Below are 56290 nucleotides of genomic sequence, written 5' to 3'. Positions count from 1 at the left end.
ACCGGGCAGCTGCACCCTGGACCCGTCGTCGAGATTGTCCGCGCCTTCGGTGATCACTGTCTGGCCTAGCGCGACGCCGGAGAGAATGACGATGTTCTTCTCGTTCGCCGGACCAGTCTTCACGGTCTGAAGCTTCACCGTCTTGTCCGGCTGGAGCAGGAAGACGAAATCGCCTTGCGCGCCATGCCGCACAGCCGTCACCGGGATGGCGACCGCATTGCGAAGCGTATCGACCAGGATGTTCACATTGACGAACTGGTTAGGGAACAGCTTGCCATCCGGATTGGGAAAGCGCGCCTTGGCCTTCACGGTGCCGGTGGTGGCATCGATCTGATTGTCGAAGGTCAGGAAGCGCCCCTGCGAGAGCAAGGTCACGCCGCTCTGATCATAGGCGGAGACCGAAAGACCGTCGCTCGTCGCCGCCTTGGCCTGCACCGTAGGCAGCTTGTCCTGCGGCACGGCAAAGCTGACGTCGATCGGCGTCGTCTGAGTAATCACGACGATGCCGTTGGTATCACTGGGTGTAAGATAATTACCGATATCGGCCTGGCGCAAACCGACACGGCCGGAAACCGGCGCGGTGATCGCGGTATAGGCGAGATTGAGCCTCGCCGTGCCGATCGCCGCCCGATCCGCACCGACCGTGCCTTCGAGCTGCTTGACGGTGGCGGCCTGGGTATCGACCTGCTGGCTCGCGATCGAGTCCTGCTTGAGCAGTGTCTGATAGCGTTTGAGATCCGTGCGGGCGAGGTTGAGCTGCGCATCGTCGCGCGCGAGATTGGCCTCAGCCTGGGCAAGCGCGAGACGGTAGGGACGCGGATCGATCTGCGCGAGCAGTTGGCCCTTGGTCACCATCTGGCCTTCGGTGAAATGGATGCTGAACAACACACCGGAGAGCTGCGGACGGACGGTCGCGGTGGTGATCGGCTGGACGGTGCCGATCGCTGCCAGCGTCACCGGCATTTCCAGCGCAGCGGCCTTGGCCGTACCGACCGTCGCCGCCGGGCGACCGCGGCCACCCCGTCCGCCCGGCCCGCCACCGCCCGCGCCGTCGGAGCTGCCGGAGGTGAGATACCAGGCGACGAGCCCGACGAAGACGAGCACGACCGCCGCGATCACGAAATTCTTGCGCCTGCGGCGGCTTTGATCGAGCTCGAGTTCGTCCATGAAATCCCGTCCTTCCGATCGAGGCATAAAACCGCCCACGGATAATCGGCCGTGGCATCCGGCGTTTACGGAAAGATTTCAATCATGAAAAAAGCCGGGGAGAAACCTCTCCCCGGCTCATCAATCCGCCGCCACCGGCCCGGATAGCGGCTTGGGACGCCGCGTGAGCCAGACGACTCCTATCATTGCGATCGACAGCCAGCCGGACAGCCAGAAGATGTCGTTCGAGGCCAGCAGATAGGCCTGGCCGACCATCTGCCGGACGACAGCGCCCGACGCCTGGAGCTGCGTCATGCCCAGGGACTGCAGGTCTGTCAGGGCGTGCTGGAAGTTGGGCGCATAGGAGGTCGTGCCCTCGCTGAGCCGGCTTTGGTGAAACGCCTCGGAACGATCCCAGAAGGTGGTGACGATCGAGGCGGCGAAGCTGCCCGCAGTGATACGGGCGAAGTTCGAGATGCCTGTCGCCGAGGGTGTCCGTTCCGGCGGAATGCCGTCCAGCGAGATGGAGAGCATCGCCAGGAAGAAGATGCTGAGCCCCACGCCCTGGGTGAGCATCGGCATCATCAAGTTCCAGAAACTGGCATAGGTGGTGTAGCCGGCGCGCTGGAAATAGGAGACCGAGAAAGCGACGAACGCCACCGAGGCGAGGATGCGCAGATCGATCTTGGTGCTCAGCCGCGCCATGATCGGCGTCAGCACGACCGCCACCGCGCCGCTCGGCATCGAGAGCAGGCCCGCCCAGGTGGCGGTATAGCCGAGCTGCGTCTGCACCCATAGCGGCAGCAACAGCGTGTTGGCGAAGAATACGGCATAGCCCAGGCACACGGCGATCGTGCCGAACGCGAAGTTGCGGTGGCGGAAGAGACTGAGATCCACCGCGGGATGCTCGTCGGTGAGCTCCCAGATCAGCCAGGCGAAGAAGCCGATCACGGCCAGCACCGCCAGCACGACGATGTGCGTGGAGTGGAACCAGTCGGCATCCTTGCCGAGATCGAGCATGATCTGGAGCGAGCCGACCCAGAAGGCGAGCAGCCCCAATCCCACTATGTCGATCGGGAGCTTGCGGGTCGGCGTGTCGCGTTTGGACAGCGAGCGCCAGCAGACGAACGCGCAGAACAGGCCCACCGGCACGTTGATCAGGAAGATCCAGCTCCAGTGGTAATTGTCTGAGATGATGCCGCCCAGCACAGGCCCGGTGATAGGCGCGACCAGCGTGGTGATCGACCAGATGCCGAGCGCGGTGGCGCGCTTGTCCGGCGGGAAGATCATGATCAGCAGCGCCTGGCTGCCCGGGATCATCGGCCCGGAAACCGCGCCCTGCAGCACGCGGAAGGCGATGAGCGAGCTCAGATTCCAAGCCATGCCGCACAGGAAGGAAGCCAGCGTGAACAGGATCACGGAAAGCACGAAGGTGCGTACGACGCCGTAGCGCCCCATCAGCCAACCGGTGAGCGGCACCGCCACGCCGTTCGATACGGCGAAGGAGGTGATGATCCACGTCCCGTTATCGGTACTGACGCCGAGATTGCCGGCAATGGTCGGCAGCGACACGTTGGCGATGGTCGTATCCAGAACCTGCATGAAGGTTCCGAGCGCCAGCGCCAGCGCAGTGATCGCGAGAGCGCCGCCCGTGAGCGGCGCCTGCGTGCCGCCTCCGGTCACCGGGTGGTGCCGCGATTGGCCGCGATGATCCGCGCGATCTGCGCCTCGACATCGGGGCCGCCATCCTGACTCGCCTGCTTCTGGAAGGTGCCGGCAGCGATCCGCGCGACCAGCGGACCGGAATGATCGCGTACGTCGACCTTCGCGGTGACGGACAAGCCGATACGCAGCGGATTGCGGTCGAGCTCGGCCGGGTCGAGGGCGATGCGCACCGGCACGCGCTGCACTACCTTGATCCAGTTGCCAGAGGCATTCTGCGGCGGCAGCAGCGCAAAGGCATTGCCGCTGCCGGCGCCGAGGCCGATCACATGACCGTGATAGGTCACTTCGCCGCCATAGACGTCGGCTTCGATTTCGACCGGCTGACCGACGCGGATATGTTTGAGCTGCGTCTCGCGGAAATTGGCATCGATCCACAGGCTGCGCAGGGGCACGACCGCCATCAGGGGCACGCCCGCCGCCACCTGCTGGCCGAGTTGCACGGTCCGTTGGGCGATCACGCCGTCCACGGGCGCGGTGAGCCGCATATGGGCCTGGACGATGGCCGCTCGGCGGAAATTGGCGATCGCCGCCAGCACGTCCGGATTGGTTTCGACATTGGTGCCCTGCACCGAGCTCAGCGACTGGGCGACGCGGCTCCTGGCGAGATCGAGCGCCGCCTGCGCGGTACGCACCGCATCCGCGGCGTGCGACACTTCTTCGCCCGACACCGCACCATCCGCGGCGGCCGATTTGCGGCGCGCGAGATCGTTGCTGGCGCGTGACAGGTCTGCCTGCGCCTGGATGACCTCGGCCCGACTTTCGTCGACCTTGGAGAAATTAGAGCGAACCGAACGCACCGCCTGCGCGAGCTGCGCTTCCGCCGCGGCCATCGTCGCGTCCGCCGTTGCCGGATCGAAATCGATGAGCGGCTGGCCCCGGCGAACCGCCTCGGTATTGTCGGCATGGAGCGCAATCACCGTCGCCGGCTCGCGGCTGGTGATCGCCACCACGTCGCCCGCCACATAGGCATCATCGGTGGATTCGAAACGGCCGGCGAACAGCAGCGCATAGACGCCATAGCCGATGAGGCCGAGCAGTACGAAGACGCCGAGCACAAGGAACCAGCGTCGCCGGGCGGATGCGTTGCCCCGCTTCTCGGGAGCCGCCTGCGCGGCCGGAGGAGACTGGGTGGGCGCCGCTTGGCTCGGAGGCGCACTCTCCTCATCGGCGCTTTCGGGACGGCCGTCTTCGCGCAGATCGGTGAGACTCGTCATGGTCTGGCCCTCATGCTTGCCCCGGCGGCGGCATCGGCGACCGCGGGCGAATTTTCGAAGCCGCCCCCAAGGGCGACGAGAAGCTGGACGCGGCGCACGGCACCGTCCGCTGCAATGTTGACCTGTGCCTGCCGCGCCTGGAGCAGGCGATCGTCCGAGGCCAGTATGTCGAGCCGCGAACCAAGCCCGGTGCGCAGCCGGATCGTATCGAGCCGAACCGTGTCCTGGAGAGCGGCAAGCGTCCTCGCCTGCTGCTCTGCTTCGGCCGCGGAGGTCTGCACCGACGAAAGAGCGTCGGCAGCCTGCTTGACCGCCTGCACGACGAGATCGTTATAGTCCGCGATGGCGACGTCGATCTGGGCGGTAGCGCCGCGATAATTGGCGCTGAGGCGGCCGCCTTCGAAGATCGGGAGATGGATCGCCGGGCCGCCGCCATAGGCGATCGCACCCGAGGTGAAGAGCGCGCCGAGCCCCAGCGCCTGGGCTCCAATGAAAGCCTTGAGATCCACATTGGGGAAGAAATCGGCCCGCGCCGCGCGACGGCCCGCGCTGGCCGCGTCGATCCGCGCCTGCGCCGCCTGAATATCCGCTCGGCGGCCAAGCAGATCGGCAGGAAGCGCGCCGGGGAGCGGCAGCGTCCTGTCCAGCGCCAGCGAGGGCGGCGTCACCGTCGCATAATAATCGGCTCCCTTGCCGGCGAGCGCGGCGAGAGCATGGATCATGAGCTGCCGATCCCCCTCGGCACGGACCTGCGCCTGCTTCGCCTCGGCCACCAGTGTTTCGGCCGCGCGCGCATCGAAGTTGCTGGCGAGCTGGTTACGGATGCGCGAGCGGGCAAGACTCAGTGATTGTTCACGCGAAGCGACGAAGGCGGCGGCGATCTTCGCCTGCGCATCCGCCCGCGCCAGGTTGAGATAGGTCTGCGCGACGGCCCCGCTGAGCGCGATCTTCGCGGCGGCGGCATCGAGCGCGGCCGCTCTGGCGCCGGCGCGGGCCTGATCGACCAGCGCCTTCTGCTTGCCGGCAAAATCCAATGTCCAGCTGAGATTGGCCTGGGCGGTGCCGACCCACTGGGTCGATCCGCCGTAGGGCGGCGGAATGATGTATTTCTCGCTAAGCCGCTGCCGCTCCTCGTCCACATCGACACCGAGATGCGGCAGCAGACCCGCGCGGTTGGCCGCGATACCCGCCTCGGCCGCACGCACCCGGGCCAGCGCAGCCGCGAGCGTCGGACTGCCGGCCATTGCATCTGCCATGATCCGATCGAGCTGCGCATCGCCCAGCGCCGTCCACCAATCCGCCGGAATTGGCGCTATGTCGGTGGCGGTCAAACCCGTCGTCGCGGCAGCAAGCGGCGCTATCCGAGGCTGATCCTTGGGCACCGCGGCGCAGCCCGCCAGCAGGCTCATCGTCATTGCGGCCAGCAAGGGAAAGCGGCGTATCATCACCGGTCCTCCGAAACAGTGCGTTCAAGCCGGTCCACGACGCGGCCGAGCAGGGTGAGCAGCGTGTCGCTTTCGGCGTCGGTGAGGTCCTGCAGAACCTCCTGCCACAGGACCGTCATGCCCGGCACCATATCGAGCACGGCCTGCCGCCCCTCGTCGGTAACGGCGAGCGTCACGACCCGGCGGTCGCCGGGTAGCCTTATCCTGGTGAGCAGGCCGCGGCTTTCGAGCTGATCGATCATCCGCGTCGTCGCACCTGAGCTATGACCGAGCATGCAAGCGATCTGCGAATTGGTCGTGAACTCGCCGCGATCGATCTCCTTGAGCGCAATCCACTGAGCGAGCGTCAGATCGCGCCCTGCGAAGACCTTGCAGGCCATTGGATCGAGCAGCTGATAAGCCCGTCGCAGAAGAAACCCCAGCGAGCGGCGCGATGTGAAGCTCTGAGAGAGGGAAAAAGCCTCAACCACCGTATCCTGCCCAAGCAATATCTGCCTGGGCAGGCAATTAGGTACGGTCATACGACGCGTCAAGCGGACGCCAGCAACAAATTTCCTATTTGCCTTAGGTTCCCGCCGCGCGTCAGGCTGCCGCGAAATCGAGCCCGATGTCGGCTGCGGGGGCAGATTGGGTGAGCCGTCCGACCGAGATATAAGTGACGCCGGTTTGTGCGATCGTTCCAATCGTATCCAGCGTGACATTGCCCGACGCCTCGGTCGGCACGCGACCAGCGACGAGCGCCACCGCCTCGCGCAATAGGCGCGGGCCCATATTGTCGAGCAGCAAATGGGTGGCGCCGCCGGCAAGGGCCGGCTCGATCTGGTCGATGCGGTCGACCTCGACGATGATGGAGGCAATTCCGGCCGCGGCGGCGCGGCGCACCGCCTCGGTGATGCCGCCGGCGACCGCGACATGATTGTCCTTGATCATCGCCGCATCCCACAAGCCCATGCGATGATTGGTCGCACCGCCCATGCGCGTCGCATATTTCTCGAGGACGCGCAGGCCAGGGATGGTCTTGCGGGTATCGAGCAGGGTCGCGCCGGTGCCGGCAATCGCATCGACATAGCTGCGCGTCATGGTGGCGATGCCGGACAGATGCTGGACCGTATTGAGCGCCGACCGCTCGGCGGTGAGCAACGCGCGCGCCCTGCCCTTGACCCGCATCACTTCGGTGCCAGGCGAGACCTGGGTGCCTTCCTCCACCAAAATCTCGATCTCGGCGTCCGGATCGAGCGTGCGAAAAAAGACTTCGGCGATCGGAAGACCTGCGATGGTGGTCGCGTTGCGGCTGTCCATCACGCCGGCGAAGCGCGCATCGGCTGGAATCACCGCCGCGGAGGTGATGTCGCCCAACTCGCCCAGATCTTCGGCCAGCGTGGCGCGGACGAAAGCATCGACATCAAAGTTCGGGAGGGTGAAAGCCATGGTCGTCAACTCCCCCCTCCCAGATGCGGAAGGGGCCGATAGGTGGGCTCAGTCTTGCGGGCAACGTTACTTGCGCTGCGTTTCCCCGGCGGAACACCCAGGCAAACGCAACTCAGTCGCCCGTCACTTTGGTCTTACCGACATCACCCTTGCCGACGGTGCCAGCCGCCATTTCCAGCATCCGATCGAGTGGACGCTTGGCCGCAGCGCGCAGTCCCTCGTCCAGTTCGATGCGGGGCTCGAGATCGCGCAGCGCTATGTAGAGCTTCTCCATCGTGTTGAGCGCCATGTACGGGCACATATTGCAGTTGCAATTGCCGTCCGCGCCAGGCGCGCCAATGAAGTGCTTGTGCGGCGCCGCCTTCTCCATCTGGTGGATGATATGCGGCTCGGTGGCGACGATGATCGTCTCGGCCGGGCTCGCCAGCGCGAATTCCAGGATGGCGCGGGTCGAGCCGACCTGATCGGCATGATCGAGGATGAAGGCCGGGCATTCGGGATGCGCGGCGACCGGCGCGCCCGGATATTGCGCCTTGAGCTTCAGGAGTTCGGTCTCGCTGAAGGCCTCATGCACGATGCAGGCGCCCGGCCACAGCAGCATGTCACGGCCGGTCTTGCGATTGAAATAGGCGCCCAGATTCTTGTCCGGCGCGAAGATGATCTTCTGGTCCATGGGAAGCTGGGCCAGGATCTGCTCGGCCGAGGAGGAGGTGACGATGATGTCGCTATGCGCCTTCACCGCTGCCGAGCAGTTGATGTAGGTGATCGCGATATGGTCCGGATGGGCCGCACGGAATTTGGCGAACTGCTCGGGCGGGCAGCTGTCTTCCAGGCTGCAGCCGGCGGCCATGTCGGGGAGGATCACGGTCTTTTCCGGCGAGAGGATCTTGGCAACCTCGGCCATGAAGCGCACGCCGCAAAAGGCGATCACGTCCGCATCGGTCGCCGCTGCCTTGCGCGACAGATCCAGGCTGTCGCCGACGAAATCGGCGAGGTCCTGGATTTCCGGCTCCTGATAATAATGGGCCAGGATCACGGCGTTGCGCTCCTTGCGCAACCGATCGATCTCCGTCCGCAGGTCCAGTCCTGTCAGGCTCTTCACAGGGGCATTCATCGCCGAAACGGCTCCTCTTCCTCGATGCGCGCCTAGATAGGGACGCCGAACCGGTTTGTCGAAGGGTTCGCGCATAGGCGCGGATCAGAAGCTGTTGCTCATTACCTGTCCGGGAGAACGGGAGCGCTGGACCTGCTCCGCATCGGGATCGCGGAACGCCTCCCCCGGAAAACGGACACGCACGGTGGCATCCAGCCCAGCGGCGCGCAGCGGCAGCGCGAAACTGCGCTCGACCGCGCGCCGGGTGGCATCGCGGGCGAGGGTCATGGGCACCGGCTCCTGCGCTTGCCGCAGCAATTCGGTCTGGCCCGCCTTGCGGTTGGCGGCATCCAGCACGGCACCGGTATCGGTGAAGCGCAGCAACAGGCCGCCGCCATCATATTGGCGCACCTTGGTGAGATCGACCTGGGGACCGACCACCTCGATCGGCGGCAAGGTGACGTCGAGCCGCTTCTCCGCCGCATCCCAGCGGACATCCTTCGCCTCCAGCTTGCCGAGATCGACCTCGTAGCGGACAAGGCCCGGCATGATCAGCGTACGCTCCGCGCTGAGGCCGAAGCGATGCTGTGTGGTGGTGACGACGGCAACATAATTGGCGACGAGCGCCGACAGCCGGTTCTGCTGCCGCAACCCTTCCAGGCTGCCGCTTGCGATCACCTCCGGATCGGGCCCACGCCAGAAGCGGTCAGCAGCGGCGCGCAGGCCGAAATAGAGGCCACCGCCGATCAGCGCCGCTGCAACCAATATGACGAGGGCCCGCCGCGTCACGCCGCCAGCCGCCATCCCTCCCCTTCCCGCGCGACGAGGCCGCGCGCATTGAGATCGATGAGATGCGCCAGCACCGAACGGCCGGCGGCAGCGTGCAGCTTTGGATCGACGCCGACATACATTTGCGCGACCATCCCCGGAATATCATGCTCGCCGCGGCCGAGCAGCCGCAGGATCTGGCTCTCGCGCTGCTTGCGATGACCGAGCAGGCCGCGGACATAGCGTCGCGGATTTTTCACCGGCTCGCCATGGGCGGGATAATAGACGGAGTCCTCACGATCGAGCAGCAAGTCCAGGCTGGCCATATAGGCCGCCATGTCGCCATCCGGAGGCGAGACGACGGTGGTCGACCAACCCATGACATGATCGCCCGTGAACAAGGCGCCCGCCTCCGGCAGCGCGAAGCAGAGATGGTTGGAGGTATGGCCCGGCGTCGCGACAGCCTGCAACCTCCATCCCGGGCCGGAAATATTCTCGCCCGCGCCGAGGATGCGATCGGGCACATAAGCGGCATCGAACGACGCGTCGGCGCGAGGCCCGTCATCTGACAGCGCCAGCGGTGCGCAACCCGTGATCTGCGCGCCGGTCGCAGCCTTCAGCGGGCGCGAGGACGGGCTGTGATCATGATGGGTATGCGTGCACAGGATGTGCGTGACCGTCTCCCCGCGGGTGGCGGCCAGGATCGCCTCGACATGCGCCGGGTCGGCCGGCCCAGGATCGATCACCGCCACCTCGCTCTGGCCGACGACGTAGGTCTGCGTGCCAGTGAAGGTGAAAGCCGATGGATTGGGCGCCAGCACCCGCCGCACCAACGGGTGCAGCACCTGCGCGCGACCTGTCTGCTGTTCGCTCATGCATTGCCATGTGGCATTGCCGTGGCGCGATGTGAAGGGCGTCGCACGGCACCGCAGGCTGTGTCGGGATATTTGACACTCTACGCCTTAGTTAATCGTTCTCTATCCAGAACAGCCCAGCTTTCGCGCGGCGGCGGGGATTTGGCACGATAGCTGCTTATAGGGCGGCGTTCCAAGGTTCCACTTCAGAACATCGGGCGGGCATCCATTTGGTATGTCCGCCCGCCCCCCCAACCGCCATGAAACCCATCGATTGAAACCACTTGGCAGCATGGGCATGAAAGCGCTCGCGTCGAGCGCCGGAAGCGCTCAACAAAAAACCAGCGCCGCAGCCTGCAGCGCTGGTTCGAAAGATCGGAAGCCCCCCCCCCCAAAGGAGAGCGGTCGAGCGGGAATTCAGGCCGCCTTGGAGATACCGGCCTGATCGAAGAGCGTCGCCAGTTCCCCAGCCTCATACATCTCCATCATAATGTCCGACCCGCCGATGAACTCGCCCTTCACATATAGCTGCGGAATGGTGGGCCAATCCGAATAGGCTTTGATGCCCTGCCGCACGCCCTGGTCCTGCAGCACGTCGACCGTCGCATATTCGACGCCGAGATGATCGAGTATGGCAACGGCGCGACTCGAAAAGCCGCACTGGGGAAAGAGCGGCGTTCCCTTCATAAAGAGGAGAACGTCGTTGGATTTCACGGCCGCATCGATCCGGGCCAGCGCGTCGTCGGTCATGATCATCATTCCTGCAAAAAAGCGTGAGGCTTAGCTGGGGGTTGCCGTGGTCAGTTGCAAGGCATGGAGCACGCCGCCCATGCGACCGCCCAGCGCTTCATAGACACGCTGGTGCTGGCGGATGCGCGGCAAGCCGCGAAAGCTCTCGCTCACCACGCGCGCGGCATAATGATCGCCGTCGCCGGCCAGATCGGTGATCTCGACATGCGCGTCCGGGATTCCCGCCCGGATCATCGATTCGATCTCCTCTGCCGTCATCGGCATCGGCGTCTTCCTTACTGCGCCCGGATGAGCTGCCGACGTGCCTCGACCTCAAGGTCGGCCAGCGTCGTGCGGATGCGCGCATCGTCCACATCGACATTGGCGGAGACCAGGTCGCCGAGCAGCTTGCGGATCACATCCTCGTCGCCCGCCTCTTCGAACTCGGCCTGGACCACCGACTTGGCATAGGCCTCCGTCTCCTCGGGGGTCAGGCCCATGAGTTCGGCTGCCCACTGTCCGATCAGCCGATTGCGCCGCGCAGTGATACGGAACGCCATCTCCTGATCGTGCACGAACTTGTTTTCGAAGGCTCGTTCGCGGTCGTCGAACGTCGTCATTCAAATCCCCTAAGGAAAATCGATCCACAATCCAGATAGGCGGCACAGAGCCGACTCGCAACGGGAATGCCGATCGCGTTCAAAGCCAGGCGCGTTCCGCGGCCATCACCGCTTCATAGGCGCCGATCTTCTCCTCACGCGCCATGGTGAGGCCGATTTCGTCAAGCCCGTTGATCAGGCAATCGCGGCGGAACGGATCCATCTCGAAGGAAAAGCGATCCTGGAAGGGCGTCGTCACCGACATGCTTTCCAGATCGACCGTGATCGGATTGTCCTTGGCCACTTCGAGCAGACGGTCGATCGCTTCCTGTGGCAGCACTACGGCAACGATGCCGTTCTTGAAGGCATTGCCCGAGAAGATGTCCGAATAGCTCGGCGCGATCACCGCCTTTACGCCCATGTCGCCGAGCGCCCAGGCGGCATGCTCGCGGCTGGAGCCGCAGCCGAAATTGTCGCCCGCGATCAGGATCGGCGCGCCGGCATAGGCCGGATCCTCGAAGACGTTGCCCGGCTCGGCCCGCACCGTCTCGAACGCGCCCCTGCCGAGGCCCGCGCGGGTGATCGTCTTCAGATAATGAGCAGGGATGATGACGTCCGTATCCACATTCTTGCGGCCGAACGGATAGGCCTTGCCCTCGACGCTGGTCACCGGGGTCATGCCGCTTCTCCCAACAGGTCGCGCACGTCGGTCAGCCGGCCGGTCACCGCTGCCGCCGCCGCCATGGCGGGCGAGACCAGGTGGGTGCGCGCGCCCGGCCCCTGGCGGCCGACGAAGTTGCGGTTGGAGGTGGAGGCGCAGCGCTCGCCGGCCGGCACCTTGTCCGGGTTCATCGCGAGGCACATCGAGCAGCCAGGCTCGCGCCACTCGAAGCCGGCCTCGATGAAGATACGGTCCAGCCCCTCGGCCTCGGCCTGACGCTTCACCAGCCCCGAGCCCGGCACGACCAGCGCCTGGCGGACATTGCCGGCGACATGGCGTCCCCTGGCGATCGCCGCGGCCTGACGCAGATCCTCGATGCGGCTGTTGGTGCAGCTGCCGATGAAGATGTTTTGCACCTCCACGTCCTGCATCCGCGTGCCGGGGGTGAGGCCCATATAGTCCAGCGACTTGCGCGCCGCGGCCTGCTTGGAGGGATCGGCGAAGCTCTCCGGATCCGGCACCACACCGGTGATCGGCACGACGTCCTCTGGGCTGGTGCCCCAGGTGAGGCTCGGCGAGATATCTGTCGCATCGAGCGTGACGACGCGGTCATAGACAGCCTGCGCATCGGTCGGCAGCGTCTTCCACCAGGCCAGCGCCTTCTCCCACGCCTCGCCGGACGGTGCCATCGGCCGCCCGTTGAGATAGGCGAAGGTCTTCTCGTCGGGCGCGATCAGGCCGGAGCGTGCGCCGCCCTCGATTGCCATGTTGGAGACGGTAAGGCGCCCTTCGATCGACATGTCCCGGATCACCGAGCCGGTATATTCGATCACATAGCCGGTGCCGCCCGCAGCACCGATCTTGCCGATGATGGCGAGGATAACGTCTTTCGGGCCGACGCCGAAGCCCAGCGTGCCATCGACGCGGACTTCCATGGTCTTGGACTGCTTGAGCAGAAGAGTCTGCGTGGCCAGCACATGCTCGACCTCGGACGTGCCGATGCCGAAGGCCAGCGCGCCGAGCGCGCCGTGCGCCGCGGTATGGCTGTCGCCGCAGACCAGGGTCGTGCCCGGCAGGGTGAATCCCTGTTCCGGCCCGACGACATGAACGATGCCCTGCTCAGGCGCCACCGCATCGATATAGCGGATGCCGAATGCTGGCGCATTCGCTTCCAGCGCGGCGAGCTGCTGCGCGCTTTCCGGATCCGCGATCGGCAAACGATGCCCGGCTGCATCGAGCCGCGCCGTGGTCGGCAGGTTATGATCCGGCACCGCAAGGGTGAGATCGGGCCGCCGAACCTTGCGTCCGGCTGCGCGCAAACCCTCGAAGGCCTGCGGGCTGGTGACTTCGTGGACCAGGTGGCGATCGATATAGATCAGGCAGGTCCCGTCATCGCGCTTCTCGACGACGTGGGCGTCCCAGATCTTGTCGTACAGGGTGCGGGGCTGTGTCATGGCACCGCCGATCTATTCGTTGCGCCGGATTTGTCAAAGGGCCGGGAAGAATAACCGATCGCGCTTCGCATGGCGGCGGCTGGTTGCTATGATGCAAAGCCGAAAACAGGCAGATGCGGGAGAGGGTTCGTGACGAGACTGGATCATTGCAACATCCGGACGCTGAACCTCGATGCGACGATCGGTTTCTATTCGGATGTGCTGGAACTTAAGCCGAGCTTCTTCCCCGGCTCGTCCGGCCAAGGGGCCTGGCTCCACGATTCGACCGATCGCCCCGTGATCCATCTGGTGGCGATCGATCCAGACGACCCGGCGGGATCGATCGCGGCCATTCGCGGCATGCGCGGCGGCCAGGATGGCGACTTCGACCCTTCGATGCTGAAGGGCAGCGGCGCCATCGATCATATCGCCTTCGAATGCAGCGATTATGACGGGATGGAAAACAGGCTGCAGACGCTCGACCTCAGCTACACGAGCAACAATGTCGAGAGCATTGGCCTGCGCCAGCTGTTCGTGAGCGATCCCAACGGCATCACGGTAGAGCTCAACTTCCGCTGAGCCCTTGCCCCGGGGGCATCCTGTGCACGCACCTTAACGGGTGCGGCGGATTCCCCCGCCGATGCGGCTATCGATCTGCAGCCAATCATGCGCAGGCCGGTGATAGAGCATGTCGAACATTTCGAGCTGCAGCCCGACCGGCCGGTTGCTTTCCGAATTCCATAGCGCGACCACACCGGTCTTGAGCGCAGGATCGAACAGGATCAGCGAGCGATAACCGTTCACCGCACCGCGATGGCCGATCAGACGATGGCCGTCATAGTTATAATCGCGCCAGCCGAGCGCATAGGATGCGTCGGTCATCGCGCGATCATAGTTGGTCATCCGCCTTGTGGCGATGTGCGGGCTGTGAACGGTATCGAGCACGCGCTGCGGTATGATCTGATCCGCCTCGCCCATCTGCGCACGCATCCACAACGCCAGATCGACGATCGAGCTGTTCACGCCGCCGGCCGCCGGGATGCGGTAATAGGCGTCGTTGACCGCGAAAGAATGGCCGCCGCGCGTAGGGCGCGCCCAGCTGGGCGCACTTTCGAGCCCTTGGCGGGTAAGGCTCGCCGACATCATTCCCAACGGTCGGAAGAGCTGCTGCTCGACCAGATCGGCATAGCGCTTTCCGGTCGCGCGCTCGGCAATCTCTCCCGCCGCGTCGAAGGCGACATTCTGGTAGCTGAAGCATTGGCCCGGCTGGCAGAGAAGATCCAGCGAGGCAAGCTTGGCGCGGATGATGCGAGGATCGGCACCGCCTTCCAGTTCGCCGTCATAGGCGTTGCGCGCGATGCCGAGCCGCTGGGACAACAGCTCCAGCACGGTCGCGCGCTGCTCCGCCTGCCTGGGCAGATGCAGGGACGGCGCCCAGCGCGCGATCGGATCGTTCAACGAGAGCTTCTTCTCGTCAGCCAGCTTCGCTATCAGCGTCGCCGCAACGCCTTTCGAGAGTGATGCCCACCGGAAGACGGTGTTCTCGGTCACCGGCTGGCCGTGGACCCGATCGGTCTCACCATAGCCTTTGACGAAACTCAATTCGCCGTTCTGGACGATGCCGACGGCGAGGCCGGTCATGTCACCCTGGCCGACGAGGCGCTGCAACCTTTCGTCGAGGCGAGCATAATCGATGCCCTTGCCGTCCTTCGGCCAGGTGCCCCCCTGCGGCACGAGCCGCTGAGCTGGGCTCAGCGGAAAGGCGAAACCCGCTACCTTCGCCTCGCCGCTGCGCATCGTCGCGCAGCCGAGCCCGGCAAGGCCCGCGATCATCAGGACGCCAACCGTCAACAGGGAGCGTTTGCGGTGCAAGGTCTTCCCCTTTTCCGGACCTGCCGGAATCCGCATGGCATACAGCGGCGGATGCGCTGATTGCTTCATTCCCAGTGCGACCTTCTTGCCTATCTATGTGGAATCCTTAGCGTTGCCCGAGCCGACGTCAAATCCGCTGCAGCGGCGTTCGGTATAGATGGGTATTTGAACGCGCCGGAACGAGTCTTTTGCGCAACGAATCGGTCGGCTATGTCGAAAGGATGAGCAACACGCGCAGCGGCGGCCGCATCCTGATCGATGCGCTTCTTGCGCAGGGATGCGATCGCATCTTCTGCGTCCCCGGGGAATCCTATCTGGCGGCGCTTGATGCGCTGTACGACACCCCCGAGATCGACCTGATCGTCGCCCGTCAGGAAGGCGGCGTCAGCTATATGGCGGAGGCCGACGGCGCGATGACCCGCCGCCCCGGCGTCGCCTTCGTGACGCGTGGCCCCGGCGCCACCAATGCGACTGTGGGCGTGCATGTCGCCTATCAGGATTCGACGCCGATGCTGCTGCTGATCGGCGACGTCGGCCGTGGCGACCGGGATCGCGAGGGCTTCCAGGAGATCGATTTCCCGGCGATGTTCGCGCCGATCGCCAAATGGGCGGCGCGGATCGACGATGCCGCGCGTATCCCGGAATATGTCGCGCGCGCCTATGCCACGGCAATGTCCGGCCGCCCCGGCCCGGTGGTGCTCGCGCTGCCCGAAGACATGCTGACCGATACGGCCGCCGCGATCGACCGGACGCGGGTCGAGCGGCCGATACAGCCCGCCGATCCGGCGTTGGTGGAAGATGCCGTGGCACGCATCCGGGCCGCCCGCAATCCGATCGCCATCGTGGGCGGCGCGGGCTGGACAGCCGAGACCGGACGGCAGTTCGCGGATTTTGCGGAGCGGATCGGATTGCCCGTCGCCTGCGCCTTTCGCCGCCAGGACGCGGTTGCCAACGATGCTCCCACCTATGCCGGCAATCTCGGTTATGGTCCCAGCCCGAAGCTCGTCGCACGGGTGAAGAACGCAGATCTGATCCTTGCCGTGGGCGCGCGGCTCGGCGAGGCGACGACCGACGGTTACGAGCTGATCGCGCCGGAACATTCCGGCCAGGCGCTGATCCATGTCCATCCCGATCCGAACGAACTGCAGCGTGTCTATCGCGCCGATCTCGCGCTCTGCGCGGGTGTCGAGGAGTTCGCGACGGCGGCCGCCGCTCTGGTCGCAGATGCCACCCCTTCGGCGCTCGGCGCAGAAGCCCATGCCGAATGGCTGGCTTGGTCGACGCCCGCCCCGCGCGAGGCCAAGCTGGATCTCGGCCCCTGTGTCGCCGCGATGCGGGAGCGGCTGCCCGCCGACAGCATCCTCTGCAACGGCGCTGGAAATTTCTCCAGCTGGTGGCATCGCTACTGGCGCTACACGGGTCTCGTGAGCCAGCTCGCGCCGACCAACGGATCGATGGGCTACGGCATGCCCGCCGCGGTTGCCGCGGCGCTGCGCTTCCCGGATCGCCAGATCGTCGCACTGGCCGGCGACGGCGATTTCATGATGAACGGTCAGGAGTTGTCGACCGCAATCCGCTATGGCTGCCGCATGCTGATCCTGGTGATCGACAATGGCAGCTACGGCACGATCCGCATGCACCAGGAACGTCGCTATCCGCGTCGCCTTTCCGGCACCGACCTCGTCAATCCGGACTTCGCCGCCCTCGCCCGCGCCTATGGCGCCTGGGCGGAGACGGTGGAGGAAACCGCGGACTTTGCCCCCGCGCTCGACCGCGCGATGCAGCAGGACGGCATTGCCCTGCTGCATCTCAAGACGGATGTCGAGCAGATCGGGCCGGCGGCGACCATTACGGGACTGCGCGGCGGCTGACGATGCTCCTGCTTCCGTTCGTACCGAGTCCGCCGAAGTGCACTCCTTCCCGCTCGTAAACCGAAAGAAGAAGGCAATGCTTCGACAAGCTCAGCATGATCGCCGGAAAATCACCGTCCCGAGCAGACGGAGGCTCAGCCCAGCGCCTTCTTCAGGAGTTCGTTGACCACCGCGGGATTGGCCTTGCCGCCCATCGCCTTCATCGTCTGGCCGACGAAGAAGCCGAACAGCTTGTCCTTGCCGCCGCGATATTCGGCGACCTTGTCGGCATTGGCCTCCATCACCTGGGCGATGATCGCCTCGATCGCGCCGGTGTCGCTGGTCTGCTTGAGGCCCCGCTCCTCGACGATCTTCGAGGGATCGTCGCCGGTCTCCAGCATGATCTCGAACACCTGCTTGGCGAGCGTGCCGGATAGCGTGCCGTCCGCGACCAGGTTCAGAAGCTCAGCACCCTGAGCAGGCGAGACCGGGCTTTCGCCAATGCCCTTGCCGAGCCGGTTGAGCGCGCCGAACAGATCGGAGATCAGCCAGTTCGACGCGGCCTTGGCCATCGTCTCCGGCTTGCCCGTCGCGTCGAGCAGCGCCTCGAACCAGCGCGCGGTCTCGACATCCGCAGTGATCACGGCAGCATTGTAGGCAGGCAGGCCGAGCGGCCCCTCATAACGGGCGCGCTTGTCGTCCGGCAGCTCGGGAAGGCTCGCCTCGCACTCGGCGATGAACGCTTCGGAAAGCTCCAGAGGCAGCAGGTCCGGATCGGGGAAGTAACGATAGTCGTGCGCGTCCTCTTTGGAACGCATCGAACGCCCCTCGCCACGATCCGGATCGTAGAGGCGGGTTTCCTGCACTACGCGTCCGCCTGCCTCCAGCACGTCGACCTGGCGGTTCGCCTCCTGCTCGATCGCTGCCATGACGAAGCGAACGGAATTGACATTCTTGGTCTCGGTCCGCGTTCCGAACGGCTCGCCCGGGCGGCGCACCGAGACGTTGACGTCGGCCCGCATCGAGCCCTGCTCCATATTGCCGTCGCACGAGCCGACATAACGCAGGATCGAGCGCAGCTTGCGCAGATAGGCGCCGGCTTCTGCGGGAGACCGCATGTCCGGCCGAGAGACGATCTCCATCAGCGCGACGCCGGACCGGTTGAGATCGACATAGCTGCGCGTGGGGTGCTGATCGTGCATCAGCTTGCCGGCATCCTGCTCCACATGGATGCGCTCCACCCCGACGAGCTTGGCCTCACCAGGACCATCCTTCGCATCCGGCTCGATCGGGATCGAGCCCTCGCCCACCAGCGGATGATAGAGCTGACTGATCTGATATCCCTGCGGCAGATCGGCATAAAAATAATTCTTGCGGTCGAAGCGCGAGACGCGGTTGATCTCCGCCCCGAGCGCGAGACCGGTGCGCACTGCCTGGCGGATGCATTCCTTGTTCAGCACCGGCAGCATGCCCGGCATCGCCGCATCGACGAGGCTCACTTGCGTGTTCGGCTCCGCGCCGAACGCGGTGGAAGCACCGGAGAAGAGCTTGGCGTTTGATGTGATCTGAGCGTGAACCTCGAGGCCGATCACGACCTCCCATTCCCCGGTGGCGCCCTGGATGCGATAGCTGCTTGCAGTCTCTGTGGTCATGATGGGCCCTATATCAGGATCGCTTCAGCGCCGCACCACCCTCGGGTGCGGGCGCATGCGCGGCGCGCGCCTTGTCCCGCCCGGCCACGCGCCCGCCGGTGACCCAGCCGAGCAGGCTCGGCGAGATCAGCGACATCAGCTTGTAGAAGGCGAACCCGACACACACTGCGATCAGCGGCTGGAGGAAGAAATAAAGCGGATAGATCGGCGCGATCGCGTTGCGCACGCCGCGCCCGTCAAACTCGGTCGCCAGCGCGAGATAGACGATATGATGGGTGCAGAAGATGAAGAAGATATATGGTTCCAGCCGTGCGACCTGCCGGCCGAAGGGCTTCAGCGCGACATGCGCGACCCACCACCAGAGGAGATAGGCGAGCGCGTAGCGGGTGATGATTTCCGGTACGTGGCCCGCAATCGGCAGCCAGGTGAAATAGAGACGGTAGACCGGCACGAGCGTCGGCAGCTCGATCAGCAGCCATGTGCCCGCGGCGAGCGCGCCCCAATGATTGAAAAAGCGCGGTGCGCGAACATCGATCGCGCGGCGCGCGAGGACGAGGCCGGTGACGAACGTCGGCAGGATCACCGGCCGGGTGAGGATCGTCCCTTCATCCGCGATCGCCGCGAAGATCAGCACGACGGCGAACACCGCGATCATCGCGCGTGTGCCCCAGCGATCGAAGAGCCACAGCAGCGCCGGTGCCAGCAACATGCACAGGAAGAGATCCCGCATGAAGTAAAGCGGCGAATTGGTCGGATAATCGCGTAGCGGGAAGAATTTATAGAACCAGCCGATCGCGTCCGTCGGCCGCGGCCATGTCGGCTCGAACCAGGGCAGGCTCATCATCACGAAAAGCAGCACCGCGTTCCAGATGAACAAAGGCAGCAATATGGTGCGCGCCTTCTTGCGGGCTACGCTCCACCAGGGTGCCTTATACTGCATGCCCAGCAGCCAGCCCGAGATCAGGCCGAGCAGCGGCACCGACGCCTTTCCCACATAGAGCGAGAAGAAGGCGTAGACCCAGTGCCAGCCATAATCCCACCAGCCGAAGCGCGGCATGTACCAGAAGGCGGGATAAGGCCGGACATGCGTGAACATCATCAGGATGATGCACGCGACCCGCGCGAAGCGGATCGTATCCGACATGGCGGGGCTGATCTTGCGGGGTGTGCCTACGCTTACCACCACTGTCCGGGACGCGCCGAGAAGCCGGCCCGTTCCTCGATCGCCAGGCCAGCGTTCAACACGCCCTGCTCGTCGAGCGGACGTCCGATGAGCTGCAGGCCGAGCGGCAGCCCCTGCCCGTCGAGCCCGGCCGGCACCGACATCGCGGGCAGGCCCGCCAAGCTGGCCGGCACGGTGAACACGTCGTTGAGATACATGGCGAGCGGATCCGCGGTCTTCTCACCCAGCGCGAAGGCGGCGGACGGGGCGGTCGGCGTCAGCAGCAGATCGCAACTCTGCCAGGCCTGCTCGAAATCCCGGGCGATCAGCGTCCGGACCTGCTGGGCCTTGGTGTAATAAGCGTCATAATAGCCGGCCGAGAGCACATAGGTGCCGATCAGGATGCGGCGGCGAACCTCCTTGCCGAAGCCGTCCGCGCGCGTCGCGGAATACATGTCGGCGAGGTTTCCGCCGTCCGGCAGGTCGCGCAAGCCGTAGCGCACTCCGTCATATCGGGCGAGATTGGACGAGGCCTCTGCCGGAGCGATAATATAATAGGCCGGCAGGGCGTAGCGGGTGTGCGGAAGCGAGACCTCGACGATCTCCGCGCCGGCATCGCGCATGAAGGCAATGCCCTTGTCCCACAGCGCCTCGATCTCTGATGGCATGCCCTCGACGCGATATTCCTTCGGAATACCGATCCGCTTGCCCGTGAGGTCCCCTGAGAGACCGGCTTCCCAGCGGGGTACCGACACGTCGAGCGAGGTGGAATCCTTCGGATCGAAGCCGCTCATCGCCTCGAGCAGGATCGCGCAATCCCTGACGTCGCGCGCCATCGGCCCGGCCTGGTCGAGCGACGACGCGAAAGCGACGATACCCCAGCGCGAGCAGCGCCCATAAGTCGGCTTGATGCCGGAGATGCCGGTGAAGGCGGCCGGCTGGCGGATCGAGCCGCCAGTGTCGGTGCCGGTCGCGCCGGGCGCAATACGTGCCGCGACCGCGGCCGAGGAGCCGCCCGAGGAGCCGCCGGGCGCCAGCGGCGCGTTGCCGCCATCGCTGCGCCGCCAGGGGGAGACCACATTGCCGAACGCGCTGGTCTCGTTTGACGAGCCCATCGCGAACTGATCCATGTTGAGCTTGCCCAGCATGCCCGCCCCGGCGGCGAACAGCTTGGCCGTCACGGTCGATTCATAGGTGGGCGTAAAGCCTTCGAGGATGTGGCTCGCCGCAGTTGTCTGCACCCCGGCAGTGCAGAACAGATCCTTGATGCCGAGCGGCACGCCCGACAATGCCGCAAATTCGCCCGAGGCGCGCGCGCGATCGGCAGCTTCCGCCGCCGCGATCGCATGGTCAGGCGTGTCGACGATGAAGGCATTGAGCGCCTTGGCCGAGGCCACCGCCGCGTTGAACGCGTCCGCCACCTCGCGCGCCGAGAAATCGCCCTTGCGGAACCCGTCACGCAGCGCCGCGACGCCGAGATCGGTGAGATTGGTCAACGCTGGCCTCCCGCCACTCGATCGTCGTGGTTCGTGCTGATGAGCGCCCACGCCTTGCCGGCCGATGAAAGCGCGCTGATCATTCGATCACCTTCGGCACCGCGAAGAAGCCATGCTCGGCCTGCGGCGCGTTGGCGAGCACCGCATCGCGAATGCCGCCGTCGGTCACCACATCCTCGCGCATGCGCAGATGATTGGGAATGACAGCGCTCAGCGGCGCGACGCCGCTGGTATCCACCTCACCCAGTTGTTCGACGAACCCCAGGATGGTGTTGAGCTCGGGCACGAGCGCGTCGGCCTCGGCATCGCTCACGGCGATGCGCGCGAGGTTCGCGATCTTGCGTACGGTGGCGGCGTCTACGGACATGAAGGCTTTCTAGGGTGAAAGGGATGCGCGCCGCTACCATCCGGGCGGCGCAGCATCAACCCACCCTCCCCCTTTCGCACCTCAGAAGGCGGGGTGAGGCGCGGCGGAAGCCCGACAGCTGGCGTTAATCGCGCCGGGCACAGCCAGGGCTCCAATCGTGCTCGATCGCTATATTCCCCATATCTCATGCGCCGTTTTGTGGACGTCGTGGCCCCATTTATTTTCAATATCGTAATCATTGCCACTCCATATGGCCAAGGATGGGATGGAACCGTGCCGCTTTGAGGAGGACAGCTGCGCAGCCGCTGAGCCGGCGCGTGCGCATCCTGCTCATCATGTTCCTGTCCTGTGCGCTGATCGGCATGCTCGGCGCAGCTTCCCCGCTCGAAGACGTGCTGCGGATCGGACGTGAATATGCGCGTCGCCATCCCGCTCCGCAAAATGTGGTTATCGTCGGGATCGACGACCGCAGCCTCGCCGAATTCGGCCGCTGGCCTTGGTCGCGTCAACTCCATGCCAGGCTGGTGGATGACCTTCGGCGGCTGAACGCGCGCCGCATCTTCTTCGACGTCGGCTTCTTCGCTCCCTCCACGCCGGCGGAAGATGCCACGCTGGAACGAGCGCTGAAACAGCCCGGCTCGCGCGTCACCCTTGCCGCCCGCTATCTCGTCAATGCGGCGAACGGCGAACGCACGGATCTGCTGCCTCTGCCGCGCTTCGCTCCCCATGCCGACGTTGCGTCGATCGACTGGGACTATGCAAGCGGCGGTCAGGTGCAACGCCTCCCGCTCGGCGTGCATATCGGCGGGCGCCTCATTCCCTCTTTGTCGGCGGCGATCTCCGATACGCCGGCCACCGAAGGCAGCTATCCGATCGATCTTGCGATCGATCCGCAATCCGTACCCGAGATCAGCGCGGCCGCGATCATCGATCGCAGCGTGCCGGCCAGCGCGATCGCCGGCAAGGACGTCGTGATCGGTGCAACGTCTCAGCAACTCAACGACAATTGGCTGCAGCGCGGTTACGGGCTGGTGCCGGGCGTACTGATTCATGTGCTCGGCGCGCAGACGCTGCAGGCGGGGCGGCCGATCGAGATTTCCTGGATGGTGCCTTTCGCGCTCGCCACGCTGGTGATGCTGCTATCCTTCACGCGGCTGCGACGGCGATATGTGATTGCGGCGATGACGGCGACGATCGGCGCACTGCTTCTCGCGCCGCTGGCGCTGGACATGCACCGGATCTGGACGACGGTGGCGCCGGCCCTGCTGCTTGCGCTCTGTGCCCTGGGCTGCGAGGCTTGGCGCAGCTATCGCGAATATTATCGCGGCCAGGCGAAGATCAACGCCATATCCGGCCTGCCGAACCTCACCGCACTGATGGAGAGCAAGGACGGCGATCAGACCGCGCTGGTCGTCGCCCGGATCCGCAATTTCGCGGAGATCCATGCCACGCTCCCGCCCGGCGAGGCGCGTGCATTGGCTGAGCAGATCACGCAGCGCTTCTCGCTCGGCAATGCCGCGTCGCGCATCTATCAGGGCGATGAAGGTATCTTCGCGTGGTTCCACGAAGGCACGCTGGACGAACTGCCCGACCATCTCGAAGCCTTGCACGCCATCTGCCGCGCACCCGCGATCGTGGAGGATCGCCGGATCGACCTGCGCGTCGTATTCGGCGTCGACATCAACACCGATCGCGCGCTGCCCAACCGCCTGGCCAGCGCCTTGCTCGCCGCCGACGAGGCCGATCAGGCGGGTGACCGCTGGACCGTCTATGAAGGCGCACCGGGCGAGGAAGCGGCCTGGCGGCTCTCGCTGCTCGGTCAACTGGACGAAGCGATCGCGGAGGGGCAAATCTGGGTGGCGTACCAACCCCAGCTTGCCATCGCGTCAGGCCGACTGGAGAGCGCCGAGGCGCTGGTACGTTGGACACATCCCGAAAAAGGCAATATCGCCCCCAACGACTTCATTTCGGCAGCGGAGCGCGGCGGGCGCATCGGCAATCTCACCTACTTCGTGCTCGAGCGCGCGCTGGCCGACGTCCGGCTGATGAATGAGCAGGGTCATCCATTCAGCATATCGGTCAATCTCTCGCCGCTGCTGCTCGCCGAGTCCGATCTCGTACTCCGCGTTCAGTCGCTCCTTCGACGGTACGGCATCCCGCCGCATAGGTTGACGCTCGAAATCACCGAAACGGAGAAAATTGTCGACAACCGGCGTGCCATAGCCGTGCTCACTGATCTGCGTGCCGCAGGCATCGCCATCTCCATCGACGACTATGGCACCGGACGGTCCACCCTCGAATATCTGCGCACCATTCCCGCCGACGAACTGAAGATCGATCAGTCCTTCGTGCGCAACATGGCGCGCAATCCGGGCGACCGTCTAATGGTTGAATCCACGATAGAATTGGCACACTCGCTCGGTCATCGCGTGGTGGCGGAGGGCGTCGAGGACGAGGAAGCGTTGCGCATCCTCGTCGCAGCCCGCTGCGATCTCATTCAGGGCTACCATATCGCGCGGCCCATGCCGTTCAGCACCCTTGCTTGCCAGCTACTCAAACGGGAGCCTACGAAAGCGGCATAGATAAACCACTTGTTAACCATATAGCCCATGGTTAATGTTCCGTTACGGTGTCCGTTACGGCGCCGGCCTTATGTCTATGAGGATCGGAACATGAGCATTTGGGATTATATCCTCGGCCGTGGCCACAGCGGTGGCGGCGTCACGGGTTGAACGATAAGCGCCTGTTTCCTGGCGTTTCAGCTTAGATCAACAGATATTGGCCGGTGGATATGATCCGCCGGCCAATTTCTTTCGAACACGCTTCCCGATGATTCCGGGCTGCCAATTCGGTCCTGCTGCGATTCGATGAGATGGGCGCCATTAACCGAATCGCCGGTCCGCATTGCCCCAAGCCGTTAACCAAGCTGGGCCACACCTTTCTCCTCCATCGTCTTGACCGAAGGCCATTCTTGGCGACTAAGCGCTTGCCAGAGCGGCCGGCCATGCCGCGCCGCACAACCGGAGACATCGCGTGCCGGCACGCATTTTTTTATACGTCATCGCAGGATTGATCATGCTGACGCTCGCGAGTGCCTTCGCCTGGAATCTCTTTCCGACCCAGATCATGCGGGCCGCGCTCGTCCCCGGCACAGCTTATTCCCCGCCCAGGGAGCCGGCGCCAGACTATGCCCAGCCGGCCGCCTGGCTTGCCCGGCCAGGCCTCGCCGCCGATCCGTCGCGCTGGCTGCCCGCCGGCGTATCGCATGCCGCCGCGCCACAGGCCGCCATCTTCTATGTCGCGCCCTCCGTCTATTACCGCCGCACGAGTTGGAACATGCCGATCGGCGATCGCGATGGCAGGCGGTTGCTGCGCCAATACGCGATGAGCCAGGCAAGCGCGCTCACCAGCGCAGGTCCCGTCTGGGCTCCGCTCTACCGACAGGCGACACTCGGCGCACTGCTGACCAAAAGCAGAGATGCCGACGCGGCGATCGAACTCGCCTATAGCGATGTGGAACGCGCCTTTGCTGCCTTTCTGGCTGCCATCCCGCCGGCACAGCCGATCGTCCTTGCCGGACACAGCCAGGGCTCGCTGCTGCTCACGCGCCTGCTCGCCCGCCATATTGCCGGCACCCCCGTCGCGCAGCGCATAGTCGCGGCCTATATCGTCGGCTGGCCGGTCTCGGTCGAGGCAGACCTGCCGGCACTCGGGCTCGCAGCGTGCCGTGCTCCGGGCCAGGCGCGCTGCATCCTCTCCTGGCAGAGCTTCGCCAACCCCGCCGATCCGTCGCAGGTGCGCGAGATATTCGACGGCTCGCCCAGCTTCACCGGAAAGCCCCGCAAGGGCACGCACATGCTATGCACCAACCCCCTGACCGGCGCGCCGGATACCAAGGCGCCCCGATCGGCCAATCTCGGCGCGCTCGTGCCCAACGCGAGCCAGGAGGGTGGCGTGCTGGTACCGGGCGCCGTACCCGCCGCCTGTTCGCCGGCCGGCGTGCTGCTGATCGGCGATGCACCGGACGGCTTCACCGGCTTCGTGATGCCGGGCGGCAATTACCATATGTTCGACTATGCTCTGTTTTGGGCGAACGTTCGCGCCGACGTACAAGCGCGTACGCATGCCCTTGTCGCGGAACGCTGATCCCTACAAGGCCGGCCACGCTGCAGCGGTTTCGTCGCCGCCGAAAGCGGGTGCCCTTCACGCGTCGATGCTCTATCTGCGCGCCATGATCGAGACCGATGCCGCCCGATTCCGTGCCGCCCTGCCGCGCGGAGGCCGCCTCGCTGGCCTGGACGTCGGCACCAAGACGATCGGCGTCGCGCTGTGCGACGCGCAATGGACCATCGCCAGCGCTGCCGAGACGATCCGGCGCACCAAGTTCACCGCGGATCTGGCCGCGCTCAGGACGCTGTGCGAACGGCAGCTGGTTCAGGGGATCGTCATCGGCCTGCCGCTCAACATGGACGGCAGCGATTCACCGCGTACGCAATCGACACGCGCCTTTGCGCGCAACTGCGCGCCGCTCGCCCTGCCTATCCTGCTCTGGGACGAACGCTGGTCCACCCAGGCGGTCACGCGCGCGCTGCTGGAGGCCGATGCCAGCCGGCGTCGGCGTGACGAACTCGTCGACAAGATGGCGGCGGCCTATATCCTGCAAGGTGCGATCGACGCGCTGGCGGGGATAGGGTGAGCTGCGCAAGCCGAACCGCGTCTAAGCGCCCGCGCCCGGCCGCATCCGCCCGATCACCGAAAAGCTGATCCGGCCGCGCCGATCGCCGGTTCCCGGCTCGAACTCTTGTCCGGACGAGAATGCCATCGCACAGAGATCGATGACGGTCATGGCGACGCCCTCACGGCTGGTGACACTGCAGCCCGACAAAGTGCCGTCGGGCGCGACACTGTAATCCGCCGTGATTCCGGACAGCTTGACGCCGGCAACGGGTGCGCCCGCGGGCGGCTGAATCGAAGCCGGCCCCATGTCTATCACGATCGAGGCCGCCGCGAGCTGCGTCCGATCGCCGCCAAGCAGCAGATCGAGCACGCCGGGCTGCTGAAACGCCTCGCAGCCGCCCTCGGTGAAATCAGGCGGCACCGCTCCCTGCACGTCGACCTTGCACGAGGCTACTCCGCCCTGTGTATCAAGTGCGATCTGCATCTCGGAATGGACGGGCGCGAATGGCAGGCGGCCGGCCGCATCCGCCGGCGCGGCCGCGGGATCCGCCATCGCCATCGCCATCGCCATCAACGGGGACAGGGTCATGCATTTCTCCTTCGATGCGCTCTATCCTAGCCATGGGCGAGCGGCTTCGCCATGCAGGCTGTTCCCTTCCGCCGAAGCTTCGTTTAGGGGGACGCTTTAATGTCCGACATAGCTCCCCGCCCCCCTGCCACGCCCGAGGGCGTGCACCCGTTCCCGCATCGCCATCTGACCGGCATCCAGGGGCTGCAGCCCTGGGAGATTATGTTCCTGCTCGATGAAGCGGAACAGTGGATCGCGCTCAATCGCGGCTCGGCTCAGGCCCGGCACGACCATCGTCTGGCCGGTCTCACACAGATTAATGCCTTCTTCGAAAATTCGACCCGCACGCTGCTGTCGTTCGAGATCGCCGGCAAGCGGCTGGGCGCCGATGTGGTCAACATGGCCGTCGCGCAATCGAGCGTGAAGAAGGGCGAGACGCTGATCGATACCGCGGTGACGCTGAACGCCATGCATGCCGACGTGATCGTGATTCGTCACGAAGCGTCGGGCGCGGTCGATCTGATCGCCGACAAGGTCGATTGCCCGGTGCTCAATGCCGGCGACGGGCGGCATGAGCACCCCACCCAAGCCCTGCTCGACGCGCTGACCATCCGCCGCCGCAAGGGCCGGATCGAAGGGCTCACGGTCGCGATCTGCGGCGACGTGCTGCACAGTCGCGTCGCCCGCTCGAACATATTGTCGCTCACCGCGCTCAACGCGCAAGTGCGTGTCGTTGGCCCCCCGACCCTCATCCCCGCCGCGATCGATCGCATGGGCGTGAGCGTGCACACCGATTTCGACGAAGGGATAGCGGGCGCGGACGTGGTGATGATGCTGAGGCTGCAGCGCGAGCGGATGGCGGGCGGATACGTCCCCTCCCCGCGCGAATATCATGCGCTCTACGGGTTGACCCCGGATCGGCTGAAGCAGGCCGCGCCTGACGCGCTGGTGATGCATCCGGGACCGATGAATCGCGGCGTGGAGATCGACTCTGTAGTGGCAGACGATCCCGACCGTTCGGCGATCACCGAACAGGTGGAGATGGGCGTGGCGGTCCGCATGGCGTGCCTCGACGTGCTGACCCGAACGCGGCGCGGTGTGGAGGGCTGGGCATGAACCCGCTCGCCATCGTGAACGGCAGGCTGGTCGACCCGGCCGGAGGGATCGACGCGGGTGGCCTGCTGATCGCCAATCGCCAGATCGCGGCCGTCGGCGCGTTCGACATTCCCGTCGATGCCCAAACGATCGATGCCCGCGGCGCGCTGATCGCGCCGGGCCTGATCGACATGGGCATATTCGCCATCGACATTCCGGCCTTCGTGGCCGGCGGCATCACCCGCGCCGCGCTGATGCCCGACCAATCTCCGCCGCTCGACGATTCCGCGCTCGTGCAGCGCGCCGCGGCTGCCGGCAAGCCCAATGTCTGGATTCATCCGATCGCAGCGGCGACACGCGGATTGGCCGGCGCCGAACTCGCCGAGATAGGCCTGATGAAGGCTGCGGGGGCTTGTGGAGTGGCGACCGGTCGAGGCTGGATCGCGGATTCCGGGGTGATGTACCGGCTGCTCTCCTATGCCTCCGCACTCGACCTGCTCGTGATCAGCAATGCCGAGGATGGCGGCCTGGCGGCAGGAGCAGTCATGACCGAAGGCGAGACCGCGACACGGCTGGGCCTGGCGGCCGCGCCCGCCATCGCCGAAAGCATGGCCGTGGCTCGCGACCTGGCTCTTGCCGAGGAGACCGGCGCCCGGCTCCACCTGCGCAAGCTCAGCACCGCCCGGTCCTTCGACCTCGTTCGCGCGGCCAAACGGCGCGGCGTGCGCGTGACCTGTGGCACCAGTCCGGCCTATCTTTTCCTCTCGGATGTCGCTGTCGGTCCCTTCCTCACCTTCACACGGCTGTCACCGCCCCTGCGCAGCGAGGCCGATCGTTTGGCGACGATCGCTGCGGTGGCGGATGGCACTGTGGACGTGCTGTGTTCCGCGCATGATCCGCAGGGCCCGGAAGCCAAGCGCCTGCCCTTCGCCGATGCGGCCCCGGGCATGGCCGGCGCCTCGACGCTGCTCACGCTGACACTCGGCCTCGTGCGGGACGGGGTGATCGACCTGCCTCGCCTGTTCGCCCTTTTGTCTGCCAATCCGGCGCGGCTGCTGGGTTTGCCCGGCGGCGGGCTGGCGATCGGCGGCGAGGCGGACGTGATCCTGGTGGATCCCGAAGCACCCTGGAAGATCGACGCGGATACGCTGCCCGGCGCGGCCGGCAACACGCCGTTCGATGGCCTGCCGGTTCAGGGCAAGGTGCTGAAAACGATCAAGGGCGGCCAGCTGCTCGGCTGACCGCCTTGGCTCTTACGCATTTGCGATGAAAGTTCCGCCGACGGGTCAGCGCGACGCGAGCCGGGTCTGCTCGCGCGAGACCCATTGCACCGGCGCATCACCGGCGCTCGCGCGAACGAAGCAGTCGCCGCCCGATGCGCGGATCTTCTCGCACACCGCCACGGCCTGACCGCGGCTTTCGAAGCCGGCGATCGACAGGCGATGCACGGTCAGCGAGCGGCTGGCGAAGGTGGTGCTCGCGGGGGTGTAGCTGCTGGCCAGCCGCATCCGGCCGGCTATCCTGTTCCAGGCAACGGCGACCCGAGACGTGCTGGAATAGGCGCCGAGCTGCACGACATATTGGCCCCCGCCCGATGTGAGGGATGCATCGACCTTTGCAGCCGGCTTGAGCGGCGTGCGCATCGGCGCGGACGCCAGGCGGGTTTCGGCAGCGCGCGTGGCATAGGACGGCGCGGGCGGCGGCACCGGCGCGTCTTCGGCAGCGCTGCTGACCAGCGACGCTTCGGGCGTCGAAGCAGGCGCAGAAACCACCTCAGCCATGGCGAAGGGCGCAGCTTCGATTGCCGGCGCCGGCTGTGCCTGCGGCTCGGCGGCAGCGAGCGCTGCCTGCACCGCGCTAGGAGCCAGGGCCAGGCGCGCGGGCTGGCCCATATCAGCATGCGGCGTCACGTTAAGCAGCATCGCCACCTGATCCCAAGGCGCGCGGGGATTGGAGAAGTTCGCCCATTTCATCATGCGCAAATCCAGCTCGGCAGGCGAGACATCCTTCGCAGCCGTCGCGCGAGCATCCGTCCAGCGGCCGGAAAGCGCATAGGACAGAGCGAGGTTCTGGCGAGTCTTGGCATCAGCATCCGGCGCATGGGCTGCGGCCTCGAGCAGGCTGACGGCCTGTTGCCGATCACCGGCGAGCGCCAGCGCAAGGCCGAGATCGGCCTGCGGAATGACGCTACGGAAATGATCGAGCGTGGCAAGCGCGCCGTCATTCTGGCCCACCGCGATCTGCGAAAGCGCGAGGCTCAGGGCGGCGCGGCCGTTGTCCGGATCCAGCGTCACGGCATCATGAAAGCTCTGCCCCGCAGATTGGAAGCGGCCCCCGAGCAGATAGGCCTGGCCGAGCAGTGCGCGGTAATTGGCATCGGTCGGGCTGAGCCCCACCATCTGCTCGGCCGCGGGAATGGCTTTGTCGGGACGATGCGCCTTGAGAGCGTCGGAAACGCTGCGGGCAAGTTTTGCCGCCTGCCGGTCGGCCCTGGCCCGATCGATCGGTCTCGCGTCCTTGTGGCCCGGGGTGATGGAAGACAGCGAAGCAGGCTTGCCGCCATTGGCCGTGCAGCCGACGGCGACAATGCCGAGCACGAGCGAGGAACCCGCGAGCTTGAGCAAGGTGGTGGTCTTCATCGTCCCTATTCCCCAATCACTTCCCGCCGTCGGCCTGCGCCACGGAGTGCGAGAACTCCTCCACCTCCGGCATCTTCGCGAGGAAAGCATCCAGCGCCTCGGTCACGATCTGCTGCGCAGAACGCCGGGTGACGGCGCACGCGACCCGCAGGCGCAGATGACGCTCCTGATCCAGACGAAGCGTGAAAGCAGCCTTTTCCCGGCCCGGCTTGGCGCGCGAAATCGGCACGACCAGCAGCGAGGCGGCCGGCCGTTCAGGTCGCGGCTCCAGCCTCTCCTGCCGCACGCCAAGGCTGTGTGCGATCTCCGCCTGCTGGCGCGCCGGCGGCGTCGGCTGTTCGCCCACATCGTTCCAGCCGAGATCGTCGTCGGCCCCATCGATCGGCATCAAGGGCTGCGGGCGCATCGCCGGGCGGGCAAAACCCTTGCGGGCGAGGAGGCCTGAGGTAAGCGACGCGAAGGATTTGGTCTCGGCCATGCTCCGGATCCTCACTGTCCGATCATGCGGCGACCGAAGCCGCCCGTCGGACGCAGGGCCGGGCCGGCCATGGCAGTGCCGGGAACACTGAACACGGTTCGCCGGAAATTCTTCTCGAGCCGATCGGAGACATAGCCCCAGAGCGCTTCGATCTCCTGCGTCGAACGACCTTTGGCGTCGACCTCCATCACGGTGCGTCCATCGATCATCGAGGCAGCGAAATCCGTCCGATGATGGACGGTCACCGGCGCGACGGTGCCATGCTGCGACAGTGCGACAGCCGCTTCGAACGTTATTCTCGCCTTGGGTGTGGCTCCGTTGACGACGAACAGCAGCGGCTTGCCCGCGCGCTCGCACAGATCCACGGTAGCGCCCACGGCGCGCAGATCGTGCGGACTGGGCCGAGTCGGGATGAGCACGAGCTCGGCAACCTGGATGACGCTGTGGATCGCCATGGTGATGGCCGGCGGCGTATCGATCACAGCCAGGCGAAACCCCTGCTGCCGAAGGGTTTCCAGATCCGTGGCGAGACGCGCCACGGTGGTCTGCGCAAAGGCCGGAAGCTCGTCTTCCCGTTCGTTCCACCAGTCGGTGAGGGAACCTTGCGGATCAATGTCTATCAGGACGACCGGTCCACCGCCCGATCGCTGGGCCTGAACGGCGAGATGACCCGACAAGGTCGTCTTGCCCGATCCTCCCTTTTGCGATGCCAGCGCCAATACCCGCATGCCTGCCCCTCGGCCCTTCCCCAATCCAGGGCCGAAATGCCATACCTGTGGCTAAAAACTGGTTAATCCATCGGGATAGCGATTAGCCTTTTTTGTCCCGCAACGGGATGTGCGGCAAATTTTGCTAAGACATGATTAGCCCTATGTGGCAAGAACCCCGGGATGTTCGCGTCCGTCGAGGGGAAGACGAATGAGGTTTGTCGCCACGTTTGCGTTGGCCGTGGCTGCCATGGGGGCGATTGTCGGAACCGCGGCTACAGCCTCGGTAAAGGACGGTGTGGATGCCTGGCAGCGCGGCGATTATGCGACTGCGGTGGCACAATGGAAACCGGCTGCGGAAGCCGGCGACGCCGATGCCCAGTTCAATCTTGCACAGGCATATAAGCTGGGCCGTGGCGTGCCCACCGACCTCGGCCAGGCACAGAGCTGGTACCAGAAGGCCGCCCAGCAGGGCCACGAGCAGGCCCAGGCCAATCTCGGCCTCATCCTTTTCCAGAATGGCGATCGCGCTGCGGCGATGCCCTGGATCCAGAAGGCCGCTGACCATGGCGAGCCGCGCGCGCAATATGTGCTTGGCACCGCAATGTTCAATGGCGAACTGGTGACCAAGGACTGGGTGAAGGCCTATGCGCTTATGACGCGCGCCGCCGCCGCCGGCTTGCCGCAGGCGACGACCAGCCTCACCCAGATGGATACCTATATCCCTGCCGATCAGCGCCGGCAGGGCCTCGCCCTCGCCGCGGAGATGGCGAAGAGCCAGCCTTCATCGAGCATGGCCGACGCGCAGCCGCGCTCGCCGAGCCCGACGCCGCCACCCCCGCCCCGTCCCGCAATACGCACCACCGATCTGCCGCCTTCGGCACCAGCGGCCGCAGCCTCGCCGCCACCGCCGCCCGCCGCCGCGCCGGCGCGCGCGATCCCCTCGCAGGCACAAGGCAGCGCCCCCATGGCAGGCGAAGGCGGCTGGCGTATCCAGCTCGGCGCCTTCAGCAGCGCCGCCACTGCCAGGACATTGTGGACGCGCGTCAGCGGCCGGCTGCCCGGCGCACGCTCCTATGTCGTCGAAGCCGGACCGATCACGCGGCTGCAGGCCGGCCCCTATCCGAACCGCGCCGCCGCGGCGCGCGCCTGTTCCGAACTGGTCGGACAGCCCTGCTTCCCGGTCGCCGCACCGTAACTCGCCAGGGCGGCAATATGCTGATCAGGCGAGCCTGATCAGCGACGGGCTGCACCGTTAACCATTTCTTGGCGCTTGGCCGGGATGCTGGCCGTCGATGGGGACCAGGCGAAACTTCACGATTCGGCCGGTAATGGCATCACGCTGGCGCCGCCGGCGGATGTGCATCCTCATAGCCGAATCCGCCGCCCCGGCCGCATTACGCGAGATCACCGGGGCGCATGCGTTCCTCGAAACCAATGCCCGGCCGGAAATCGGCCGGATGGTCGAGCTGCGTCATCCCGAAGCCGGGAGCATCCAGGGCCGGGTGATCGAAGTGAAGGACGATGGCATAGGCATCAGCCTGGATCGCGGCGAAAATGCGGTCGCCTTCGCCCTCGCTGCCATCGCAGCGGATATGAGCAGACCTTGAAGCAGGCCTTCCAGCCCTTCCCGTTTCGTCCAGACGCCTTCAGCTGCCGCGATCAGGCCTCTGCCCACTCCGCCCGGGCGTAGCCCTGCGCGTAGAGCAGCGCCGAAAGATCGCCATGCGCGATCCGCGCGGCAGCCGCAGCGGCCGTCTTCGGCTTTGCGTGATAGGCGACGCCGAGCCCGGCCGTCTCGATCATCGGAATGTCGTTCGCGCCGTCCCCCACCGCGAGCGTCGCGTCCGCGGCAATGCCCAGGGTCGCGATTTCGGCAAGCAGGGTTTCCTTCTTTGCCGCCGCGCCGACGATCGGACGGCGCACCGTGCCGGCGAGCGCACCGGCCGTAATTTCGAGCGTGTTGGAGATGGCGCGATCGAAGCCGATCTCAGCGGCGACGCGATCCGCGAAAACGGTGAAGCCGCCCGACACCAGCACGCTGCGTGCGCCATGGGCCCGCATGGTGCGGATCAGCGGCTTGGCACCGGGCATGATCTTGACCCGTTCCGCATAGCAGCGGTCGATCGCGCCGGCATCGAGCCCCTTCAGCAGCGCGACCCGCGCATCCAGAGCGCCTTCGAAATCGAGCTCGCCGCGCATCGCTCGCTCGGTCACCTCGGCGATCTGCGCCTTGATCCCCGCATAGTCGGCCAGCTCATCGATGCACTCGATGGTGATCATCGTCGAATCCATGTCGGCGACGAGCAACCGCTTGGCGCGCCCCTCCTCGGGCTGCACTATCACGTCGACTTTGTCGATCAGGCCTTCCAGGGCAGCGCGCGCGGCGACCGGATCGCCCGCGAACGGCACGTCGGATGCATAGCAGCGCTCCACCCAGCGGCCAACGCCGGGCGCGAGGCCAGCGTCGGCCAACGCGTCGCGCGCGGCAGAAATATCGCCCCCCGCAAGACCCTCAACTGCTATCAGCGTGGCGATGAACAAACCGGCCGCTCCTTCCCTTCCGCCCGTCGCGCTTATTGCGGGGCCGACCGCCAGCGGCAAGTCGGCTCTCGCAATGCGGCTCGCAGAAATTGCGCGAGGAACCGTCATCAACGCGGACAGCGCGCAGGTCTACCGCGATCTGCGGATCTTGTCTGCCCGCCCTTCCCGGGCAGACGAGGCACGCGCGCCGCATCGCCTGTTCGGCCATATAGATGGCGCCGAAAGCTGCTCGGCCGCACGCTGGGCGGCGGAGGCGCGCGCGGCGATCGACGACGCGCATGCGGCCGGACGATTGCCGATCCTGGCTGGCGGCACGGGTCTGTACCTGCATACCTTGCTGAACGGGATCGCTCCCGTGCCCGAGATCGATCCCGACATCCGTTCCGCCGTACGCGCACTGCCGGTGGCGGAGGCCCATGCCGCGCTGGCACACGAGGACGCCAAGGCGGCCGCCCGGCTCCGCGCGACGGATACGACCCGCGTGGCACGCGCTCTCGAGGTGGTCCGCTCGACCGGCCGGACGCTGGCGGCGTGGCAGGCGGAAAAGATCGGCGGGATCGGCCATACCATCCGACTGGTGCCGCTGATCCTGCTGCCCCCGCGCGAATGGCTGCGCGCACGGTGCGATGCGCGGTTCCTGCAAATGCTGGAGCCACATGCGGGTGATGCTCAATCCGGCGAGCCGACGAACGCTATCGACGAGGTACGCGCCCTCCTCTCCCGCGCTCTCGATCCCGATCTACCCGTCATGCGCGCAATCGGTGTGCCGGAGATCGGCGCACTGCTCGCTGGCAAGATCGACCGGGAGACGGCGACCGAGCGGGCGCAAGCCGCCACCCGGCAATATGCCAAACGCCAATTTACGTGGTTCGCCCATCAGCCGCCGTCAGAGTGGGAGCGCGAAACGCGACAACTTGATGATAATATAATCGATGAAACCGTAATAAAATTACGCATCAATGCGTTGACAGGATAATTTCTTACCCTTAGTGCGCCATTTCCCTGATTCACGCGGATTCTCGTCCGCGAGGTTCAAATTTCGCGCGTAATCCCTTATGGGGCGCGCTTCGAAAGGACGGAAAGATGGTTGCGGAACGGAGCGGCGCGCAGATCCTTGTCGAGGCGCTATGCGATCTCGGCGTGGAAGTCGTGTTCGGCTATCCGGGCGGCGCGGTCCTCCCCATCTACGACGAGCTCTTCAAGCAGAAGCGCATCCGCCATATCCTCGTCCGCCAGGAAGGCGGCGCGGCACATGCCGCCGAGGGCTATGCGCGCTCTACCGGCAAGCCGGGCGTCGTCCTCGTCACCTCCGGCCCGGGCGCGACCAATGCCGTCACCGGCATCACGGACGCGTTGATGGATTCGATCCCGATGGTCGTCATCACCGGCCAGGTCGCAACACACCTCATCGGATCGGACGCCTTCCAGGAAGCCGACACGATCGGCATCACCCGTCACTGCACCAAGCATAATTATCTGGTGAAAGATCCGGCGAAGCTCGGCGAGATCGTCCATGAGGCGTTCCACATCGCCACCTCCGGCCGTCCCGGTCCGGTGCTGATCGATCTGCCCAAGGACGTCCAGGTCGCGACCGCGCCCTATCGCAAGCCGGCAGGGCCGGGCACGCACGGTTATCGTCCGCAGGTGAAGGCCGAGACGCACCTCGTCGAGACCGCAATCGAGATGATGGCGGCGGCCGAGCGGCCGATCCTCTATACCGGCGGCGGCATCATCAATTCCGGGCCTGCGGCGAGCCAGATACTACGCGAACTGGCGCGGATCACGGGCGCGCCGGTCACCTCCACCCTGATGGGCCTCGGCGCGTTTCCGGCCTCTTCTTCTCAATGGCTCGGCATGCTCGGCATGCACGGCACCTATGAGGCGAACATGGCGATGAACCAGGCCGACCTGATCGTCTGCCTGGGCGCGCGCTTCGACGATCGCATCACGGGGCGGCTCGATGCCTTCGCGCCGCATTCGAAGAAGATCCACGTCGATATCGATCGCTCGTCGATCAACAAGACGGTGCGCTCGGATCTCGCGCTGGTCGGCGACGTCGGCCGCGTCATGGAAGACATGGTTCGCATCTGGAAGGCGCGCCGGCCCGAGACGCCCGATCTGAAGCCCTGGCTGGCGCGGATCGACGAATGGCGCGCGAAGAAGTCGCTCGCCTATCCGGATTCGGTGAAGGAGATCATGCCGCAGCATGCGATCCGCCGCCTGTGGGAAGCGACTCATCACCGCAACCCGATCATCACCACCGAGGTGGGCCAGCACCAGATGTGGGCTGCGCAGCATTTCGACTTCGAGGGGCCGAACAAGTGGCTGACCTCGGGCGGACTCGGCACGATGGGCTATGGCCTCCCCGCCGCCATCGGCGCGCAGCTCGGCAATCCGAACGCGCTGGTCATCGACATTGCGGGCGAGGCCTCGATCCTGATGAACATCCAGGAGATGGCGACCGCGACCCAATATCGCCTGCCGATCAAGATATTCATCCTCAACAACGAATATATGGGCATGGTCCGCCAGTGGCAGGAGCTGACCTATTCCGGCCGTTATTCGGAAAGCTACAGCGAGGCGCTGCCCGATTTCGTGCGGCTGGCCGAAGCCTTCGGCTGGAAGGGCATGCGGATCGAGGATCCTGGCGAATTGGATGCAGGCATAGACGAGATGCTGAAATATGACGGGCCGGTGATGGTCGATTGCCGGGTAGCGAAACTCGCCAACTGCTTCCCGATGATCCCGTCTGGCGCGGCGCACACCGAGATGCTGCTCCATTCCGACGAAGTTTCGGGCGAACTCGACGATGCGGCGAAGGCGCTCGTCTGATGCACATCAAACCGGAAGCAGCGGAGCGTCACACGCTCTCCCTGACGGTCGACAACGAAGCGGGCATCCTCGCCCGCATCGCCGGTATGTTCACCGCTCGCGGCTATAATATCGAGAGCCTGACCGTGGCGGACATCACGCCCGACCATGCCGTCAGCCGCATCACGATCGTCACCTCCGGCTCGCCCGAGGTGATCGACCAGATCATCGCGCAGCTCGACCGGCTGGTGAACGTCCACAGGGTGACCGACCTCAGCGAGCTCGGCCCGCATGTCGAGCGTGAACTCGCGCTGGTAAAGGTGGTGGGCAGCGGCGATCACCGGATCGAGGCGCTGCGCCTCGCCGAGGTGTATCGTGCCCGGGTCGTCGATGCGACGACGACCAGCTTCGTCTTCGAAGTGACCGGCGGGATCGAGAAGATCGACAAGTTTCTCGAGCTGATGCGCGAGGTCGGCCTTGTCGAGGTCGCCCGGACCGGCGTCGCCGCCATCGCGCGAGGCAAGGAAGCGGCGTGACGCACTAAACCCCTCTCCCCTGCAGGGGAGAGGGAGGGGCCCGCCGCAAAACGGCGGAAGAGTGAGGGCACGGTGCCGTCACGCTCATGCCCTCTCCAACTCCGACTGGGGCCGCTCGCGCGACCCAAGTCTCCGTATCCTCTCCCCGAAGGGGGGAGGAAAGGTCATAAAAGGAAGAGCGAATGCGGGTTTATTACGATCGTGACGCCGACATCGGCCTCATCAAGACCAAGAAGATCGCCATCGTCGGCTACGGCAGCCAGGGCCATGCCCATGCCCAGAACCTTCGGGATTCGGGCGTGAGCGAAGTCGCGATCGCACTGCGCCCGGATTCAGCCACCGCCAAGAAGGCGGAAGAGGCCGGCTTCAAGGTGCTGTCCAACGCCGAGGCGGCCGCCTGGGCCGACATCATCATGATCCTGGCGCCCGACGAGCATCAGGCCGCGATCTACAATGACGATCTCGCCCCCAACCTCAAGCCGGGTGCCGCCATCGCCTTCGCGCACGGCCTCAACGTGCATTTCGGCCTGATCGAGCCGAAGGCGGACATCGACGTGTTCATGATCGCACCGAAGGGCCCGGGCCACACCGTGCGCTCCGAATATCAGCGCGGCGGCGGCGTGCCCTGCCTGATCGCGATCGCGCAGGACGCCTCGGGCAATGCGCACGACATCGCCCTCTCCTACGCTTCCGCGATCGGCGGCGGCCGCTCGGGCGTGATCGAGACCACCTTCAAGGAAGAGTGCGAGACCGATCTGTTCGGCGAGCAGGCGGTGCTCTGCGGTGGCCTCAGCCACCTGATCATGGCCGGCTTCGAGACGCTCACCGAGGCCGGCTATTCGCCCGAGATGGCCTATTTCGAATGCCTCCACGAAGTGAAGCTGATCGTCGACCTGATGTATGAGGGCGGCATCGCCAACATGCGCTATTCGATCAGCAACACCGCCGAATATGGCGACTATCACACCGGCCCACGCGTCATCACCGACGAGACCAAGGCCGAGATGAAGCGCGTGCTGACCGACATCCAGCAGGGCCGCTTCGTCCAGCGCTTCGTGCTCGACAACCGCGCCGGCAATCCGGAGCTGAAGGCAGCCCGCAAGCTGCAGAACGCGCATCCGATCGAAAAGGTCGGTGCCGAGCTGCGCGCGATGATGCCGTGGATCGCCAAGAACAAGCTGGTCGACAAAGCCAAGAACTGAGCTTTTTCTTCATCCTCCCCATGGTTCCGCGATGGGGAGGATGAAGGCAGCTATCTCACCAAGGCAAAACATTTCCGCACTTCGTCCACGAACAGCGCCGGCTGTTCCCAGGCAGCGAAATGGCCGCCGCGATCCAGCGCGTTATAGTGGATGAGGTTGGGTGCAACCTGCTCCATCCACCGGCGGGAAGCCCGCATGATGTCCCGCGGAAAGACGCTTACACCCATTGGCAGTTCGATGGTCGCTCCTCCGAAACTGCGAAAGCTCTCCCAATAGAGCCGGGCCGACGAGGTGCCAGTCGCCGGCAGCCAGTAGAGCATGATGTTGTCGAGCATATCGTCGAGGCTCAGCGCATCCTCGGGCTCGCCTCGATTGTCGGTCCAGGCCCACATCTTCTCATATATCCACGCCGCCTGACCGACCGGTGAATCGGTGAGGCCGTAGCCCAGCGTCTGCGGCCGTGTCGACTGCTGCTTGGAATAGCCCGAATCCCAATCGAAATAATGTTTGAGAGAGGCTTGCGCCTCCTGCTCTTGCTGGGTGGCTTCTGGGAACATCTGCTGCACCGCTGCGGGCACGACGCACATGTTGACGTGGATGGCGGCGCAGCCCTCCGGTTTGAGCGCGCCGATCGCCATCGTGACCGCCGAACCCCAGTCTCCTCCCTGCGCCACCCAACGGTCATAGCCGAGGCGCTTCATCAGCACCGCCCAGGCCCGGGCGATGCGCGCGATGTCCCAGCCGGTTTCACGCGGCTTGTCCGAAAAGCCGTAGCCGGGAAGAGACGGGATGACGAGATGGAAGGCATCGGATGCGCTTCCGCCGTGGGCGGTGGGATTGATTAGCGGCCCGACCGTCTTCATGAACTCGACCACCGATCCGGGCCAGCCATGGGTCAGCAGCAGCGGCAGCGCATCCTCATGGGGCGAGCGCACATGCAGGAAATGGATGCCCAATCCGTCGATTTCCGTGCGGAACTGGCCGAGCGCGTTGAGCTTTCCCTCGCATACCCGCCAATTGTAGCGGCGGCGCCAATGCTCGCAGAGCGCGCGAACCTTGGCGAGCGGCGCGCCCTGAGACCAGTCGTCGACCGTCTCGCGCTCGGGCCAGCGCGCCTGATCGAGCCGATGGTAGAGATCTTCAATGTCGGATTGCGGAATGGCGAGAGTAAAGGGCGTGATCGCGTCGCTCATGTCATGCTCTCCGATGCTTTCGTCGCTGCATCGCCCGCCAAGGCTGGCGAGGCAATGGTCCGTCTTGCGTGTTGAAACGGTAGGTTTCCGTTTCGGGACTTTGAATGATGGCAGCGCGCCGTTAGCCTGAAAGGCGCTGACACACTTCAGGAGAGAGAATCATGCGCAGGATATTCGCCGCGTCTGTTCTTTTCGCTGCCGCCGTTCCGGTGCTGGCGCAAATGCCGACTTCACCGCCCGGTGCCAAGGACAAAAGCCGCGTCGCCGCCGGCACCTACACCGTGGATCCGCACCACACGCAGGTGCTTTTCGAGGTCAACCATCTCGGATTCAACAACTATTTCGGTATCTTCGGCTCGCCGACGGGATCGCTGACGATCGATCCCGCGAAACCCTCGGCGGCCAAGGTGGAGATCAGCATTCCGCTCTCCGCCCTGGTAACGACCAGCGCCGCGCTCAACGAGCATCTGATGAAGCCGGAATTTTTCGACAGCGCGAAATTCCCCAACGCAACCTTCAAATCCACCAGCGTCGCGATCGACAAGGATGGCGATGGGGCGAAGATCACCGGCGATCTGACCATCAAGGGCGTGACCAAGCCGGTGGTGCTGGATGCCGAGTTCACCGGCGCCGGTATCATGCCCAACCCTGCCGGCAAGAAGGCGACGATCGGCTTCAAGGCCGAAACCAAGATCAAGCGCAGCGATTTCGGCGTGAGCTACGGTATTCCCCTGGTACCGGACGAGGTGCCGCTGGAGATCACTGTCGCCTTCGAGCGGCCGGCGGCTTAGAGAAGCGATCGTCCATGGCCCTCTCTCGCGTGCGCGGGAGAGGGCTTCAGCCGCAAGCTGCATCATGAGGGATAGACTTCTCTCCCCTTCCTGGGTTATGCGCCGATATATGACGTCGCACCGCGGCCTTCTCCTGCTTCGACTTACGCGCCCTTAGGCGCGCGTTTTCGCTTGGGCTCGATCGGGCCTGCAAGCCACGGCGTCTAAGGGGTTACCATCCGCCCGAACAGACAACCCTGCACAGGAGCAGGCACCCGTGACCGACACCATTTTGATTTTTGACACCACGTTGCGCGATGGCGAACAGTCTCCCGGCTGCTCGATGAACCTCGAAGAGAAGCTGCAGGTCGCGGCCCAGCTGGAAACGATGGGCGTGGATATCATCGAGGCCGGTTTCGCCATCGCCTCGCCCGGCGATTTCGAGGCCGTCAGCGAAGTCGCGAAGCAGAGCAAGCGCGCGGTCGTCGCCAGCCTGGCGCGTGCAGCGAGCGCAGACATCGAGCGGGCGTGGGAAGCGGTGAAGCATGCCGCTCGCCCCCGCATCCACACCTTCATCGCCACGTCGCCGCTGCACATGCGCGTGAAGCTGAACAAGACTCCCGACGAGGTGATCGACGCGATCGAACGGACGGTTTCGCTGGCGCGCAGCCTCTGCCCCGACGTCGAATGGTCCGCAGAAGATGCGACCCGCACCGATCCGGACTTTCTGGTGCGCGCGGTGGAAACCGCCATCGCCGCCGGTGCGCGGACAATCAACCTGCCAGACACGGTGGGTTATGGTACGCCCGAAACCTATGGCGCGATGTTCCGCGACGTGATCAATCGCGTTCCCAATGCCGACAAGGCGATTTTCTCCACCCATTGCCACAATGACCTGGGCCTCGCGGTCGCCAATACGCTGGCCGCGGTGATGGCCGGTGCGCGCCAGGTGGAATCGACCATCAATGGCATCGGCGAACGCGCCGGCAATGCCGCGATGGAGGAGATCGCGATGGCGCTGAAGGTGCGGCACGACGTGATGCCGATGCGCACCAACATCGTCTCGACCGAGATCACCCGCGCCAGCCGATTGATTTCCGGCATCACGGGCTTCCAGGTGCAGCCCAACAAGGCGATCGTCGGCGCCAACGCCTTCGCGCACGAGAGCGGCATTCACCAGGACGGGATGATCAAGGACGCCTCGACCTACGAGATCATGACGCCGGAGAGTGTCGGCCTCTCCCAGTCCAGCCTGGTGATGGGCAAGCATTCGGGCCGCGCCGCCTTCCGGCAGAAGCTGGAGGAGTTGGGCTATAATCTTGGCGACAACGCGTTCCAGGATGCGTTCGGCAGATTCAAGAGCCTCGCCGACGCCAAGAAGGCCGTTTATGACGAGGATATCGTCGCGCTGGTCGACGACGAGGTGCTGCGCGGTCACGACCGTATCCAGGTCAAGGAAGTCGAGATCTACTGCGGCTCGAACGGCCCGCAGCGCGCGATCCTGACGCTGGAGGTGGACGGCGAGGAAAAGACCGTCACGTCGCGTGGCAACGGCCCGGTGGATGCGCTGTTCAACGCGATCCGCCTCATCGTACCGCATGAGAAATCGGTGATGGAGCGCTACGAGGTCCATGCCGTCACCGGCGGCACCGACGCGCAGGCGGAGGTCTCCGTGCTCCTCGCCGAGGATGGCCGCACCACGCGTGGCCGCGGCGCGCATCAGGACACGATGGTGGCCAGCGCCAAGGCCTATGTGAATGCGCTCAACAAGCTGATGGTGAAGCGCGGTCGCGCGCCGGTCGATCAGGCTGCGGCGGGCTGATTTCGGCATCGGGTTAGATCACCGTCATCCCGGCGAAAGTCGGGATGACGGCATAGAAAGCCGCATCAAGCAGCGCTATTCGATCGCATGATGGCGGCGCTGTGCCGCATGTCCGCGAGTTCAGCCGAGGCCGACGGGCAGCGATGCCATGGAGCCAGGCGTGCCGCACGCTTGCCGCCGTTTCGCGCATGGCGGTGGTCCGCCAGCTTCGGTCGGCACCCGGCTCGGCGCTCATCAATTCGGTCAGCGAGACACCTATAGTTCTGGACGATCGGCGTGCCATGATTCGGTAAAGCCGCCTGGTCCGGAAAATCACTCGCATCCGGCGCTTCGACGCGGCCCTGCTCGCACGGTGGGCGCGCCACGGTGCGGCGGCCAAAGACGCCGTTCGAAAAGTCGGCGTGTCGCGCGCCATATTCCTGGGGGTGATCGTCATCAAATGACGTGTGGGATAATGATCGCCCTCAAGCTCGACATATTTGCCCCCCCTCTATCCGCCTTGCGCGATCGGTGCGACATAGTGTCATGGACAAGAGAGAATGACTGTACGGAATCAACGTCCGCTCTGGTCCGACAGGCCACGCGAAACCGACGTGCTTACCCGTCGTTAACATGGGTCGGAGATGATGGCTGAGGTAGACAACGGATGACAGGGATATGGCCGACGTCAAGCTGAACGACGAGGAAGGCCGGGTCGCGGCGCTGCATCGTTATCATATTCTGGACACGCGGGAGGAGGAAGCGTTCGAGAATATCACCCAGCTCGTCCAATCGATCCTGCGAGTGCCGATCTCGGCGGTGTCGCTGGTGGATCGAGACAGGCAATGGTTCAAGTCTCGCCAGGGCATCGACGCGCGTGAAACGTCCCGCGATGTCGCCTTTTGCAATTATACGATCCGGCAGCGGGAGCCGATGATCGTCAGCAATGCCAATGAGGATGCGCGCTTCCAGAACAATCCGCTCGTCACGGGCATGCCGCATATCGCCAGCTATGCCGGCGTGCCGCTGGAAACACCCGACGGCTATCAGATCGGCTCGCTCTGCGCGATCGATACGGTGCCGCGCGAGTTCGACGCACAGCAGATCGACATATTGCGCAAGCTCGGCAAACTCGTGGTCGAGCAGATGGAACTTCGCCAGATTGCCGAGCGCGACCATCTGACCGGCGCGCTCACCCGCCGCGCTTTCCTGACCGAAATGGACAAGGAGATTACCCGGTTTCAACGCTATGAACGGCCGGCTACGCTGCTGATGCTGGATGTCGACCATTTCAAGGCGATCAACGATGGCTACGGCCATCCCGCCGGTGATCGCGTGCTGACCACGGTCTCCAAATATTTCCTCGGCACGGTCCGCACGACTGACTGTTTCGGCCGGCTCGGCGGGGAGGAATTCGGCGTGCTGCTGCCTGATACCGATGGCGAGGCGGCCATCGCTGCCGCCAATCGGTTCCGCGAGGAACTGGCCCTGCTCGAGATCGGCGACGATCCGATAATCCGCGTCACCGCCAGCTTCGGCATTGCACCGCTGAGCACCGACGTCGGAATTTGCGAACAATGGCTCGCCGAGGCCGACATTGCCCTATACCGCGCCAAGCGCAGCGGAAGGAATCGCTGCTGCCTCGCAGAAATGAAGTCGGCGAAACGTTCCCAGCTCGCCTGACAGGCGTTGCTCGCTCAAGCGACTTCGAGCAGCCGGGCCGCCTGGGCCCGCGCCTCGTCGGTCACTTCCGCACCGGAAAGCATGCGGGCGATTTCCTCGCGCCTTTCCCCGGCGTCCAGCGGACGCACGCCCGTGCGAGTAACGAGGCCGTCGTGACTTTTGGCGATCAGCCAATGCGCGTCGGCGCGGGCCGCGACCTGCGGACTATGCGTCACAACCAGTATCTGCGCCTTGGCCGCAAGCCGCGACAGCCGCTCGCCGATCGCACTGGCAACGGCACCACCGACGCCGCGATCGATTTCGTCGAAGATCATCGTGGTCGCCCCGCCCTCTTCGGCCAGCGCCACCTTGAGCGCGAGGATGAAGCGCGACAGTTCGCCGCCGCTCGCGATCTTCATCAGCGGCGCGAAAGGCGCGCCGGGGTTGGTCGAAATTTCGAACTCGACGCGATCGCGCCCTCCCGGCCCCCACTGGCTTTCGGGCTGGCGCTCGACCAGCGTGCGGAAGCGGGCGGCATCGAGCTTCAGCGGGGCGAGCTCCGCGGCGACGGCGGCATCCAGCCGGCCAGCTGCCTCGGCCCTCTCCACGCTGATCTTTTCGGCCAGCACCTCATAGGTCGCCCGCGCGGATGCGAGCGCGCTCTCTAGCGCCGCAATACCCTGATCGCCCGCCTCGATCCGCGCCAGACGGGCCGCTAGATCGGCGGCGAGCGCAGCGAGGGCGTCGGGTTCGACGCGGTGCTTGCGGGCCAGGGCGCGCAAATCGAACAGGCGCCGCTCCACTACATCGAGGCGAGCCGGGTCGAAGGCCATCGCGCTGAGTGCGGCAGCGAGCTGCTCCTCCGCCTCGCCAGCTTCGATCACCGCGCGATCCAACGCGGCGAGTGCGTCTGTAAGCAGCGGATGCTCACCGGCGATGCGATCGAGCCGGCGCGCAGCCTGGCGAAGCTGCGCAAGCCCGCCTTCCGATCCCTCGAGATGCTGTGTGACGGCGTCGAGGTCGCCGGCGAGACGCGCGCCTTTCTGCATCTCGGCACGCTCCTCGGCGAGGCTCGCCTCCTCTCCCGGCTCGGGCGCAAAGGCGCCGAGTTCGGCTACGGCGTGCTCCAGGAACTCGCGATCGCGTGCGGCGGTCTCCAATTCCACGCGCGCGCTGGCCAAGGCATCCTCGGCCAAGCGCCACGCGCGGTGCGCCTCGGCCAGAGCGCCGACGCCGATCCGTCCGAAGGCGTCGAGCAGCGCACGATGTCCACGGGGATTGAGCAGGCCGCGATCGTCATGCTGGCCGTGAATCTCGACGAGCCCAGCTGCCAACTCGCGCAGCAGCGTGGCGGACACGGGCTGATCGTTGACGCTTGCCCGACTGCCGCCATCGGCCTTTACGACGCGGCGGATCATCAGCGGCTCGCCCGGCTCCATCTGCAGCCCGTTCTCGGCCAGCAACAGCATCGCGGGATGATCAGCGGGCACGTCGAAGCTCGCGGTGACGACCGCCTGCTGAACACCGCGGCGGACGAGGCCACTGTCGGCACGCGCGCCCAAAGTGAGGCCCAGCGCATCGAGCAGGATCGACTTGCCCGCGCCGGTCTCGCCGGTGAGCGCCCCCAATCCCGGATCGAAATCCAGATCGAGCGCCTCGATCAGCACGACATCGCGAATGGCGAGAGCGGTGAGCATGGCCGAACCTCTAAAGCGGTTTCCCTCCGGACGGAACCGGTCAGCTACCGTCGATGGCGCGATTTCGATGCGGGAGAATCTTCGACGATCGGGAATTTCTCCACGGCCATGGCGCTTTCGTGCTCATGCTGAAACAAGGGCGGCTGCGCCGTCCGACGCGCTCACACCCACTCGCCGACGAGGCCCATACATGCCCACGCTCGCTCTGCTGATCTGTTCCAATCTGTTCATGACCATCGCCTGGTATGGCCATCTGCGCTTTCCCGACGCGCGGCTCTGGGTGGTGATACTCGCCTCGTGGGGCATCGCGCTCGTCGAATATTGCTTCGCGGTCCCGGCCAACCGGATCGGCTATTATCATGGCTTCAGCGGCGGACAGCTCAAGATCATGCAGGAGTGCGTGACTCTGTGCGTCTTCGCGCTGTTCGCCACGTTCATTCTCAAGGAACCCATCACCTGGCGTTATCTCGGCGCCGGTCTGTGCGTTGCGGGTGCTGCCGCTTTCATGTTCGTGGGCCGTAGCTGAGGGCCGCGCCGCTTGCCGGCCGCGACAGTCGCGCCCATATCCCGCGCCACGACATGAAACACGGGACTCAAATGAGCGAAGACAAGATAGGCTGGCACGGCACGACGATCCTTTCCGTGCGCAAGGGCGGCAAGGTAGTGGTGGTGGGCGACGGCCAGGTTTCGATGGGCAATACGGTGATGAAGCCCAATGCCCGCAAGGTTCGCCGGCTCGGTGACGGCTCGGTGATCGGCGGCTTCGCCGGCGCGACGGCGGATGCCTTCACCCTGTTCGAACGGCTGGAGCGCAAGCTGGAGCAATATCACGGCCAGTTGCTGCGCGCCGCGGTGGAGCTCGCCAAGGACTGGCGCACCGACAAATATCTGCGCAACCTCGAGGCGCTGATGATCGTCGCCGACAAGGAAGTCACCTTGATCCTGACCGGCAATGGCGACGTGCTGGAGCCGGTGGGCGGGGTGGCGGCGATCGGATCGGGCGGCAACTACGCCCTGGCTGCGGCGCGCGCGCTGGTCGAGTACGAAGCCGATGCCGAAACGATCTGCCGCAAGGCGATGGCCATCGCCGCCGACGTTTGCGTTTTCACCAACGACCAGCTCACCATCGAGACGCTGGACAGCGTGAACTGATCACGTCGCAGCCGGGCATCGAGCCCGGTCGCGGCTCACCCACCCCCAGCCCCTCCCATGCAAGGGAGGGGGGAGCATAGAATGAACGACAATCTGACCCCCAAAGCCATCGTCGCCGCGCTGGACGCCCATATCGTCGGGCAGGACGAGGCGAAGCGCGCCGTTGCCGTCGCGCTCCGCAACCGCTGGCGCCGCCAGAAGCTCGCGCCGGAGTTGCGCGACGAGGTGAGCCCCAAGAATATTCTGATGATCGGGCCGACGGGCTGCGGCAAGACCGAGATCAGCCGCCGTCTCGCCAAGCTCGCCGACGCGCCCTTCGTGAAGGTGGAGGCGACCAAGTTCACCGAGGTCGGCTATGTCGGCCGCGACGTCGAGCAGATCGCCCGCGATCTCGTCGAAGAGGCCGTGCGGCTCGAGAAGGAGCGCCGCCGCGCCGCGGTGAAAGACAAGGCCGAGGAAGCAGCAATGGCGCGACTGCTCGACGCGCTCGTCGGCAAGGACGCGTCCGAAGCCACGCGCTCCGCCTTCCGCCAGCGTTTCCAGGATGGCCATCTCGATGAGAAGGAAATCGAAATCGAGATGGAAGATACCGGCGGCACGCCGTTCGAGATCCCCGGCATGGGCGGCCAGGTCGGCATGATCAATCTCTCCGATATGATGGGCAAGGCATTCGGCCAGGGCAAGACCAAGCGGCGTAAGCTCACGGTGCGTGCCGCATGGGCCAAGCTGGTCGAAGAAGAGGGCGACAAACGGCTCGATCAGGAAGAGGTCAGCCGCGCCGCGCTCGCCGATGCGGAGGCCAACGGCATCGTCTTCCTCGACGAGATCGACAAGATCGCGGTGAGCGACGTGCGGGGCGGATCGGTGAGCCGTGAGGGCGTGCAACGCGATCTGCTGCCGCTGATCGAAGGCACCACCGTCGCCACCAAATATGGCCCGATGAAGACGGATCATATCCTGTTCATCGCTTCGGGCGCCTTTCACGTCGCCAAGCCGAGCGACCTGCTGCCCGAGCTGCAGGGGCGCCTGCCGATCCGCGTCGAGCTGAAAGCGCTTACCGAGGCCGATTTCGTTCGCATCCTCTCGGCGACCCGCGCCTCACTCACCGAGCAATATCGCGCGCTGCTCGCCACCGAAGGCGTGGAAATCGGTTTCACCGAAGACGGCATCGCCGCCATCGCGCGCACCGCCGCCCAGGTGAACGAAAGCATCGAGAATATCGGTGCGCGGCGGCTGCAGACTGTGATGGAGAAGCTGCTCGAGGAAGTCAGCTTCGACGCCGAGGATCGCAGCGGCACCGCGCTCATCGTCGACGCTGCCTATGTCGAAAGCCAACTCAAGGAGATCGCGCGCAATACGGATCTCAGCAAATATGTGCTGTGACGGCCAGCGAACTGTGATACTGTGAACACATGAAGAATGTCACAGTATCACTCGATGATGAGACCTATCGCCGTGCCCGCATAAGGGCTGCCGAGATGGATACCTCGCTTTCAGCGCTTGTCCGATCGTTCCTGAAAAATCTGGGTGAGGGGGAAAGCGAGAGAGAGCACAGGAAGCGTAGGGAGCAGGCCCTGCGCGAACGAGTGACCGGGTTTTCGGGCGCCTCCCGTCTCTCTCGCGACGATGTGCACGGTCGGGGCATGTGAGCAACCTCATATTCCTCGATACCAATATCCTCCTTTATTCGATCAGCGGATTGCCGAAGGAACTGCGGAAGCGCGACATCGCTCGTCGCCTCATCGACGAGGAGGACGTCGCGCTGTCCGTGCAGGTGCTTCAGGAATTTTACGTGCAGGCGACGCGTCCAAGCCGGCCTGACGCGATCGCGCCAGATCTGGCTAAGCAATTCGTGGATTTGTGGTCTGATTTACCGATCCAGGACATCACCCTGACGATCATGAACGCAGCGCTGTCAATACAGGTCAGGCACCGCTTTTCCTATTGGGATTGCGCGATCATTGCCGCTGCCCAAGCAATGGAATGCACCACGCTCTATAGCGAAGACATGGATGATGGTCGACAGATTGGATCCCTGCGGATCGTAAACCCGTTCAAAGAAGAATAGCCGGGATCGCCAGGGAGATATTCCGGCAGTACCTCCACCACCCCTCGACAAGCTTGCTGCATTGCGGCACTAGCGACGCCCATGCAGCATCTCCACGGCCTGATCGCCAGCCTCGCCACCTTCACGATCGCGGTGATCTCGGCGGGGGGCTATTGGGGCATCGCGCTCCTGATGGCGATCGAAAGCGCGTGTATTCCACTGCCATCCGAGATCATCATGCCGTTCGCCGGCTATCTCGTCTCGGTCGGCAAGCTGGATTTGTTTCTGGCGGCGACGGCAGGTGCGATCGGCTGCAATCTCGGCTCGATCGTCGCCTATGAGGTGGGCAAGCGCGGCGGCCGGCCGTTCGTCCAGCGCTGGGGCAAATATGTGCTGGTAGGCACCCATGATCTAGACCGGGCCGAAGGCTTTTTCCAGCGCTGGGGTGGGATCACCGTGCTGGTCTGCCGGCTGCTGCCCGTGGTGCGCACCTTCATCGCCTTTCCCGCCGGCGTCGCGCGCATGCCCTTGCTGCGCTTCCACGCCTATACCTTCATCGGCTCCTGGCCCTGGTGCTTCGCGCTGACCTGGGTCGGCCGCGAGCTCGGCGTGCGCTGGAACACCGATCCGCGGCTCAAGGCCGTGCTGCACAATATGGACGTGGTGATCGTGGCGGTCGTCGCCGCGGCCGCGATCTGGTTCGTCTGGCACAAGGTCCGCGCGATCAAGCGCGAGCGGTGAGCTCCGGCCCCGTCATGCCGAACGCGTCCGGCACGACGGGGAAATGGATCAGCGCCCGCCGGCCTTCTTCACCGCATTCTTGTGCGCGCCGACGCCGCCCCGGCGGCGCGGCGGGAAACGGCGCTTCGGCGGCTGTCCCTCGCCGCGCGTATCGTCGCGGCGGGCACCGGCCTCCTCGTGGCGGCGCTGCGCCGTCGGCTTGGCCTGGCTCGGCTTGGGAAGCCGCGCCTTCTCCTGCTCGAAATTCTCCGGCAGCGGCAGCGGCGTGAGCCGCACCCGGGTAAGCTTCTCGATGCCGCGCAGATAGGCGCGCTCGTCTTCGGCGACGAAGCTGATCGCAATGCCTTCGCGCCCGGCGCGCGCGGTGCGGCCGATGCGGTGGACATATTGCTCGGCGACGTTCGGCAGCTCGAAGTTGAACACATGGCTCACGCCCGACACGTCGATGCCGCGCGCCGCGATGTCGGTCGCGACGAGGATCTTGAGCTCGCCCGAGCGGAACAGGCCGAGCGCGCGCTCGCGCTGCGGCTGGCTCTTATTGCCGTGGATCGCCTCGGCCCCGATGCCGGCGGCGTGGAGATGCTTCACCACGCGGTCCGCGCCATGCTTGGTGCGGGTGAAGACCAGCGCCCGATCGATCGCCTCGCGGCGCAGCATCAGCGTCAGCAGCGCCTGCTTCTCCTGCTGATTGACGAAGGTCGCGAACTGCTCGACCCGCTCGGCCGTGGTCGATTGCGGTGCGACCGAGACCTTGACCGGATCGGTGAGGAAGCGGTCGCCCAGCTCCGCGATGGTCTTGGGCATGGTCGCCGAGAAGAACAGGGTCTGGCGCACCTTCGGCACCATCGCCTGGATCCGCTTCAGCGCATGGATGAAGCCGAGATCGAGCATCTGGTCGGCTTCGTCGAGCACGAGGATCTCGACGTTGCGCAGGTGCAGCGCGCGCTGGTCGATCAGATCGAGCAGGCGGCCGGGCGTGGCGACGAGGATGTCGACGCCCTGCCCCATCTGGCGGATCTGCCGGTTGATCGGCACGCCGCCGAACACGGTGGCGACGCGCAGGTTGAGGAATTTGGCGTAAAGCACGCAGCTCTCGGCGATCTGGCTCGCGAGTTCGCGGGTCGGCGCCAGCACGAGCATGCGGCAGGCGCCGGGCGCGCGAGGACGCGGGCTGTTGATCAGATGATGAAGCGAGGGCAGCGCAAAGGCTGCGGTCTTGCCCGTGCCGGTCTGCGCGATGCCGCACAGATCACGTCCTTCCAGCACCGGCGGGATTGCCTGGAGCTGAATGGGAGTGGGCTGGGTATAGCCCTTTTCGGCCAACGCACGCTGAATCGGCTCGGCGAGACCGAGATCGGAAAATTGAGTCACTTTGGTACTTTCAATGGGATGTGGCGCCCCGAAACAGGACGCGCACGCGGGTTCAAATCGACGACCCGCGTGAAATGGGAAGCCTTGGGCTCAAAGCGTCTAGTGGAACAGAAAGCCGGCCTGCCATTTGGAGGCGGCAGGAGATCACGCTGCCCTCGTTCCAGCCCCCCTAAAGGCGCCGACGCACGCGGCACATAGCGCGTTGCGGCCGAAACATCAATCGGCAGGTAAAAATATCCTTTGCGAAGCACACAAGCGGCGCGGACGACCGGAGCTACAGCGCATTCTGCACCCCGCGATGGCGATCCGTGCAATTTTGCTTCTCCGCCGCATCATATTTCCTCACCGTGCGCGCCCCATTCCGGGCTTGATCCTGCGCGCCATTCCCCCCAAATGCCGGCTATGCTGATCGAAACCGAAACGACGCCGAATCCGGCCACGCTGAAATTCCTGCCCGGGCAGACGGTGATGGACGGCGGCACGCGGGATTTCGCGAATGACGAGGAGGCGCAGGTTTCGCCTCTCGCGCAGGCCCTGTTCGATCTCGGCGATGTGGACAGCGTCTTCTTCGGGCGCGATTTCGTCTCCGTCACCGCCGCACCCAGCGTCGAGTGGCGCGATCTCAAACCCAATGTGCTCGGCGTTCTGCTGGATCATTTCGCCAGCGGCGCCCCGCTGTTCCGTCAGGGCAGCGCAGCCGCCATCGAGATTCCCGACGACGAATTCCCGGTCAATCCGGACGACGCCGACATCGTCGAGCAGATCAAGGACCTGATCGAGACACGGGTCCGGCCGGCGGTCGCGAAGGACGGAGGGGACATCGTCTATCGGGGCTTCGATCGGGGTACCGTCTATCTGGCGATGCACGGCGCCTGCTCGGGCTGTCCGTCCTCCACCGCGACGCTCAAGCAGGGCATCGAGACACTCCTCAAGCACTATGTGCCGGAAGTGACCGAGGTCCGCGCCGCCTGACGTTTCTCCTCCCCAGACAGCAAGGGACCCTCCATGGCCGCTCCGCTCTCCGATGATGCGCTCGACCTGATCTTCCGTACTGCCCGCACCTATAACGGCTACCAGGACAAGCCGGTTTCCACCGAGCAGCTCCACGCGATCTGGGACCTGATGAAGATGGGTCCGACTTCGGCGAACATGTCGCCCGCGCACATCATCTGGTGCGTCAGCCAGGAATCCAAGGAGAAGATCGCGGCGCTTTCATCCGGCACCAACGGCGCGAAGATCCTGCAGGCGCCGGTAACGGCGATCATCGGCTTCGACGTCGATTTCCACACCAAGCTGCCGCGCCTCTTCCCGCACAATCCGGACGCCCAGAACTGGTTTCCGGATCCCAGCTCGCGCGAATATGTCGCCTTCCGCAACGGCACGCTGCAGGGCGCCTATTTCCTGATCGCGGCCCGTGCCATTGGCCTCGATACCGGACCGATGTCCGGCTTCGACAACGCGGCGGTGGACGAGCAGTTCTTCGGCGGAACCACCATCAAGTCCAACTTCATTTCGACCCTCGGCTACGGCGATCCTTCGACCATCTTCGAGCGTTTGCCGCGCTTCTCCTTCGAGGAAGCGAACACCATCATCTGATGCGCACGCTCGCGATCGAGACGGCAACAGCGGCTTGTTCTGTCGCCCTGCTGGATGACGATCGCGTCCTAGCGGACCTCCATGAGGTCGTCGGGCGCGGCCACGCCGAACGGTTGGTTCCGATGATATCGGAACTGCCGGACGGCGGCCGCGCCGACCGCATCGTGGTGGATTGCGGCCCGGGCAGTTTTACCGGCGTGCGCGTCGGCCTTGCTGCCGCGCGCGCGCTCGGTCTCGCATGGGGCGTTCCCGTGCATGGCTATTCCTCCCTCGCCTTGCTCGCCGCGGCCGCACTTGACGAGGCGGGTGCGCCGGATCGCGTCGCTGCCGCACTGATCGGCGGCCATGGCGAATTGTTCGTCCAATCCTTCGCAGCCTCTCCCTTTCGCCCGGCCGGAAATCTCGCCTCGCTGAAACCGGAGGAAGCGGCAGCAGCGACCAGCGAGGCGCTGGTCATCGGATCCGGGGCGCAAAGCCTGATCGATGCGAGGCGAACCGGCGGCGCACGCGACATCCTCCCTCGCGCCAGCGATGTGCGGCACTTGCCGGCCGAGTTCGCCGCGCTCGCTGCTACTCCTATCTACGGCCGCGCACCCGATGCGAGACCGCAGGCATGACGACACGCCTTATCGAAGGATCGTCCGCGGACATTGACGCGGTGATGCGCGTGATGGGCGATGCCTTCGATCCTGCCTTCGGCGAGGCGTGGACGCGCAGCCAGTGCCTCGGCATTCTCGGCCTGCCCGGCGTCTGGCTGACCATTGCCTATGTCGGCGAGGAGCCAGGCGGCTTCGCTCTCAGCCGCCTCGTCGCGGACGAAGCGGAACTGCTGCTGATCGGCGTCAGGTCAGCTTTCCGTAGGGTCGGAATCGCAACCGCGCTCATCGAACGAACGATTCAGATAGCAGCAACCGGCGGCGCCATACGACTTCATCTCGAAGTCAGAGCAGGAAATTCTGCGATCAACTTGTATCACAAGGCAGGCTTTACCGAGATCGGACGGCGAAAGTCCTATTATCGTGGCGCTGACGGCCAATTATACGACGCTCTGACCTTGAGTATGGATCTAAATTTTTTGAAACAATAGCCTGAAACGGGCACTTTTGAGTTGCGCCGATGACGTGCGAAGGTACATGGGTCATTAGTGGCATTGAATATGACAGATGCCATAAGCAACAAATCAAGGGTCCGCCAAAAATGTCCGACACCGCTGAAATCACCGAAACTTTGATCACGCTAACAGCCGACATCGTCTCCGCGCATGTCAGCAACAACAGCGTTGCAGTCTCCGATCTCCCGATCCTGATCCAGAATGTCCATAATGCGCTGAGCACGCTGGGCGATGCTCTCGTCGAGCCCGAGGCCAAGCCGGAACCCGCCGTTTCGGTGCGCGCTTCGGTGAAGCCGGACTACATCGTCTGCCTGGAAGACGGCAAGAAGCTGAAGATGCTGAAACGCCATCTGATGACCCACTACCAGATGACCCCTGATCAGTACCGCGCCAAGTGGGGACTTCCGGCCGATTATCCGATGGTCGCTCCCAACTATGCGGAACAGCGCCGCAGCCTGGCCAAGAAGATCGGTCTCGGTACCAAGCGCCGCAAGCGCTGAGGCCGGGATATTTGTCGGTGACGCGTGGGAAACGCGCCACCGGCGGCTTCCTTCGCAGCGCAAAACCTTCTAGGTCGTTGTTGCGCAGGCCGCGCGACCTGGACCGGCGAAGGCAGATATGACCCGCAAGATCGACATTGAGGCGCTCTGCGCTGAAAAGGGGCTCCGTATTACCGAGCAGCGGCGCGTGATCGCACGCGTGTTGGGCGATGCGGATGATCACCCCGACGTTGAGGCGCTGCATGAGCGGGCCGCGGCAATCGATCCCGGCATCTCGATCGCGACCGTCTATCGTACCGTTCGCCTGTTCGAAGAGGCCGGCATCCTCGAGCGTCACGATTTCGGCGACGGACGGGCGCGCTACGAGGCCGCAGCCGAAGCCCATCATGATCATCTGATCGACGTCGAGACCGGCCGGGTGATCGAGTTCACCGACGCCGAGCTTGAGCAGCTCCAGCGCCGTATCGCCGAGAAGCTCGGCTATCGGCTCGTCGACCATCGCATGGAGCTATACGGCGTATCGACCGCACGCGGACAATAAGCCCGCCTGCCAGGATCGGCCGCTGCAGGGGCCGCGGCCGATCCCGCCCAACCAGCCTTTTCCCTCACAGCCGCGGCAAAATTTCTTCGCGTACCTTGCGGATGAAGGCTTCGATTACCGGCAACTCCGTGCTCATCGCCTCGTTCGCCACGATGACGAAACGGTTTACCCCAAGCTCGGCATAGGCTTTCATCACGCCAACATCAGTGGATGCACCCCAGCGCCAGCTCGTCGGCGATACGGTAATCTCGATGTCGTCCGGATCCCGTCCGATCTCCTCGGCGGTCGCCCGCATGGTCTCCAGCCGCTTGGCGAGATCGTCGGGCGAGATGGCGTGGGGATAGAAGCCGTCGCCGATTCGCGCCGCACGGCGGGCCGCGAAATCGGTCGATCCACCGATCAGTATCGGCACGCCGCCGGGTGTGTGCGGCTTCGGGTCGGAATGGACCCGGTCGAAATCATAGAAGCGGCCATGATGCGTGGCGGGCGATTGCGTCCAGAGCGCACGGACCGCAGCCACGCCCTCATCGAGGCGCGGACCCCGCTCCTCATAGGGCACCCCGATCGTCTGATATTCCTCCTTTTGCCAGCCCATACCGACGCCGAGCAGTACGCGTCCGCCCGACAGTGCGTCCAGCGTGGCCACCCGCTTTGCCAGTACGACCGGCGCATGCAGCGGCAACAACAGCACGCCCGTTCCGAGCTTCATCTTCTCGGTGACAGCCGCGGCGAAGGCGAGCCATTCGAGCGGATCGCACATCTCCGTTTCACCGACCTGAAACGGCGCGCGGCCGTCCTCGGAATAGGAATAGAGCGGCTCATAATCTTCCGCGATGATCGGATGCTCGACCGTCCAGACCGATTCGATGCCCGCCCCCTCGGCCATGCGCAGGAATGCGCGCGTGAACGGACCGTTGGTGCCCCGCTCCTTATCGAAGAAGGGTAAAATTCCGAGCTTCATGGGCCTCTCCCGACTCCTCTGTCGGGAAGTTTCTATCCAATTTCAGGATATGCGCCAAAGCGCCCGAATAGTGATGATCCGCCCCGATCAGGGCAGCAACAGGCTGGCGTCGCCATAGCTGTAGAAGCGATAGTCGGCCGCGATCGCGTGCGCATAGGCCGCCTGCATGCGATCCAGTCCCATCAGCGCCGAGACCAGCATGAACAGGGTCGAGCGCGGCAGATGGAAATTGGTCATCAGCCCGTCTATGCCGCGAAAGCGGTACCCCGGCGTGATGAAGATCGAGGTATCGCCGGCGAAGGGACGGATCACGCCATCTTCCCCCGTCGCGCTCTCGATGAGGCGCAGGCTGGTCGTGCCGACGGCGATCACCCTGCCCCCGGCAGCGCGCACCGC

At 65.0% G+C, this 56290-nt stretch carries 56 protein-coding genes (2 of these 56 running past the window's edge); 27 read left to right on the top strand and 29 right to left on the bottom strand.

Translation table 11 applies throughout. From position 1 onward, the window contains the following. The 14 genes from GQY20_RS12845 to leuC form a co-directional block, all read right to left on the bottom strand. A protein-coding gene (locus GQY20_RS12845) for an MdtA/MuxA family multidrug efflux RND transporter periplasmic adaptor subunit (RefSeq protein ID WP_157217499.1) crosses the window boundary here: on the bottom strand, positions 1–1167 show its 5' portion. The gene continues 216 nt to the left of window position 1, outside the view; only the first 1167 of its 1383 coding nucleotides appear in the window; the start codon lies at positions 1165–1167; its stop codon lies beyond the left edge, outside the window. A 120-nt stretch (positions 1168–1287) separates the two neighbouring features. Continuing rightward, the gene (locus tag GQY20_RS12840) at positions 1288–2829 is read right to left on the bottom strand and encodes a DHA2 family efflux MFS transporter permease subunit (RefSeq protein ID WP_232476030.1); all 1542 of its coding nucleotides are present in this window, start codon (positions 2827–2829) and stop codon (positions 1288–1290) included. Next, positions 2826–4085, bottom strand: a complete 1260-nt coding sequence (locus GQY20_RS12835; RefSeq protein ID WP_157217498.1) for an HlyD family secretion protein — start codon at positions 4083–4085, stop codon at positions 2826–2828. The genes GQY20_RS12840 and GQY20_RS12835 overlap by 4 nt, the downstream gene beginning before the upstream one ends. Continuing rightward, positions 4082–5530 (bottom strand): efflux transporter outer membrane subunit, encoded by a 1449-nt coding sequence (locus GQY20_RS12830; RefSeq protein WP_157217497.1) that lies wholly within the window; start codon positions 5528–5530, stop codon positions 4082–4084. The genes GQY20_RS12835 and GQY20_RS12830 overlap by 4 nt, the downstream gene beginning before the upstream one ends. Continuing rightward, positions 5530–5910: a MarR family winged helix-turn-helix transcriptional regulator gene (locus GQY20_RS12825; protein WP_157217496.1), complete on the bottom strand. Its 381-nt coding sequence runs from the start codon at positions 5908–5910 to the stop codon at positions 5530–5532. Before GQY20_RS12825 ends, GQY20_RS12830 begins: the two co-directional genes overlap by 1 nt. A gap of 202 nt (positions 5911–6112) precedes the next feature. Continuing rightward, positions 6113–6958 (bottom strand): carboxylating nicotinate-nucleotide diphosphorylase, encoded by an 846-nt coding sequence (gene nadC, locus GQY20_RS12820; RefSeq protein WP_157217495.1) that lies wholly within the window; start codon positions 6956–6958, stop codon positions 6113–6115. Between the two features lie 112 nt (positions 6959–7070). Next, positions 7071–8072 (bottom strand): quinolinate synthase NadA, encoded by a 1002-nt coding sequence (nadA, locus tag GQY20_RS12815; RefSeq protein ID WP_157217494.1) that lies wholly within the window; start codon positions 8070–8072, stop codon positions 7071–7073. A gap of 84 nt (positions 8073–8156) precedes the next feature. After that, complete coding sequence (locus GQY20_RS12810) at positions 8157–8855, bottom strand: DUF4230 domain-containing protein (RefSeq protein WP_157217493.1); 699 nt, start codon at positions 8853–8855, stop codon at positions 8157–8159. Further along, on the bottom strand, positions 8837–9694 hold the full coding sequence (locus GQY20_RS12805; protein WP_157217492.1) for an MBL fold metallo-hydrolase: 858 nt from the start codon (positions 9692–9694) through the stop codon (positions 8837–8839). The genes GQY20_RS12810 and GQY20_RS12805 overlap by 19 nt, the downstream gene beginning before the upstream one ends. 396 nt (positions 9695–10090) lie before the next feature. Further along, entirely contained in the window at positions 10091–10423 is a 333-nt protein-coding gene (gene grxD, locus GQY20_RS12800; RefSeq protein WP_157217491.1) for a Grx4 family monothiol glutaredoxin, read from the bottom strand. 30 nt (positions 10424–10453) lie between these two features. Further along, positions 10454–10687, bottom strand: coding sequence for a BolA family protein (locus tag GQY20_RS12795; protein ID WP_157217490.1), 234 nt, complete (start codon positions 10685–10687; stop codon positions 10454–10456). Positions 10688–10698: 11 nt separating this feature from the next. Further along, positions 10699–11022, bottom strand: a complete 324-nt coding sequence (locus GQY20_RS12790) for a DUF1476 domain-containing protein (RefSeq protein WP_157217489.1) — start codon at positions 11020–11022, stop codon at positions 10699–10701. Between the two features lie 79 nt (positions 11023–11101). Next, on the bottom strand, positions 11102–11680 hold the full coding sequence (gene leuD / locus GQY20_RS12785) for a 3-isopropylmalate dehydratase small subunit (RefSeq protein ID WP_157217488.1): 579 nt from the start codon (positions 11678–11680) through the stop codon (positions 11102–11104). Continuing rightward, positions 11677–13116 carry a 3-isopropylmalate dehydratase large subunit gene (gene leuC, locus GQY20_RS12780; RefSeq protein WP_157217487.1) on the bottom strand — a complete coding sequence of 480 codons (1440 nt, stop codon included), beginning with the start codon at positions 13114–13116 and terminating at the stop codon, positions 11677–11679. Before leuC ends, leuD begins: the two co-directional genes overlap by 4 nt. Before the next feature lie 129 nt (positions 13117–13245). Here leuC and GQY20_RS12775 point away from each other — a divergent pair, with 129 nt between their 5' ends. Continuing rightward, the gene (locus tag GQY20_RS12775) at positions 13246–13674 is read left to right on the top strand and encodes a VOC family protein (protein ID WP_157217486.1); all 429 of its coding nucleotides are present in this window, start codon (positions 13246–13248) and stop codon (positions 13672–13674) included. 33 nt (positions 13675–13707) lie between these two features. On the opposite strand, the gene GQY20_RS12770 is transcribed toward GQY20_RS12775, so the two are convergent. After that, on the bottom strand, positions 13708–14967 hold the full coding sequence (locus tag GQY20_RS12770; protein ID WP_157217485.1) for a serine hydrolase domain-containing protein: 1260 nt from the start codon (positions 14965–14967) through the stop codon (positions 13708–13710). A gap of 221 nt (positions 14968–15188) precedes the next feature. Here GQY20_RS12770 and GQY20_RS12765 point away from each other — a divergent pair, with 221 nt between their 5' ends. Further along, positions 15189–16838 carry a thiamine pyrophosphate-binding protein gene (locus tag GQY20_RS12765; RefSeq protein ID WP_157217837.1) on the top strand — a complete coding sequence of 550 codons (1650 nt, stop codon included), beginning with the start codon at positions 15189–15191 and terminating at the stop codon, positions 16836–16838. A 134-nt stretch (positions 16839–16972) separates the two neighbouring features. Here the strand turns inward: GQY20_RS12765 and gatB are convergent, their stop codons facing one another. From gatB to gatC, 4 genes are all read right to left on the bottom strand, one after another. Then, positions 16973–18469 (bottom strand): Asp-tRNA(Asn)/Glu-tRNA(Gln) amidotransferase subunit GatB, encoded by a 1497-nt coding sequence (gatB, locus tag GQY20_RS12760; RefSeq protein ID WP_157217484.1) that lies wholly within the window; start codon positions 18467–18469, stop codon positions 16973–16975. A gap of 13 nt (positions 18470–18482) precedes the next feature. Continuing rightward, the gene (locus tag GQY20_RS12755; protein ID WP_157217483.1) at positions 18483–19613 is read right to left on the bottom strand and encodes an acyltransferase family protein; all 1131 of its coding nucleotides are present in this window, start codon (positions 19611–19613) and stop codon (positions 18483–18485) included. Positions 19614–19645: 32 nt separating this feature from the next. Beyond that, positions 19646–21127 (bottom strand): Asp-tRNA(Asn)/Glu-tRNA(Gln) amidotransferase subunit GatA, encoded by a 1482-nt coding sequence (gene gatA / locus GQY20_RS12750; RefSeq protein WP_157217482.1) that lies wholly within the window; start codon positions 21125–21127, stop codon positions 19646–19648. 79 nt (positions 21128–21206) lie between these two features. Next, entirely contained in the window at positions 21207–21494 is a 288-nt protein-coding gene (gene gatC / locus GQY20_RS12745; protein WP_157217481.1) for an Asp-tRNA(Asn)/Glu-tRNA(Gln) amidotransferase subunit GatC, read from the bottom strand. A 317-nt stretch (positions 21495–21811) separates the two neighbouring features. On the opposite strand from gatC, the gene GQY20_RS12740 reads away from it, so the two are divergent. The 3 genes from GQY20_RS12740 (at position 21812) to ruvX (ending at position 26190) form a co-directional block, all read left to right on the top strand. Beyond that, positions 21812–24076 (top strand): putative bifunctional diguanylate cyclase/phosphodiesterase, encoded by a 2265-nt coding sequence (locus GQY20_RS12740; protein ID WP_198350945.1) that lies wholly within the window; start codon positions 21812–21814, stop codon positions 24074–24076. Between the two features lie 493 nt (positions 24077–24569). Further along, positions 24570–25640, top strand: coding sequence for a DUF3089 domain-containing protein (locus GQY20_RS12735; protein WP_198350944.1), 1071 nt, complete (start codon positions 24570–24572; stop codon positions 25638–25640). Between the two features lie 85 nt (positions 25641–25725). After that, positions 25726–26190, top strand: coding sequence for a Holliday junction resolvase RuvX (gene ruvX / locus GQY20_RS12730; protein ID WP_157217836.1), 465 nt, complete (start codon positions 25726–25728; stop codon positions 26188–26190). Positions 26191–26211: 21 nt separating this feature from the next. Here the strand turns inward: ruvX and GQY20_RS12725 are convergent, their stop codons facing one another. After that, on the bottom strand, positions 26212–26760 hold the full coding sequence (locus GQY20_RS12725; protein WP_157217478.1) for a hypothetical protein: 549 nt from the start codon (positions 26758–26760) through the stop codon (positions 26212–26214). Positions 26761–26859: 99 nt separating this feature from the next. Here GQY20_RS12725 and GQY20_RS12720 point away from each other — a divergent pair, with 99 nt between their 5' ends. Both GQY20_RS12720 and GQY20_RS12715 read left to right on the top strand, forming a co-directional pair. Further along, positions 26860–27855: an aspartate carbamoyltransferase catalytic subunit gene (locus tag GQY20_RS12720; protein WP_157217477.1), complete on the top strand. Its 996-nt coding sequence runs from the start codon at positions 26860–26862 to the stop codon at positions 27853–27855. Beyond that, entirely contained in the window at positions 27852–29075 is a 1224-nt protein-coding gene (locus tag GQY20_RS12715) for a dihydroorotase (RefSeq protein WP_157217476.1), read from the top strand. Before GQY20_RS12720 ends, GQY20_RS12715 begins: the two co-directional genes overlap by 4 nt. Before the next feature lie 45 nt (positions 29076–29120). Here the strand turns inward: GQY20_RS12715 and GQY20_RS12710 are convergent, their stop codons facing one another. Genes GQY20_RS12710 through GQY20_RS12700 form a run of 3 tightly spaced genes read right to left on the bottom strand, consistent with a single transcriptional unit; the run spans position 29121 to position 31679 of the window. Further along, complete coding sequence (locus GQY20_RS12710; RefSeq protein ID WP_157217475.1) at positions 29121–30473, bottom strand: SPOR domain-containing protein; 1353 nt, start codon at positions 30471–30473, stop codon at positions 29121–29123. A 16-nt stretch (positions 30474–30489) separates the two neighbouring features. Further along, positions 30490–30951 (bottom strand): hypothetical protein, encoded by a 462-nt coding sequence (locus GQY20_RS12705; RefSeq protein WP_157217474.1) that lies wholly within the window; start codon positions 30949–30951, stop codon positions 30490–30492. Between the two features lie 11 nt (positions 30952–30962). Further along, positions 30963–31679, bottom strand: a complete 717-nt coding sequence (locus tag GQY20_RS12700; protein WP_157217473.1) for a ParA family protein — start codon at positions 31677–31679, stop codon at positions 30963–30965. A gap of 190 nt (positions 31680–31869) precedes the next feature. On the opposite strand from GQY20_RS12700, the gene GQY20_RS12695 reads away from it, so the two are divergent. Both GQY20_RS12695 and GQY20_RS12690 read left to right on the top strand, forming a co-directional pair. Continuing rightward, the gene (locus GQY20_RS12695; protein ID WP_157217472.1) at positions 31870–32856 is read left to right on the top strand and encodes an SPOR domain-containing protein; all 987 of its coding nucleotides are present in this window, start codon (positions 31870–31872) and stop codon (positions 32854–32856) included. A gap of 133 nt (positions 32857–32989) precedes the next feature. After that, complete coding sequence (locus GQY20_RS12690; RefSeq protein ID WP_157217471.1) at positions 32990–33268, top strand: hypothetical protein; 279 nt, start codon at positions 32990–32992, stop codon at positions 33266–33268. A gap of 52 nt (positions 33269–33320) precedes the next feature. Here GQY20_RS12690 and serB read toward each other — a convergent pair whose 3' ends face one another. Beyond that, positions 33321–34202 (bottom strand): phosphoserine phosphatase SerB, encoded by an 882-nt coding sequence (gene serB / locus GQY20_RS12685; protein ID WP_157217470.1) that lies wholly within the window; start codon positions 34200–34202, stop codon positions 33321–33323. On the opposite strand from serB, the gene miaA reads away from it, so the two are divergent. The 4 genes from miaA to ilvC all read left to right on the top strand — a co-directional run bounded on the left by miaA (position 34195) and on the right by ilvC (position 38751). Then, positions 34195–35178 carry a tRNA (adenosine(37)-N6)-dimethylallyltransferase MiaA gene (gene miaA / locus GQY20_RS12680; protein WP_157217469.1) on the top strand — a complete coding sequence of 328 codons (984 nt, stop codon included), beginning with the start codon at positions 34195–34197 and terminating at the stop codon, positions 35176–35178. The two genes, serB and miaA, sit on opposite strands and share 8 nt — an antisense overlap. A 107-nt stretch (positions 35179–35285) precedes the next feature. Next, the gene (locus GQY20_RS12675) at positions 35286–37034 is read left to right on the top strand and encodes an acetolactate synthase 3 large subunit (protein ID WP_157217468.1); all 1749 of its coding nucleotides are present in this window, start codon (positions 35286–35288) and stop codon (positions 37032–37034) included. Next, positions 37034–37549, top strand: a complete 516-nt coding sequence (ilvN, locus tag GQY20_RS12670; protein WP_157217467.1) for an acetolactate synthase small subunit — start codon at positions 37034–37036, stop codon at positions 37547–37549. Before GQY20_RS12675 ends, ilvN begins: the two co-directional genes overlap by 1 nt. Before the next feature lie 182 nt (positions 37550–37731). Continuing rightward, the gene (gene ilvC / locus GQY20_RS12665) at positions 37732–38751 is read left to right on the top strand and encodes a ketol-acid reductoisomerase (RefSeq protein ID WP_157217466.1); all 1020 of its coding nucleotides are present in this window, start codon (positions 37732–37734) and stop codon (positions 38749–38751) included. A gap of 50 nt (positions 38752–38801) precedes the next feature. On the opposite strand, the gene GQY20_RS12660 is transcribed toward ilvC, so the two are convergent. Beyond that, positions 38802–39944 (bottom strand): epoxide hydrolase family protein, encoded by a 1143-nt coding sequence (locus tag GQY20_RS12660; RefSeq protein WP_157217465.1) that lies wholly within the window; start codon positions 39942–39944, stop codon positions 38802–38804. A gap of 161 nt (positions 39945–40105) precedes the next feature. Here GQY20_RS12660 and GQY20_RS12655 point away from each other — a divergent pair, with 161 nt between their 5' ends. The 3 genes from GQY20_RS12655 to GQY20_RS12645 all read left to right on the top strand — a co-directional run bounded on the left by GQY20_RS12655 (position 40106) and on the right by GQY20_RS12645 (position 44198). After that, complete coding sequence (locus tag GQY20_RS12655; protein WP_157217464.1) at positions 40106–40735, top strand: YceI family protein; 630 nt, start codon at positions 40106–40108, stop codon at positions 40733–40735. A 256-nt stretch (positions 40736–40991) separates the two neighbouring features. Further along, positions 40992–42536 (top strand): 2-isopropylmalate synthase, encoded by a 1545-nt coding sequence (locus GQY20_RS12650; protein ID WP_157217463.1) that lies wholly within the window; start codon positions 40992–40994, stop codon positions 42534–42536. Positions 42537–43193: 657 nt separating this feature from the next. Beyond that, positions 43194–44198 carry a sensor domain-containing diguanylate cyclase gene (locus GQY20_RS12645; protein WP_157217462.1) on the top strand — a complete coding sequence of 335 codons (1005 nt, stop codon included), beginning with the start codon at positions 43194–43196 and terminating at the stop codon, positions 44196–44198. Between the two features lie 14 nt (positions 44199–44212). On the opposite strand, the gene recN is transcribed toward GQY20_RS12645, so the two are convergent. Further along, on the bottom strand, positions 44213–45874 hold the full coding sequence (gene recN, locus GQY20_RS12640; RefSeq protein ID WP_157217461.1) for a DNA repair protein RecN: 1662 nt from the start codon (positions 45872–45874) through the stop codon (positions 44213–44215). Between the two features lie 190 nt (positions 45875–46064). On the opposite strand from recN, the gene GQY20_RS12635 reads away from it, so the two are divergent. The 5 genes from GQY20_RS12635 to GQY20_RS12615 all read left to right on the top strand — a co-directional run bounded on the left by GQY20_RS12635 (position 46065) and on the right by GQY20_RS12615 (position 49814). Beyond that, positions 46065–46400, top strand: a complete 336-nt coding sequence (locus GQY20_RS12635; RefSeq protein ID WP_157217460.1) for a DMT family protein — start codon at positions 46065–46067, stop codon at positions 46398–46400. Between the two features lie 71 nt (positions 46401–46471). After that, on the top strand, positions 46472–47026 hold the full coding sequence (hslV, locus tag GQY20_RS12630; RefSeq protein WP_157217459.1) for an ATP-dependent protease subunit HslV: 555 nt from the start codon (positions 46472–46474) through the stop codon (positions 47024–47026). 81 nt (positions 47027–47107) lie between these two features. Next, positions 47108–48409, top strand: a complete 1302-nt coding sequence (gene hslU, locus GQY20_RS12625) for an ATP-dependent protease ATPase subunit HslU (protein ID WP_157217458.1) — start codon at positions 47108–47110, stop codon at positions 48407–48409. 262 nt (positions 48410–48671) lie between these two features. Then, positions 48672–49094 carry a PIN domain-containing protein gene (locus GQY20_RS12620; RefSeq protein WP_198350943.1) on the top strand — a complete coding sequence of 141 codons (423 nt, stop codon included), beginning with the start codon at positions 48672–48674 and terminating at the stop codon, positions 49092–49094. 81 nt (positions 49095–49175) lie between these two features. Beyond that, positions 49176–49814 carry a DedA family protein gene (locus GQY20_RS12615; RefSeq protein ID WP_157217457.1) on the top strand — a complete coding sequence of 213 codons (639 nt, stop codon included), beginning with the start codon at positions 49176–49178 and terminating at the stop codon, positions 49812–49814. A 48-nt stretch (positions 49815–49862) separates the two neighbouring features. On the opposite strand, the gene GQY20_RS12610 is transcribed toward GQY20_RS12615, so the two are convergent. Further along, the gene (locus GQY20_RS12610; protein ID WP_157217456.1) at positions 49863–51185 is read right to left on the bottom strand and encodes a DEAD/DEAH box helicase; all 1323 of its coding nucleotides are present in this window, start codon (positions 51183–51185) and stop codon (positions 49863–49865) included. 402 nt (positions 51186–51587) lie between these two features. On the opposite strand from GQY20_RS12610, the gene GQY20_RS12605 reads away from it, so the two are divergent. The 6 genes from GQY20_RS12605 (at position 51588) to GQY20_RS12580 (ending at position 54933) form a co-directional block, all read left to right on the top strand. Beyond that, positions 51588–52157: a NifU family protein gene (locus GQY20_RS12605; RefSeq protein WP_198350942.1), complete on the top strand. Its 570-nt coding sequence runs from the start codon at positions 51588–51590 to the stop codon at positions 52155–52157. A gap of 33 nt (positions 52158–52190) precedes the next feature. Beyond that, positions 52191–52781, top strand: a complete 591-nt coding sequence (locus tag GQY20_RS12600; protein WP_157217454.1) for a malonic semialdehyde reductase — start codon at positions 52191–52193, stop codon at positions 52779–52781. Then, positions 52781–53398: a tRNA (adenosine(37)-N6)-threonylcarbamoyltransferase complex dimerization subunit type 1 TsaB gene (tsaB, locus tag GQY20_RS12595; RefSeq protein ID WP_157217453.1), complete on the top strand. Its 618-nt coding sequence runs from the start codon at positions 52781–52783 to the stop codon at positions 53396–53398. The genes GQY20_RS12600 and tsaB overlap by 1 nt, the downstream gene beginning before the upstream one ends. After that, complete coding sequence (locus tag GQY20_RS12590) at positions 53395–53868, top strand: GNAT family N-acetyltransferase (RefSeq protein ID WP_157217452.1); 474 nt, start codon at positions 53395–53397, stop codon at positions 53866–53868. Before tsaB ends, GQY20_RS12590 begins: the two co-directional genes overlap by 4 nt. A 110-nt stretch (positions 53869–53978) precedes the next feature. After that, positions 53979–54392, top strand: coding sequence for a MucR family transcriptional regulator (locus GQY20_RS12585; RefSeq protein WP_157217451.1), 414 nt, complete (start codon positions 53979–53981; stop codon positions 54390–54392). A gap of 118 nt (positions 54393–54510) precedes the next feature. After that, positions 54511–54933 (top strand): Fur family transcriptional regulator, encoded by a 423-nt coding sequence (locus GQY20_RS12580; protein ID WP_157217450.1) that lies wholly within the window; start codon positions 54511–54513, stop codon positions 54931–54933. A gap of 64 nt (positions 54934–54997) precedes the next feature. On the opposite strand, the gene GQY20_RS12575 is transcribed toward GQY20_RS12580, so the two are convergent. Beyond that, positions 54998–55894, bottom strand: coding sequence for an LLM class F420-dependent oxidoreductase (locus GQY20_RS12575; protein WP_157217449.1), 897 nt, complete (start codon positions 55892–55894; stop codon positions 54998–55000). Positions 55895–55981: 87 nt separating this feature from the next. Then, positions 55982–56290 carry the 3' end of a tRNA preQ1(34) S-adenosylmethionine ribosyltransferase-isomerase QueA gene (queA, locus tag GQY20_RS12570; RefSeq protein ID WP_157217448.1) on the bottom strand. 717 nt of this gene lie beyond the right edge of the window, so only the last 309 of its 1026 coding nucleotides appear in the window; the start codon falls outside the window, past its right edge; it ends in the stop codon at positions 55982–55984.

The organism is Flavisphingomonas formosensis (assembly GCF_009755815.1).
Classification (GTDB): Bacteria; Pseudomonadota; Alphaproteobacteria; order Sphingomonadales; family Sphingomonadaceae; genus Flavisphingomonas; species Flavisphingomonas formosensis.
This window is presented reverse-complemented; position numbering and strand designations above follow the sequence as displayed.

Coding starts and splice junctions, on each gene's coding strand:
- GQY20_RS12835 (WP_157217498.1), bottom strand. CDS start 4,085: ATGACGAGTCTCACCGATCTGCGCGAAGACGGCCGTCCCGAAAGCGCC.
- GQY20_RS12830 (WP_157217497.1), bottom strand. CDS start 5,530: ATGATACGCCGCTTTCCCTTGCTGGCCGCAATGACGATGAGCCTGCTG.
- GQY20_RS12825 (WP_157217496.1), bottom strand. CDS start 5,910: ATGGCCTGCAAGGTCTTCGCAGGGCGCGATCTGACGCTCGCTCAGTGG.
- nadC (WP_157217495.1), bottom strand. CDS start 6,958: ATGGCTTTCACCCTCCCGAACTTTGATGTCGATGCTTTCGTCCGCGCC.
- nadA (WP_157217494.1), bottom strand. CDS start 8,072: ATGAATGCCCCTGTGAAGAGCCTGACAGGACTGGACCTGCGGACGGAG.
- GQY20_RS12810 (WP_157217493.1), bottom strand. CDS start 8,855: ATGGCGGCTGGCGGCGTGACGCGGCGGGCCCTCGTCATATTGGTTGCA.
- GQY20_RS12805 (WP_157217492.1), bottom strand. CDS start 9,694: ATGAGCGAACAGCAGACAGGTCGCGCGCAGGTGCTGCACCCGTTGGTG.
- grxD (WP_157217491.1), bottom strand. CDS start 10,423: ATGACCGACGACGCGCTGGCCCGGATCGATGCGGCCGTGAAATCCAAC.
- GQY20_RS12795 (WP_157217490.1), bottom strand. CDS start 10,687: ATGCCGATGACGGCAGAGGAGATCGAATCGATGATCCGGGCGGGAATC.
- GQY20_RS12790 (WP_157217489.1), bottom strand. CDS start 11,022: ATGACGACGTTCGACGACCGCGAACGAGCCTTCGAAAACAAGTTCGTG.
- leuD (WP_157217488.1), bottom strand. CDS start 11,680: ATGACCCCGGTGACCAGCGTCGAGGGCAAGGCCTATCCGTTCGGCCGC.
- leuC (WP_157217487.1), bottom strand. CDS start 13,116: ATGACACAGCCCCGCACCCTGTACGACAAGATCTGGGACGCCCACGTC.
- GQY20_RS12765 (WP_157217837.1), top strand. CDS start 15,189: ATGAGCAACACGCGCAGCGGCGGCCGCATCCTGATCGATGCGCTTCTT.
- gatB (WP_157217484.1), bottom strand. CDS start 18,469: ATGACCACAGAGACTGCAAGCAGCTATCGCATCCAGGGCGCCACCGGG.
- GQY20_RS12755 (WP_157217483.1), bottom strand. CDS start 19,613: ATGTCGGATACGATCCGCTTCGCGCGGGTCGCGTGCATCATCCTGATG.
- gatC (WP_157217481.1), bottom strand. CDS start 21,494: ATGTCCGTAGACGCCGCCACCGTACGCAAGATCGCGAACCTCGCGCGC.
- GQY20_RS12735 (WP_198350944.1), top strand. CDS start 24,570: ATGCTGACGCTCGCGAGTGCCTTCGCCTGGAATCTCTTTCCGACCCAG.
- ruvX (WP_157217836.1), top strand. CDS start 25,726: ATGATCGAGACCGATGCCGCCCGATTCCGTGCCGCCCTGCCGCGCGGA.
- GQY20_RS12725 (WP_157217478.1), bottom strand. CDS start 26,760: ATGACCCTGTCCCCGTTGATGGCGATGGCGATGGCGATGGCGGATCCC.
- GQY20_RS12720 (WP_157217477.1), top strand. CDS start 26,860: ATGTCCGACATAGCTCCCCGCCCCCCTGCCACGCCCGAGGGCGTGCAC.
- GQY20_RS12715 (WP_157217476.1), top strand. CDS start 27,852: ATGAACCCGCTCGCCATCGTGAACGGCAGGCTGGTCGACCCGGCCGGA.
- GQY20_RS12710 (WP_157217475.1), bottom strand. CDS start 30,473: ATGAAGACCACCACCTTGCTCAAGCTCGCGGGTTCCTCGCTCGTGCTC.
- GQY20_RS12705 (WP_157217474.1), bottom strand. CDS start 30,951: ATGGCCGAGACCAAATCCTTCGCGTCGCTTACCTCAGGCCTCCTCGCC.
- GQY20_RS12700 (WP_157217473.1), bottom strand. CDS start 31,679: ATGCGGGTATTGGCGCTGGCATCGCAAAAGGGAGGATCGGGCAAGACG.
- GQY20_RS12695 (WP_157217472.1), top strand. CDS start 31,870: ATGAGGTTTGTCGCCACGTTTGCGTTGGCCGTGGCTGCCATGGGGGCG.
- GQY20_RS12690 (WP_157217471.1), top strand. CDS start 32,990: ATGGCATCACGCTGGCGCCGCCGGCGGATGTGCATCCTCATAGCCGAA.
- miaA (WP_157217469.1), top strand. CDS start 34,195: ATGAACAAACCGGCCGCTCCTTCCCTTCCGCCCGTCGCGCTTATTGCG.
- GQY20_RS12675 (WP_157217468.1), top strand. CDS start 35,286: ATGGTTGCGGAACGGAGCGGCGCGCAGATCCTTGTCGAGGCGCTATGC.
- ilvN (WP_157217467.1), top strand. CDS start 37,034: ATGCACATCAAACCGGAAGCAGCGGAGCGTCACACGCTCTCCCTGACG.
- ilvC (WP_157217466.1), top strand. CDS start 37,732: ATGCGGGTTTATTACGATCGTGACGCCGACATCGGCCTCATCAAGACC.
- GQY20_RS12660 (WP_157217465.1), bottom strand. CDS start 39,944: ATGAGCGACGCGATCACGCCCTTTACTCTCGCCATTCCGCAATCCGAC.
- GQY20_RS12655 (WP_157217464.1), top strand. CDS start 40,106: ATGCGCAGGATATTCGCCGCGTCTGTTCTTTTCGCTGCCGCCGTTCCG.
- GQY20_RS12645 (WP_157217462.1), top strand. CDS start 43,194: ATGGCCGACGTCAAGCTGAACGACGAGGAAGGCCGGGTCGCGGCGCTG.
- recN (WP_157217461.1), bottom strand. CDS start 45,874: ATGCTCACCGCTCTCGCCATTCGCGATGTCGTGCTGATCGAGGCGCTC.
- GQY20_RS12635 (WP_157217460.1), top strand. CDS start 46,065: ATGCCCACGCTCGCTCTGCTGATCTGTTCCAATCTGTTCATGACCATC.
- hslV (WP_157217459.1), top strand. CDS start 46,472: ATGAGCGAAGACAAGATAGGCTGGCACGGCACGACGATCCTTTCCGTG.
- hslU (WP_157217458.1), top strand. CDS start 47,108: ATGAACGACAATCTGACCCCCAAAGCCATCGTCGCCGCGCTGGACGCC.
- GQY20_RS12615 (WP_157217457.1), top strand. CDS start 49,176: ATGCAGCATCTCCACGGCCTGATCGCCAGCCTCGCCACCTTCACGATC.
- GQY20_RS12605 (WP_198350942.1), top strand. CDS start 51,588: ATGCTGATCGAAACCGAAACGACGCCGAATCCGGCCACGCTGAAATTC.
- GQY20_RS12600 (WP_157217454.1), top strand. CDS start 52,191: ATGGCCGCTCCGCTCTCCGATGATGCGCTCGACCTGATCTTCCGTACT.
- tsaB (WP_157217453.1), top strand. CDS start 52,781: ATGCGCACGCTCGCGATCGAGACGGCAACAGCGGCTTGTTCTGTCGCC.
- GQY20_RS12590 (WP_157217452.1), top strand. CDS start 53,395: ATGACGACACGCCTTATCGAAGGATCGTCCGCGGACATTGACGCGGTG.
- GQY20_RS12585 (WP_157217451.1), top strand. CDS start 53,979: ATGTCCGACACCGCTGAAATCACCGAAACTTTGATCACGCTAACAGCC.
- GQY20_RS12580 (WP_157217450.1), top strand. CDS start 54,511: ATGACCCGCAAGATCGACATTGAGGCGCTCTGCGCTGAAAAGGGGCTC.
- GQY20_RS12575 (WP_157217449.1), bottom strand. CDS start 55,894: ATGAAGCTCGGAATTTTACCCTTCTTCGATAAGGAGCGGGGCACCAAC.